The organism is Acinetobacter sp. RIT698 (assembly GCF_009668065.1).
GTDB lineage: Bacteria > Pseudomonadota > Gammaproteobacteria > Pseudomonadales > Moraxellaceae > Acinetobacter > Acinetobacter guillouiae.
Genome location: NZ_WJYH01000023.1, coordinates 1 through 56,859, shown reverse-complemented (window position 1 = coordinate 56,859; position 56,859 = coordinate 1). Strand labels below are relative to the sequence as shown.

Annotated in this window: 60 protein-coding genes and 2 pseudogenes; 38 read left to right on the top strand and 24 right to left on the bottom strand. The window is 39.6% G+C overall.

Annotated features, from left to right (window positions below; translation table 11 throughout):
* Positions 1-28 precede the first annotated feature (28 nt).
* On the top strand, positions 29-667 hold the full coding sequence (locus tag GJV03_RS11815) for a hypothetical protein (RefSeq protein WP_154130149.1): 639 nt from the start codon (positions 29-31) through the stop codon (positions 665-667).
* A gap of 29 nt (positions 668-696) precedes the next feature.
* Here GJV03_RS11815 and GJV03_RS11810 read toward each other — a convergent pair whose 3' ends face one another.
* A complete protein-coding gene (locus GJV03_RS11810; RefSeq protein ID WP_171287934.1) occupies positions 697-945 on the bottom strand; it encodes a DUF2061 domain-containing protein in 249 nt (82 codons plus the stop codon).
* Between the two features lie 424 nt (positions 946-1,369).
* Here GJV03_RS11810 and leuC point away from each other — a divergent pair, with 424 nt between their 5' ends.
* The 4 genes from leuC to leuB all read left to right on the top strand — a co-directional run bounded on the left by leuC (position 1,370) and on the right by leuB (position 5,287).
* On the top strand, positions 1,370-2,818 hold the full coding sequence (gene leuC / locus GJV03_RS11805) for a 3-isopropylmalate dehydratase large subunit (protein WP_004718099.1): 1,449 nt from the start codon (positions 1,370-1,372) through the stop codon (positions 2,816-2,818).
* A 21-nt stretch (positions 2,819-2,839) separates the two neighbouring features.
* On the top strand, positions 2,840-3,490 hold the full coding sequence (gene leuD, locus GJV03_RS11800; RefSeq protein WP_004718096.1) for a 3-isopropylmalate dehydratase small subunit: 651 nt from the start codon (positions 2,840-2,842) through the stop codon (positions 3,488-3,490).
* Positions 3,491-3,595: 105 nt separating this feature from the next.
* The gene (locus GJV03_RS11795; protein WP_004718093.1) at positions 3,596-4,165 is read left to right on the top strand and encodes a hypothetical protein; all 570 of its coding nucleotides are present in this window, start codon (positions 3,596-3,598) and stop codon (positions 4,163-4,165) included.
* 42 nt (positions 4,166-4,207) lie between these two features.
* Positions 4,208-5,287: a 3-isopropylmalate dehydrogenase gene (leuB, locus tag GJV03_RS11790; RefSeq protein WP_151957443.1), complete on the top strand. Its 1,080-nt coding sequence runs from the start codon at positions 4,208-4,210 to the stop codon at positions 5,285-5,287.
* Positions 5,288-5,432: 145 nt separating this feature from the next.
* On the opposite strand, the gene GJV03_RS11785 is transcribed toward leuB, so the two are convergent.
* Positions 5,433-5,834: a hypothetical protein gene (locus GJV03_RS11785; RefSeq protein WP_105713978.1), complete on the bottom strand. Its 402-nt coding sequence runs from the start codon at positions 5,832-5,834 to the stop codon at positions 5,433-5,435.
* A gap of 359 nt (positions 5,835-6,193) precedes the next feature.
* Positions 6,194-6,415 (bottom strand): translation initiation factor IF-1, encoded by a 222-nt coding sequence (infA, locus tag GJV03_RS11780; RefSeq protein WP_004718087.1) that lies wholly within the window; start codon positions 6,413-6,415, stop codon positions 6,194-6,196.
* A 228-nt stretch (positions 6,416-6,643) separates the two neighbouring features.
* On the opposite strand from infA, the gene GJV03_RS11775 reads away from it, so the two are divergent.
* Positions 6,644-7,654 carry an AraC family transcriptional regulator gene (locus tag GJV03_RS11775; protein WP_004718084.1) on the top strand — a complete coding sequence of 337 codons (1,011 nt, stop codon included), beginning with the start codon at positions 6,644-6,646 and terminating at the stop codon, positions 7,652-7,654.
* 52 nt (positions 7,655-7,706) lie between these two features.
* Here GJV03_RS11775 and GJV03_RS11770 read toward each other — a convergent pair whose 3' ends face one another.
* The 6 genes from GJV03_RS11770 to asd form a co-directional block, all read right to left on the bottom strand.
* Positions 7,707-8,474 carry an SDR family oxidoreductase gene (locus tag GJV03_RS11770; RefSeq protein ID WP_154130148.1) on the bottom strand — a complete coding sequence of 256 codons (768 nt, stop codon included), beginning with the start codon at positions 8,472-8,474 and terminating at the stop codon, positions 7,707-7,709.
* Positions 8,475-8,567: 93 nt separating this feature from the next.
* Positions 8,568-9,365, bottom strand: a complete 798-nt coding sequence (truA, locus tag GJV03_RS11765) for a tRNA pseudouridine(38-40) synthase TruA (RefSeq protein WP_004718082.1) — start codon at positions 9,363-9,365, stop codon at positions 8,568-8,570.
* A gap of 8 nt (positions 9,366-9,373) precedes the next feature.
* A complete protein-coding gene (locus GJV03_RS11760) occupies positions 9,374-10,348 on the bottom strand; it encodes an asparaginase domain-containing protein (RefSeq protein WP_151957441.1) in 975 nt (324 codons plus the stop codon).
* 48 nt (positions 10,349-10,396) lie between these two features.
* The gene (locus GJV03_RS11755) at positions 10,397-11,695 is read right to left on the bottom strand and encodes a hypothetical protein (RefSeq protein ID WP_151957440.1); all 1,299 of its coding nucleotides are present in this window, start codon (positions 11,693-11,695) and stop codon (positions 10,397-10,399) included.
* A 46-nt stretch (positions 11,696-11,741) separates the two neighbouring features.
* Entirely contained in the window at positions 11,742-13,247 is a 1,506-nt protein-coding gene (locus GJV03_RS11750) for a hypothetical protein (RefSeq protein ID WP_151957439.1), read from the bottom strand.
* 161 nt (positions 13,248-13,408) lie between these two features.
* A complete protein-coding gene (asd, locus tag GJV03_RS11745; RefSeq protein ID WP_056516877.1) occupies positions 13,409-14,527 on the bottom strand; it encodes an aspartate-semialdehyde dehydrogenase in 1,119 nt (372 codons plus the stop codon).
* A 185-nt stretch (positions 14,528-14,712) separates the two neighbouring features.
* Here asd and GJV03_RS11740 point away from each other — a divergent pair, with 185 nt between their 5' ends.
* Both GJV03_RS11740 and GJV03_RS11735 read left to right on the top strand, forming a co-directional pair.
* Positions 14,713-15,831 carry an endonuclease/exonuclease/phosphatase family protein gene (locus GJV03_RS11740; RefSeq protein ID WP_154130147.1) on the top strand — a complete coding sequence of 373 codons (1,119 nt, stop codon included), beginning with the start codon at positions 14,713-14,715 and terminating at the stop codon, positions 15,829-15,831.
* Positions 15,832-16,162: 331 nt separating this feature from the next.
* Entirely contained in the window at positions 16,163-16,480 is a 318-nt protein-coding gene (locus GJV03_RS11735; protein ID WP_056516884.1) for a hypothetical protein, read from the top strand.
* A gap of 36 nt (positions 16,481-16,516) precedes the next feature.
* On the opposite strand, the gene GJV03_RS11730 is transcribed toward GJV03_RS11735, so the two are convergent.
* Together GJV03_RS11730 and GJV03_RS11725 are read right to left on the bottom strand one after the other, a co-directional pair.
* A complete protein-coding gene (locus tag GJV03_RS11730) occupies positions 16,517-17,080 on the bottom strand; it encodes a hypothetical protein (protein WP_154130146.1) in 564 nt (187 codons plus the stop codon).
* A 185-nt stretch (positions 17,081-17,265) separates the two neighbouring features.
* Positions 17,266-18,201 (bottom strand): lauroyl acyltransferase, encoded by a 936-nt coding sequence (locus GJV03_RS11725; protein WP_056516890.1) that lies wholly within the window; start codon positions 18,199-18,201, stop codon positions 17,266-17,268.
* A 117-nt stretch (positions 18,202-18,318) separates the two neighbouring features.
* Here GJV03_RS11725 and GJV03_RS11720 point away from each other — a divergent pair, with 117 nt between their 5' ends.
* The gene (locus tag GJV03_RS11720; RefSeq protein WP_151801778.1) at positions 18,319-18,870 is read left to right on the top strand and encodes an O-acetyl-ADP-ribose deacetylase; all 552 of its coding nucleotides are present in this window, start codon (positions 18,319-18,321) and stop codon (positions 18,868-18,870) included.
* Between the two features lie 37 nt (positions 18,871-18,907).
* Entirely contained in the window at positions 18,908-19,885 is a 978-nt protein-coding gene (locus GJV03_RS11715; protein WP_154130145.1) for an acyltransferase family protein, read from the top strand.
* Positions 19,886-20,011: 126 nt separating this feature from the next.
* Here the strand turns inward: GJV03_RS11715 and GJV03_RS11710 are convergent, their stop codons facing one another.
* A complete protein-coding gene (locus GJV03_RS11710; protein ID WP_224964682.1) occupies positions 20,012-20,227 on the bottom strand; it encodes a hypothetical protein in 216 nt (71 codons plus the stop codon).
* A gap of 363 nt (positions 20,228-20,590) precedes the next feature.
* Here GJV03_RS11710 and GJV03_RS21890 point away from each other — a divergent pair, with 363 nt between their 5' ends.
* Positions 20,591-20,719 carry a hypothetical protein gene (locus GJV03_RS21890; protein ID WP_289845650.1) on the top strand — a complete coding sequence of 43 codons (129 nt, stop codon included), beginning with the start codon at positions 20,591-20,593 and terminating at the stop codon, positions 20,717-20,719.
* 207 nt (positions 20,720-20,926) lie between these two features.
* Here the strand turns inward: GJV03_RS21890 and GJV03_RS11705 are convergent, their stop codons facing one another.
* A complete protein-coding gene (locus GJV03_RS11705) occupies positions 20,927-22,837 on the bottom strand; it encodes an ATP-binding cassette domain-containing protein (protein ID WP_154130144.1) in 1,911 nt (636 codons plus the stop codon).
* 35 nt (positions 22,838-22,872) lie between these two features.
* Between GJV03_RS11705 and GJV03_RS11700 the strand changes: the two genes are divergently transcribed.
* From GJV03_RS11700 to GJV03_RS11665, 8 genes and pseudogenes are all read left to right on the top strand, one after another.
* Positions 22,873-23,118 (top strand): SlyX family protein, encoded by a 246-nt coding sequence (locus GJV03_RS11700; protein ID WP_004718047.1) that lies wholly within the window; start codon positions 22,873-22,875, stop codon positions 23,116-23,118.
* Between the two features lie 123 nt (positions 23,119-23,241).
* A complete protein-coding gene (mumR, locus tag GJV03_RS11695; protein WP_004818810.1) occupies positions 23,242-24,150 on the top strand; it encodes a LysR family transcriptional regulator MumR in 909 nt (302 codons plus the stop codon).
* A 331-nt stretch (positions 24,151-24,481) separates the two neighbouring features.
* Positions 24,482-25,733: pseudogene (locus GJV03_RS11690) on the top strand (NRAMP family divalent metal transporter).
* Positions 25,734-25,768: 35 nt separating this feature from the next.
* Complete coding sequence (locus GJV03_RS11685; RefSeq protein ID WP_004718041.1) at positions 25,769-26,527, top strand: 5-oxoprolinase subunit PxpA; 759 nt, start codon at positions 25,769-25,771, stop codon at positions 26,525-26,527.
* 19 nt (positions 26,528-26,546) lie between these two features.
* Positions 26,547-27,353: a putative hydro-lyase gene (locus GJV03_RS11680; RefSeq protein WP_154130143.1), complete on the top strand. Its 807-nt coding sequence runs from the start codon at positions 26,547-26,549 to the stop codon at positions 27,351-27,353.
* A gap of 19 nt (positions 27,354-27,372) precedes the next feature.
* Positions 27,373-28,953: an urea amidolyase family protein gene (locus GJV03_RS11675; RefSeq protein WP_154130142.1), complete on the top strand. Its 1,581-nt coding sequence runs from the start codon at positions 27,373-27,375 to the stop codon at positions 28,951-28,953.
* A gap of 1 nt (position 28,954) precedes the next feature.
* Positions 28,955-30,694, top strand: a complete 1,740-nt coding sequence (locus GJV03_RS11670) for a biotin carboxylase N-terminal domain-containing protein (protein WP_154130141.1) — start codon at positions 28,955-28,957, stop codon at positions 30,692-30,694.
* A 140-nt stretch (positions 30,695-30,834) separates the two neighbouring features.
* Positions 30,835-31,872, top strand: a complete 1,038-nt coding sequence (locus GJV03_RS11665) for a hypothetical protein (protein ID WP_154130140.1) — start codon at positions 30,835-30,837, stop codon at positions 31,870-31,872.
* Positions 31,873-31,977: 105 nt separating this feature from the next.
* Here GJV03_RS11665 and GJV03_RS11660 read toward each other — a convergent pair whose 3' ends face one another.
* A complete protein-coding gene (locus tag GJV03_RS11660; RefSeq protein WP_154130139.1) occupies positions 31,978-32,724 on the bottom strand; it encodes an SDR family oxidoreductase in 747 nt (248 codons plus the stop codon).
* Positions 32,725-32,872: 148 nt separating this feature from the next.
* Here GJV03_RS11660 and GJV03_RS11655 point away from each other — a divergent pair, with 148 nt between their 5' ends.
* The 5 genes from GJV03_RS11655 to GJV03_RS11635 all read left to right on the top strand — a co-directional run bounded on the left by GJV03_RS11655 (position 32,873) and on the right by GJV03_RS11635 (position 37,967).
* Positions 32,873-33,211, top strand: coding sequence for a helix-turn-helix domain-containing protein (locus tag GJV03_RS11655; protein ID WP_105713962.1), 339 nt, complete (start codon positions 32,873-32,875; stop codon positions 33,209-33,211).
* Positions 33,212-33,317: 106 nt separating this feature from the next.
* A complete protein-coding gene (locus GJV03_RS11650) occupies positions 33,318-33,767 on the top strand; it encodes an ammonium transporter (protein ID WP_004718027.1) in 450 nt (149 codons plus the stop codon).
* A gap of 26 nt (positions 33,768-33,793) precedes the next feature.
* Positions 33,794-36,436, top strand: coding sequence for a type I DNA topoisomerase (gene topA, locus GJV03_RS11645; RefSeq protein WP_056516916.1), 2,643 nt, complete (start codon positions 33,794-33,796; stop codon positions 36,434-36,436).
* A gap of 70 nt (positions 36,437-36,506) precedes the next feature.
* The gene (locus GJV03_RS11640; RefSeq protein WP_105713960.1) at positions 36,507-37,265 is read left to right on the top strand and encodes a hypothetical protein; all 759 of its coding nucleotides are present in this window, start codon (positions 36,507-36,509) and stop codon (positions 37,263-37,265) included.
* Positions 37,266-37,403: 138 nt separating this feature from the next.
* The gene (locus tag GJV03_RS11635) at positions 37,404-37,967 is read left to right on the top strand and encodes an HdeD family acid-resistance protein (RefSeq protein ID WP_105713959.1); all 564 of its coding nucleotides are present in this window, start codon (positions 37,404-37,406) and stop codon (positions 37,965-37,967) included.
* 187 nt (positions 37,968-38,154) lie between these two features.
* Here the strand turns inward: GJV03_RS11635 and GJV03_RS11630 are convergent, their stop codons facing one another.
* On the bottom strand, positions 38,155-38,604 hold the full coding sequence (locus GJV03_RS11630; RefSeq protein ID WP_034611667.1) for a carboxymuconolactone decarboxylase family protein: 450 nt from the start codon (positions 38,602-38,604) through the stop codon (positions 38,155-38,157).
* A gap of 99 nt (positions 38,605-38,703) precedes the next feature.
* Between GJV03_RS11630 and GJV03_RS11625 the strand changes: the two genes are divergently transcribed.
* The 5 genes and pseudogenes from GJV03_RS11625 (at position 38,704) to GJV03_RS11605 (ending at position 43,470) form a co-directional block, all read left to right on the top strand.
* Positions 38,704-39,840, top strand: a complete 1,137-nt coding sequence (locus GJV03_RS11625) for a glycerate kinase (RefSeq protein ID WP_154130138.1) — start codon at positions 38,704-38,706, stop codon at positions 39,838-39,840.
* Between the two features lie 187 nt (positions 39,841-40,027).
* Positions 40,028-41,905 (top strand): annotated as a pseudogene (locus GJV03_RS11620) (ATP-dependent helicase); the annotation flags it as partial.
* Positions 41,906-42,105: 200 nt separating this feature from the next.
* On the top strand, positions 42,106-42,357 hold the full coding sequence (locus GJV03_RS11615) for an RNA-binding protein (protein ID WP_004718014.1): 252 nt from the start codon (positions 42,106-42,108) through the stop codon (positions 42,355-42,357).
* 222 nt (positions 42,358-42,579) lie between these two features.
* Positions 42,580-43,083 (top strand): DUF6586 family protein, encoded by a 504-nt coding sequence (locus tag GJV03_RS11610; RefSeq protein WP_004718012.1) that lies wholly within the window; start codon positions 42,580-42,582, stop codon positions 43,081-43,083.
* A 108-nt stretch (positions 43,084-43,191) separates the two neighbouring features.
* Complete coding sequence (locus GJV03_RS11605; protein ID WP_004718010.1) at positions 43,192-43,470, top strand: hypothetical protein; 279 nt, start codon at positions 43,192-43,194, stop codon at positions 43,468-43,470.
* Positions 43,471-43,717: 247 nt separating this feature from the next.
* On the opposite strand, the gene GJV03_RS11600 is transcribed toward GJV03_RS11605, so the two are convergent.
* The 4 genes from GJV03_RS11600 to GJV03_RS11585 form a co-directional block, all read right to left on the bottom strand.
* Positions 43,718-45,436 carry a cation:proton antiporter gene (locus tag GJV03_RS11600; protein WP_004718008.1) on the bottom strand — a complete coding sequence of 573 codons (1,719 nt, stop codon included), beginning with the start codon at positions 45,434-45,436 and terminating at the stop codon, positions 43,718-43,720.
* A 182-nt stretch (positions 45,437-45,618) separates the two neighbouring features.
* Positions 45,619-45,774, bottom strand: a complete 156-nt coding sequence (rpmG, locus tag GJV03_RS11595) for a 50S ribosomal protein L33 (protein ID WP_003654787.1) — start codon at positions 45,772-45,774, stop codon at positions 45,619-45,621.
* 12 nt (positions 45,775-45,786) lie between these two features.
* Positions 45,787-46,023 (bottom strand): 50S ribosomal protein L28, encoded by a 237-nt coding sequence (rpmB, locus tag GJV03_RS11590; protein ID WP_000048256.1) that lies wholly within the window; start codon positions 46,021-46,023, stop codon positions 45,787-45,789.
* A 165-nt stretch (positions 46,024-46,188) separates the two neighbouring features.
* Positions 46,189-47,637, bottom strand: a complete 1,449-nt coding sequence (locus tag GJV03_RS11585) for a coniferyl aldehyde dehydrogenase (protein ID WP_016539261.1) — start codon at positions 47,635-47,637, stop codon at positions 46,189-46,191.
* A 111-nt stretch (positions 47,638-47,748) separates the two neighbouring features.
* Here GJV03_RS11585 and GJV03_RS11580 point away from each other — a divergent pair, with 111 nt between their 5' ends.
* The 5 genes from GJV03_RS11580 to GJV03_RS11560 all read left to right on the top strand — a co-directional run bounded on the left by GJV03_RS11580 (position 47,749) and on the right by GJV03_RS11560 (position 51,498).
* Entirely contained in the window at positions 47,749-48,441 is a 693-nt protein-coding gene (locus GJV03_RS11580) for a TetR/AcrR family transcriptional regulator (protein ID WP_034611676.1), read from the top strand.
* 85 nt (positions 48,442-48,526) lie between these two features.
* Positions 48,527-49,393: a formyltetrahydrofolate deformylase gene (gene purU / locus GJV03_RS11575; protein ID WP_016539263.1), complete on the top strand. Its 867-nt coding sequence runs from the start codon at positions 48,527-48,529 to the stop codon at positions 49,391-49,393.
* 221 nt (positions 49,394-49,614) lie between these two features.
* Positions 49,615-50,439 (top strand): energy transducer TonB, encoded by an 825-nt coding sequence (locus GJV03_RS11570; protein ID WP_004818828.1) that lies wholly within the window; start codon positions 49,615-49,617, stop codon positions 50,437-50,439.
* 31 nt (positions 50,440-50,470) lie between these two features.
* Entirely contained in the window at positions 50,471-51,094 is a 624-nt protein-coding gene (locus GJV03_RS11565; protein ID WP_004717997.1) for a MotA/TolQ/ExbB proton channel family protein, read from the top strand.
* On the top strand, positions 51,094-51,498 hold the full coding sequence (locus GJV03_RS11560; RefSeq protein ID WP_004717995.1) for a biopolymer transporter ExbD: 405 nt from the start codon (positions 51,094-51,096) through the stop codon (positions 51,496-51,498). Before GJV03_RS11565 ends, GJV03_RS11560 begins: the two co-directional genes overlap by 1 nt.
* Before the next feature lie 115 nt (positions 51,499-51,613).
* On the opposite strand, the gene msrA is transcribed toward GJV03_RS11560, so the two are convergent.
* Together msrA and GJV03_RS11550 are read right to left on the bottom strand one after the other, a co-directional pair.
* Complete coding sequence (gene msrA, locus GJV03_RS11555; protein ID WP_004818830.1) at positions 51,614-52,135, bottom strand: peptide-methionine (S)-S-oxide reductase MsrA; 522 nt, start codon at positions 52,133-52,135, stop codon at positions 51,614-51,616.
* Positions 52,136-52,388: 253 nt separating this feature from the next.
* On the bottom strand, positions 52,389-52,727 hold the full coding sequence (locus tag GJV03_RS11550; protein WP_004818831.1) for a TIGR01244 family sulfur transferase: 339 nt from the start codon (positions 52,725-52,727) through the stop codon (positions 52,389-52,391).
* A 126-nt stretch (positions 52,728-52,853) separates the two neighbouring features.
* On the opposite strand from GJV03_RS11550, the gene GJV03_RS11545 reads away from it, so the two are divergent.
* The 3 genes from GJV03_RS11545 to GJV03_RS11535 are packed head-to-tail and all read left to right on the top strand — an operon-like array spanning position 52,854 to position 54,625.
* Entirely contained in the window at positions 52,854-53,750 is an 897-nt protein-coding gene (locus tag GJV03_RS11545; protein ID WP_056516930.1) for an alpha/beta hydrolase, read from the top strand.
* Positions 53,751-54,182, top strand: a complete 432-nt coding sequence (gene trxC / locus GJV03_RS11540) for a thioredoxin TrxC (protein ID WP_056516933.1) — start codon at positions 53,751-53,753, stop codon at positions 54,180-54,182.
* 20 nt (positions 54,183-54,202) lie between these two features.
* A complete protein-coding gene (locus tag GJV03_RS11535; protein ID WP_004717987.1) occupies positions 54,203-54,625 on the top strand; it encodes an acyl-CoA thioesterase in 423 nt (140 codons plus the stop codon).
* 80 nt (positions 54,626-54,705) lie between these two features.
* Here the strand turns inward: GJV03_RS11535 and GJV03_RS11530 are convergent, their stop codons facing one another.
* The 3 genes from GJV03_RS11530 to GJV03_RS11520 all read right to left on the bottom strand — a co-directional run bounded on the left by GJV03_RS11530 (position 54,706) and on the right by GJV03_RS11520 (position 56,419).
* Entirely contained in the window at positions 54,706-55,227 is a 522-nt protein-coding gene (locus tag GJV03_RS11530) for a nuclear transport factor 2 family protein (protein ID WP_154130136.1), read from the bottom strand.
* Positions 55,228-55,398: 171 nt separating this feature from the next.
* The gene (locus GJV03_RS11525; protein WP_004717985.1) at positions 55,399-55,902 is read right to left on the bottom strand and encodes a DUF4442 domain-containing protein; all 504 of its coding nucleotides are present in this window, start codon (positions 55,900-55,902) and stop codon (positions 55,399-55,401) included.
* 28 nt (positions 55,903-55,930) lie between these two features.
* Positions 55,931-56,419, bottom strand: coding sequence for a YajQ family cyclic di-GMP-binding protein (locus tag GJV03_RS11520; protein WP_004717983.1), 489 nt, complete (start codon positions 56,417-56,419; stop codon positions 55,931-55,933).
* A gap of 91 nt (positions 56,420-56,510) precedes the next feature.
* Here GJV03_RS11520 and GJV03_RS11515 point away from each other — a divergent pair, with 91 nt between their 5' ends.
* A complete protein-coding gene (locus tag GJV03_RS11515) occupies positions 56,511-56,825 on the top strand; it encodes a rhodanese-like domain-containing protein (RefSeq protein ID WP_004717980.1) in 315 nt (104 codons plus the stop codon).
* The last annotated feature ends 34 nt before the right edge of the window (positions 56,826-56,859 follow it).

Here is a 56,859-nt window from a genome sequence, read left to right as displayed (position 1 = left end):
GAAGCTTCGGTTAAATCGCTTAAGAAAAATGCAAGATTTGCAGAGTTTTAAATTTCCAAATCGTATTTGGCTTGCTTTTAAACAAAGACATCCAAATATCAGACAATCTTCTTATCCATTGATTGAAGAAGGTTTTAAAGACTATTTAGCAATTCATTTATGGCGTAGGGGAGCTTATGCAATGCCTTCACACTCAGTAGACGCGTTATGGCATATATTGATTGAAGAATTTGATGACTTTTATCAGTCCATGAGCCAACGTTTTTTAGGCTATGAATTGATTCATAAACCACATGATTTACAAGCAACTGAATCACAGCGAGCTGCTCAAAGACAGCAATTGCTCAATACTTGGCAGGGGGCATGTGCTTTACATGGATTGAATCCACAAAACACGCAGGTCTTACCGCGAATTTTTCAGGTTGATGCCCATGTTCGATGGGAGCGGGGGGTAATTTTTAGCTTACCGTTTATGATGACAATGTATAGCCAAATGATGAGTTCAACTTCAGATCTTCCACAGGCTTCTGCAACATCATCATGTTCTTCTAGCTCATGTTCAGGATCAAGTTCATCCAGTGATTCGAGCCATTCACATAGTACAAGTTCTGATTCATCTTCTTCTTGTAGTAGTTGTAGCAGCTGTGGAGGAGGCGGTGGTGATTAGCACCTCCAGCCACAGAAAATACATCTGATTTAGACTTTAATTTCAGTACTTTCTGCTGCCTTTTGGTCTCGTTTATTCCAGGCCTTTTCATGGAAAAAGAATGCAAATGCTTGTACAGTTGGTTCAAGTAAACTTAATGTCACGGCCATCCAAAAATTACCAGTCACGGCATAAGCAACTAACATCGCTACTGTGATATGCATGATGTAATAACTTAAGGTTTTTTTGAAAACACGTTGATTGCTTTGTAGGAAATTTTGGATACTCGCCATGAGGATCACCACTTATTTAATTCAATAGTTAAATAATAATCATTATCAATTGCAATGTAAAAAGGTTTTTTTGATTAATGTTGATTGGATAAAGCGATATTTTATTCTTGATACCTTGCATCGTGATTGTTGATATAGGATTTATTGACTTCTTTTTAAATAATGGATTTGCTTAATTTATGGTTTAGGACGTACATTTATTTGTCTAAGCTCTATTTTTTCTTGATGATTAAGCCAAGTGCTTTTAAAGTCATTGAAAATATATCATTGATTTAAATACTTTATAAAGGTGATTTAAGGAGCATTTATTTTGATAAGATTAATTCCAAAAAGTTTTTAAATTAATAAAAATGATAAATTAGATTTATGTAAAAACGTGGTTATAATTGAGTGAATGAAAGAATTACCCAGTCCAGTGGAGCATTTCGACATGGCAGGCGAAAACCAAAAAGCAAAAACAGAATCAGTAAAAACTTTGTATGACAAATTGTGGGATGACCATCTTGTAACACAACGTGATGATGGCTCAGCATTACTTTATATCGACCGTCATTTATTGCATGAAGTGACTTCTCCACAAGCATTCGAAGGCCTACAACTTGCTGGGCGTAAACCTTGGCGTTTAAGTGCTAATGTTGCAACACCTGACCATAATGTTCCTACATCAACCAAAGAGCGTTCAGAAGGGATTGCTGGGATTGAAGATGATACTTCTCGTATCCAAGTTCAGACCTTAGACGATAACTGTAAAACCTTTAATGTGGTGCAATTTGACATAAACGATGTGCGTCAAGGTATTGCACATGTCGTTGGGCCAGAACAAGGTTTAACTTTACCGGGTATGACGGTGGTATGTGGTGACTCGCATACAGCGACACATGGCGCATTCGGTTGTTTGGCACACGGGATCGGAACGTCAGAAGTTGAACATGTATTGGCAACACAATGCTTAGTACAGAAGAAAATGAAAAACATGTTGGTGCGTGTTGACGGAACATTAGGTCAAGGCGTTACCCCAAAAGACGTGGTTTTGGCAATTATTGGTAAAATCGGAACGGCTGGCGGTACAGGGCACGCGATTGAATTTGGTGGTCAGGTATTCCGTGATATGTCGATTGAAGGGCGTATGACCGTGTGCAATATGGCAATCGAAGGCGGTGCGCGTGTTGGTATGGTTGCTGTCGATGACAAAACGATTGAATATGTTAAAGATCGTCCTTATGCACCAACAGGCCAACAGTGGGATGCGGCAGTCGCGTATTGGAATACTTTACATTCTGATGAAAATGCACATTTTGATACGATCGTGGTTTTAAATGGTGAAGAAATTGAACCACAAGTGTCTTGGGGCACTTCTCCTGAGATGGTGATTCCTGTCTCTCAAGCAGTTCCAACTTTGGAACAGGCCAAAGATGATGTACAGCGTAATGACTGGACCCGTGCGTATCAATATATGGGTTTAAATGCAGGTCAGGCATTGGCTGATATTCAATTAGACCGCGTATTCATTGGTTCTTGCACCAACTCACGTATTGAAGATATTCGTGCTGCTGCAGAAGTGGCAAAAGGTAAAAAAGTAGCGTCTAGTATTAAACAGGCCATGGTTGTTCCAGGCTCTGGTTTAGTGAAACAACAAGCGGAAGCGGAAGGTTTAGATAAAATTTTGATCGAAGCTGGTTTTGAGTGGCGTGAACCAGGTTGTTCAATGTGTTTGGCGATGAATGCTGATAAGTTACAACCGGGTGAACATTGTGCATCGACTTCAAATCGTAACTTTGAAGGCCGTCAGGGCAATGGTGGACGTACTCACCTTGTCAGTCCAGCAATGGCCGCTGCGGCAGCAATTGCAGGTCACTTTGTTGATGTACGTTCATTCTAATCAGGCTTAAGGAGCAAAGACATGAAAGCTTATACCGTTGAACAGGGTATTGTTGCACCTTTAGACCGTGCCAATGTAGATACCGACTTAATCATTCCAAAACAGTTTTTAAAATCAATTAAACGTACCGGTTTTGGGGATAACTTATTTGATGAATTACGTTATTTAGATGAAGGTTATCCGGGACAGGACAATTCTAAACGTCCGAAGAATCCTGATTTTATTTTGAATCAGCCACGTTACCAAGCGGCATCTGTATTAATTTCTCGTGCCAATTTTGGTTGCGGTTCAAGTCGTGAACATGCGCCTTGGGCATTGGAAGAGTATGGTTTTCGTACTGTGATTGCACCAAGCTACGCAGACATCTTTTTCAATAACAGTTTTAAAAATGGCATGTTGCCAGTGATTTTGCCTGAATCTGTTGTGGATCAATTATTTAAAGAATGTGCTGCTCAGGAAGGCTATCAATTAACCATTGATTTAGAAGCTCAAGAAGTCCGTACACCAAGTGGTGAAGCTTTTAAATTTGAAGTAGATCCATTTCGTAAACACTGTTTATTGAATGGCTTGGATGATATTGGTTTGACTTTACAAGCTGCGGATGAAATTCGTGCTTATGAAGAAAAAACCAAACAATCACGCCCTTGGGTATTTGCTGAAATTCAAGGTTAATTTTCAGCGAACATTTTACACATAGCGTGAATGCCTAACTCTTGCTAACATGCGAGTATAACAAAATGAATGTTGACTCAGTGAAGTGAGGGTTGGGGTTGAGCAATGACTAAGTTTTTGAGTTGCAGTGTTTTAATCGGTTTAACAAGCTTTATGCTTAGTGCATGTCAATCCACTCAAATGGTTGATTTAATGCGTATCAAGCAAGCTGAAAATAAACATGTCAGCCAAAATTCGGTTTCTGTCTATTGTTCAGGTGCAGAGCATTGTGAATTTGCGCGCTTAAATGATGTGATTATCATGGATGAACGTGCACAACGTGCCAATCGTAGCGCCATTCAAAAGGGTTATCTCAAATTAACGGGTGAGCCTTTAGATCAAAATGGTGTTTATTTAACGATTCCACCTCAGCAATATGAGATGGTGATTCGATTCTATCCAATCACTAAACAGCATGCTGAAGTTTTCCATGTTATTCATGATTTTAAAGCAAATCAAAAATACACATTTAAGATGTATCGCTTAAGGTCACAGGGTTCAGGAAGTTTACTGAATGTTTCTTCACCGACACCGTTATGTGTCGATATGATTCAAGAAAAACGGACAATTCGCCGTTTTTGTCGCCCGCATAATGCGGTGACTGGCGTGAGCGAATTTGTTGAACAGAAGATTTAATCTCACATCAGTATAGATACTGAACAATAAATGGAACTACAAATGTCTAAACAAATTTTGATTTTGGCAGGTGATGGTATCGGTCCTGAGATCGTTGCTGCTGCTGAAAAAGTACTGACACGTGTCAATGATAAATTTAATTTAGGTTTAACATGGGAACAGGGTTTGTTAGGGGGTGCAGCAATTGATGCACATGGCGAACCTTATCCAACTGTAACAGCGGAACAAGCGAAAAAAGCAGATGCAATCTTACTGGGTGCTGTAGGCGGTCCAAAATGGGATAATATTGAACGTTCAATTCGTCCAGAACGTGGCTTATTGAAAATTCGTAGTGAATTAAATCTATTTGCTAACTTACGCCCTGCAATCCTTTATCCGCAATTGGCGGATGCATCTAGTCTTAAACCAGAGATAGTTTCGGGTTTAGATATCCTTATTGTTCGCGAATTGACGGGTGGCATCTACTTTGGTCAACCACGTGGTATTCGTGAACTCGAAAATGGTGAGAAGCAAGGTTATAACACTGACGTTTATTCAGAGTCTGAAATTAAACGTATCGCAAAAGTTGCTTTTGAAATGGCAAACTTACGCGGTGGTAAAGTTTGTTCAGTGGATAAAGCCAACGTGCTTGAAGTGACTGAGCTTTGGAAGCAAACAGTGACTGCACTTAAAGAACAACAATATCCAAATATTCAACTTTCACATATGTACGTCGATAATGCAGCAATGCAATTGGTTCGTGCGCCAAAACAGTTTGATGTGATTGTGACAGGGAACTTGTTTGGTGACATTCTTTCCGATGAAGCAGCAATGCTAACCGGCTCTATTGGTATGCTTCCATCTGCCTCTTTAGATGAGAATGGCAAAGGTATGTATGAACCTTGTCATGGTTCTGCTCCTGACATTGCTGGCCAAAACGTTGCTAATCCACTTGCAACCATTCTTTCTGTGGCAATGATGCTACGCTACACCTTCCGTGAAGAAGTGGCTGCAAAAGCCATTGAGGATGCTGTAGGGCAAGTTTTAGACCAAGGTTTGCGTACTGGCGATATTATGTCTGATGGTATGCGTAAAGTTGGTACGGCTGAAATGGGTGAGGCTGTCGTTGCAGCGATTGCTTAAATACCTGTTTTAAATGGTTGGTAATAAAAAACACAGCTTAAGCTGTGTTTTTTATTGTTAAATTTTAGCTTTTGATAAGTTTTGATAAAAGTCTATTCATATTCTCGCCATTATAGTGATGGGTATTAGATTCACTTTAAAACAGCTAACAGGCTCGACCTAAATACTCAACAGATTCAGCAACACCATCTTTTAATTGAAAAGTGACTTTACAATTAAAATTAATGTCATAGCTTGGCGTGCCTGTCGTATCATAACGAATCACTGGCAGACCCATTGCATTAGGGCCTACAGTCGCATTGCCTCCTGCCATGGGGATATTGATTGGTCTAAGGATGGTATAGCTTAAGGTGCTATTACTGGTTTGGATTTTATCGCTTACCTGATACCCCATTGCCTTAAAATTTAAATTGCTTTGAATTTCAGTACTGGTTTTACCAATGAATTGCTGTAAATATTGATCTAAATTTGCTGGTCGGGTGTTTAAGCTTTTACATCCAACAAGTGCAATAGATGCCAATAAAAACATACATACATGTATTTTCATAAGCTTCACCTGATCCATAGTTAACTTAATTTAGAAATGATCTCTATTTAGTATAATAAATATACATGCATATGTATCTAGATCATTTGCTGGGCAAACCAAGTGGTATAGATTTTACTAAAAAGAGTTAAACAGACAGAACTGGTGAAGCTGTGAAAAGATCAGTTGTATTAAAATTTAGAACAAATTAGTGCTATCAACTTTGAAGTAAATGGATTACAAGTGATAAATAGGTATATGAAACAGATTTTAATGTGTCAGATGTATAGTTGCCAGACGATAAAAGATCGTAAGCAGGAGGATAAATCTTGTGGATAATGAAAAAGCCACCTAAAAGTGGCTTTTGCTTACACTAAAACTTAGCGTGCACGATATGTAATACGACCTTTTGTTAAGTCATATGGTGTCATTTCAACTTTTACATTATCGCCTGTTAAAATACGAATATAGTGTTTACGCATTTTACCAGAAATGTGAGCAATCACTTCGTGACCGTTTTCTAAACGCACACGGAACATAGTATTAGGAAGCGTTTCGGTGACAACGCCTTCGAACTCGATAAGTTCCTCTTTATTGGCCATAGCCTACCTGATGATCAAATTGGAAAGGCGCAAATTATAGGCAATTTTTTGCAGAAAGACAAGAATATTCGGCATTACAAGGCGGTAGATGACTTGAAAATAAGCGAACATATTGTTAAACAATTTCTACAAAAAAAAGCGGATAAATATTGTCAGTTTGGTCAATCGACTGTAATCTAAATTAAATGTTTTAAGTATAAATGAATAACATACAAGGAAGGGCACTGCGTGAGTCAGCTAACTGATGCTTCGGTTGTTTTACGATTAGGCTATCAAGCGATCCGTCGTGCAGGATTGCCGACAGAAGAAATATTATCAAAGGCTGGGGTAGCATTGGGTCAGGTCGACCAAAATGCTCGAACACCGTTGAATGCACAATTTGCATTTTGGGTCGCTGCGGAGGAAGTCAGTAATGATCCAGATATTGGTTTACATCTCGGAGAGCACTTGCCACTGTATCGTGGGCAAGTCATCGAACACCTGTTTATTTCAAGTGAAAATTTTGGCGAAGGCTTAAAGCGTGCTTTGGCTTATCAACGTTTAATTAGCGATGCATTTCATGCCAAATTGATCATTGATGATGACGGGCGTTGTTATTTAACCAATGGTGAGCAGCCTTGGGGTGAGAACATCGTCAATCGTCATTTTTCAGAATGTGCTATTTCAGGGATTTTACGCTTCTTTAAATTTATTACTGAAGGACGATTTGAGCCGATTTACATCGATTTTAATTTTGCCAATGGCGCTTCTGATGGTGAGTATTATCGTGTTTATGGTTGTCCTGTCAGTTTAGGGCAAAAAGAGACACGTCTTTATTTTGATCCTTCAATTTTAGAATATCCATTGTGGCAAGCAGAGCCTGAGTTATTGCAATTGCATGAACAACTTGCAATTGAAAAACTGCAAGAGCTTGCACGTTATGATTTGGTGGGTGAAGTACGCCGTGCCATAGGCTCCACTTTGGAAAGTGGTGAAACAACCCTTGAAACTGTTGCTGCACAACTCAGCATTACCCCACGTCGTTTACGTACACAGCTTTCGGAAGCCAATACCAGTTTTCAGCAAATTCTTTCAGATTATCGTTGTCGCTTAGCCAAGAAATTATTGGCCAATACCACTGAAAGTGTTGAACGTATTGTTTATTTGACTGGATTCTCTGAGCCAAGTACTTTTTACCGTGCATTTAAACGCTGGACCAATGAAACGCCTGTGGAATATAGAAAGCGTAAGCAGCGTTAAATTTTTATCTACTCTCAGGAGTGTTCTCGTGAGAGTAGTTTTATGATGATAATTAGTTGCTTCGTGTGATTGAAACTCCACCATCTGCTAAAAGCATACTTCCAGTGATAAAGCTAGCCTCATTACTCGCTAAAAATAAGACTGCTTGTGCAATTTCTTCAGGTTGTGCAAGTCGTTTTAATGCATGTAAATTTTGAACAAAAGCTAAACTTTCTGGTGTGGATGTTGCCTTTTGCCCCATGGGGGTATCTGTTCCACCTGGAAGTAATGCATTTATACGAATACCAAATTTACTGTATTCAGCTGCCATAACTTTTGTTAGACCAATCAAACCCGCTTTACTTGATGCATATGCTGCCATTTGAGGAAATCCAATATGATGACCTACAAATGATGATGTAAAAATAATCGAACCACTTTGTTGTTTGAGCATTACCTTCAATTGTTCCCGTGCAGACTGGAAAGAAGATGTTAAGTTATGTTGAATAACATCATTCCAGTTCTGATCAGTTGTTTCATGTGTCAATTGGTATTCACCAACAATTCCAGCATTATTGAAGGCAATATCTAAACGGTCATAGAGATGAAGCGCTAATGCAATTGCTTTTAGCATAGTCTGAGGATTTAAAATATCGCCAGCAATATAATGTGCGACTTGTCCATTGGCATTCAGTTCATTGCAAAGCTGTTTTAGAATGGTTTCTCTGCGGGCGATCAGAATAACTTTCGCACCTTCTTGCACGAAAAGTTGACTTGTTTTATAACCAATACCAGAACTTGCACCCGTAATAATGGCAACTTTGCCATCTAATCGATTCATGTTTGTATCTCCAACATTTGTGAAGATACTTTGATTTAATCATGATGAGGGAGCAATCTGATTCTTGCTAACTTTAGATGGATTCAATAGGTATTACTCAGGCATATTTAACCAATGTGGCCCTAACGGTGGTTGAGGCAATTCAAATTGTTCTGGGTAATCTGCATGAATAAAATAAAGCCCATCTGGTGGTGCAGTGATTCCTGCCGCTTTACGATCTTGTGCCGCAAAAATTTCATCAATATGATCAACTTCATATAAACCTTGACCAATCTCAAGTAAGCAACCCATGATGTTACGTACCATGTGGTGTAAGAAGCCATCTGCTTGGATATCGAGAACTAGATAGTTGCCATGACGAATTAAGCGACAATGTTTGACATGACGTACAGGCTGATTGGACTGACATGCCGCAGCGCGGAAGCTTTCAAAATTATGCGTACCTTGAAATTTTTGCGCCGCTTCAATCATTTTATCCACATCGAGTGGATAATAGGCATGTGTCACTTGTTTATGTAACAAGGCAGGGCGGTTTGCCGATTGATAGACCACATAACGATAACGACGAGCCTTTGCCTTAAAGCGTGCATGGAAATCGTTATCCATTTCTTTAATCCATTGGATTGAAATGTCTTTGGGCAATTGACTATTTGAACCCATTAACCAACCACGTATAGGGCGAATCGCATTGGTGTCGAAGTGGGCCACCATATTGGTCGCATGGACACCCGCGTCAGTACGACCTGCGCCATGTAAAATAATGGGCTCGTCGGCAATTTTACTGAGCACCTTTTCCATGGTTTCCTGAATACTACGTACGCCAGGCTGTTGAGTTTGCCAACCTTTATATCGCATGCCACAAAACTCAATACCAATTGCAAAACGTTGCATAAATACCTCTATTCAGGATGATCATACCAATGGTCATGCCATTGTTCCGAAGAGGGGTATTGTAAATAAATTTTAACAATTTTGGCATAAAGATCTGCTTGGCTCAGTGCATCACTGACTAAAATTTTTGAATCTTTGATCCATTGGCTAATCGCATAGCGTTGATCCATGCCGCCTAGAGGCACTTGAGTCGATAAAATGATTTGGCAGCCATTTTCCTGCAAGCTTTTAATTTTTTGGATAATGCCCGCATTTACGGCTAAATTACCTACCCCATAAGCTTGAATGATCAAGAAATGCGGAGCATGTTTGGAGAAAATTTCCAGATTACGTTCAAACTGTAATATTTCAGTCGGCACCATCATCCAATTGACGATATTGAGCGATTTGGCTTTTTCGATATGTGAAAGTTGTACCTGAATGACGGAATGATCTACCGCTATTTGTTGTTCGGCTTTGAGTCCTTTAAACGCATCTAAAGCAGTGCTATGAGCTTTTAATGTGGTTCTTGCATGAATCACTTGATGGTAGAAAGCCAAATACACGCCTACAGGAAGTCGAGTGACGGCATCGAGTGCGGTATTTAAATTATCCAGCGCATCGGTGAATTCTCGAGTATTGTCCCCTTGAATATTGAGCAGTGGATATTGGCTTCCAGTAAGGACGACATGACAGGACTCAGCTAAAAAGCGTGATAAGGTCGCCGCAGCATAACTGAGCGTATCTGTACCATGAATAATGACAAAGTGTTGGAAATTTTGGAGTTGTAGGCTTTGTATTTGTTGAATCAGCATAAGCCAGTCAATGGCTGTACATGCACTACTGTCTTTGATACTGGGCGCCTTAAAGCACTCAATTTTAAACTGAGGTGCTAAGACCTTTTTGAGTTGTGGAATAAACTCAGCATCAGGCATCGGCGCTAAAGGCTCGCCAATACAGCCAAAAGTTCCACCCATGTAAATTAAAGCAATTTTTTTGTTCATAATAAAAAAGCAGCCATTCATGACTGCTTTATCTTAAGACGAATAGATTTAAGAAGCTATTTGATTGAGTAAATTTTGTGATTGTTGGCGTTGTTCAGCGGTATACGCTGCTTCATTTTGTGAGAGTAGCTCACGAACGGAAGCATATGCACCCAAATTTAGATATTGTTGAGCAAGGTCTAAATTTAATTGAATTTCATTCACTTGAGCCAGCTCAGGGAATGAATGGAGTAATGGGTCATTTGCATCTATGGCCAGACTGGTTTCAGCTTCACTAGGCGTTTCAAGGCCAAGTGTTGCTGTGCTATGCACTTGCTCAACTGTTTCAGGTTTTGGATCTAGATCAAAACTAAAAGTCGGCTGTGTCTCTGGTTCAGTAGGCGTGAGTTTAAATTCAAAATCACGTACTGGTGTGCTTTCTTCAGTAGCTACTGGTGTAATCGGTTCAGCAAAATCGAGTTTGAATTCTGGTGCGATCTCAACTTCTGCTGCTTTTTCAACTGGAACTGCTGCAGGTTCATTTGCTGTAAACGTGAACTCTAGTGGTTGAACAGTTTCAGTTTTAATTTCTGGGGCAGGAGGAACTACTTCAAAAGAAAGCTCAGGTGTTGTTGTTGGCGCTTTTTCAGGTGCAGGATCTAAATTAAATTCTAACGGCTGAACAGGTTGTTGCGGTGTCTCAACTTTCTGCTCAACAAGCGTTGAATGATCGAATTCTAGCGCATCGACTTGTGCCAGATTTTGCGTTTCGGTTTTAGATACAGCGGGTTGTGAAATTGTTTCTGTATTTCCAATCAAGGCATCAAAGGCAGCTGTATTTTTGCTTTCTGGCACGACAGGGCTTGATGGCTCAAAAGCAATCGATTCAACTGGGTGATCAGCTTGATTGGCTTTTCGTCGTTCTTCGGCTTGAATGACGATTTCGTCTAAGCCCAATGAACGAATATGATTAATCAACTGATTCACTGCAAATTCATCTTTTTGTGCCAGATGCACATCTAAAAGATAAAGATAAAGTTCATGTTGAGCATTGTCTTGGTTTAAAACTTGATTGATTTTTGCTTCAGCAGAAAAATAGTTTTTCTCAGCAATCAGCTTTTCAATATTGCTTTTTAATTCAGGGCTTAATGGTTTTGTTGCTTGTTTAACAATAACTTCATCTTCAACAACAGTGGTCTGTTGTTTTTTTGAGGTACGCGCAGTACGTGCAACATTTTTCTTTGAAGTCTTTTTATTGTTACTTTTTTTGTTATTGGTACTGGCACTCTCTTTATTGGCATCCTCTCGTTTTTTGAGCACGATCGCCACGACCAAGAGTAGAACAAATGGAATCACATACAACAACATTTTATTTCCCCTTCATTGAGCACAATGAATCAATATTTTGAATATCCTAACTATTTGGTTTTTTTGCATTCTGCTGTTGTAATTGCTGTTGCAATTGAGCGAGCTGAGCATTTAATAATTGAATTCGCTGATTCTTTTGTTGTAAACCTGCTGCAAGTTGGTTCACATTCTTCTGTAATTTAACCGTTTTTTCACGAGATGTCATAACTTTTGTAGATAATTCAGTAGTGGTCTGATTCAACTGTGTATTTTGCTTTCCTTGACTCTGAGCAGCGGGTTGATCATTGTCTGCGACTAAACTCATTTCTGCTTGATCTAAGCGATATTTGGCAGAACCCGATTGCTTTTTGGCAATTTCAGGTGCAGCCGTTGCAACTTTATTTTTGCTTTGTGGTATTTGACGATAGCTGGCTGCTAGATTGAGTGCAGCGCCACGACGAATACGGTTTACATCACCTTGAATAAACGCATTGGCATTATTTGCTTTAATTTGTCTCATCACTTCTGGAATGCTTTGATTGGTTTCTGCTGCAATCCGAGATGCAATTTTCCACAGTGATTCATTGGCCTGAACAATATGTTTAGGTTGTTTATCTAATGCTTTATTGGCTTTTTCCTGTTTAAGCACTTTTTGTGACTCTGCTTTCGATTTCTCTACACGAGACTCATTCGATTTTGCTTGCTTGGTCTCAGCTTTGGAATCTTTTGGCTTTTGTGATTCTGCTTTTTGCTCGTCTAATTTAGCGGGTGGGGTCTGAGCTTTTGCAGATTGCACTGGTGCTTTTTCGGCTGGTGGCTGAGGCACTTGTTGTACAGTTACCGCCGTTGTTTGTGGCGTATTCTGAGCACTGCTTTGATGATTGCTTTGAAGATGGTTTGGAGTATTGGTTGTAGCTGCAGGTGGTGTGGTTGTCGCAACTGTAGTTGTTTTTTGTTCTGTTTTGAGTGCTGGTGGTGCAATCACATTAATTGCTAAAGTACCAGCTGAATCCGTTGTCGTCGTTGCTTTGGTCGCCATAGCTGGTGGAGTTACGACTTCTGGCGTTGTCACGTGGTATTGCGTGCTGGTTGGTAAATTTAATGCAATATCTTTTTCGCTGACGATGATTTGAGGTGTCAGAGGCTTTTCTTTGACTAAGGCATTGCTCATTGGAGCAGGGACGTTGCTACGCCCACGAGTCAATGGGGCTTTGACTTGCTGAATATGGGTCGCACTCCCTTCTTTGACTTTTAATAATATATTTAATTCAGATTCAACAATCGGACGAGAAGAGGTAATCACAATCACCCCAGTGCCATCTCCTGAACGACGAGTATAAAAATTTAAATGCCCAGGTGCTTGCGCGGAAATACCAATATTTTGAATATCATCTGCATCGGCTAATCCGACTTCTATTTTTTCATTTGGATTTGCATTACTAAACTTCATTTCAGCATAAAGCAGATCACCAGACCCTGACTGAACTTGGATCGGGTCTATTGTAATCGCACTCACCGCTTGCGACGTCATGATGGCTAAAATGGCAATTTTTAATTTGTTATATACAGTCATCTCTATCCATTGCTCTGACAAAGTTCAAGGCATCCCCATAATACAATATTAGCTGTAGTCTATATGTAAAATATTAACATTAGAGTTACATAAACATAGTTACATAAAAAAGCCGATCAAGATAGATCGGCTTTTTCATTGTTTATGAGTTTTTTGTGACTTTAAGCATTTTTATAGTCGATTAAGATACGTAACATACGACGTAAAGGCTCAGCAGCACCCCAAAGTAATTGGTCACCTACAGTGAATGCGCCTAAATACTCTTTACCCATATTTAATTTACGTAAACGACCTACTGGCACAGATAGAGTTCCTGTTACAGCGACTGGAGTAAGATCCGTCATTGATGCATCACGTGTATTTGGAACCACTTTTGCCCATTGGTTAGACTGACGAATCATGTCTTCAATCTCATCAAGCGGAACATCTTTTTTCAATTTCAATGTTAAGGCTTGAGAGTGACAACGCATTGCACCAATACGTACACAGTGACCATCAATTGGAACAATCTGAGCATTACCTAAGATCTTGTTGGTTTCAACTTGACCTTTCCACTCTTCTTTAGATTGACCGCTTTCAAGTTGCTTATCAATATAAGGGATCAACGAACCTGCTAAAGGCACACCGAAGTTTGCTTTCGGGAAAGCTTCGCCACGTTGTAATTCGGCAATTCGGCTGTCGATGTCTAAAATCGCAGAACGTGGATCATCTAACAAGTCTTGAGTATTGTTATATAAATACCCCATACCTGTGATCAGCTCACGCATGTTTTGCGCGCCAGCACCTGAAGCGGCTTGATACGTCATCGCCGTCATCCATTCCACCAAATTGTGTTGGAACAGTGAACCCATGCCCATCAACATCAAAGAAACCGTACAGTTACCACCAACAAATGTTTTAATACCATTGACCAAACCGTCTTTGATAACATTTAAGTTGACTGGGTCGAGTACAATAATTGCTTCATCATCCATACGTAATGTAGAAGCTGCATCGATCCAATAGCCTTTCCAACCTTCAGCTTTTAGCTGAGGAAAGACTTCTGATGTATAGTCGCCACCTTGACAGGTAATAATGACATCCATTTGCTTCAGACTGGTAATGTCCGTCGCTTCCATAAGTGCTGGAGCAGTTTTACCACCAAAAGCAGGCGATTCACCACCTGCGTTACTGGTAGAGAAATAGAATGGCTCAAAATGAGCAAAATCATTCTCTTCAACCATACGTTGCATAAGGACAGAACCAACCATCCCGCGCCAACCGACCAGACCTACTTTCATGTCACTTTGCCTCGGTGCGTTAAAAAATAAAAGGGGGTTTGAGTGTATCAAAAGAGTGTGTAACTGCAATAGCATACACAATGAAAACACAACTATATTGTGCAATATATCTTGTTTATGATACATGCAAAATTGATATTAATTTATGAATCATTCAAAAATTAAGAATATAAGAGTGACAAAATATGATCTGGATAGAAGTACTTGCGTTGATTGTGATTTGGCTAAGTTTCTGGTCACTGATTCCCCGTGATGAATGGTGGTTTAGAGGTGCTGATTTTCCACGCTTGCAGATATTATTTGTTGGTCTGATTGCCTTGGGATTGATGTTGTTTTGGACAGCGCCGTGGGACTTGGCTCGTGAAGTGATTTTATTTTTATTGATAGCTGCCGTAGCTTTTCAATTAAAGATGGTTTTGCCTTATACCTTCATTTGGAAGAAACAAGTCAAACAGGTGACCAAAGATCAGCTTAATCCTGATCAGCAAATTTCAGTGATTGTGTCGAATGTGCTGACACCGAATGATCAATATCACTTATTGCTTGAGCAAATTGAACAGCACCAGCCAGATATTGTTTTGACACTTGAAACTGATCAAACTTGGCAAAATGAATTGGCTCAAGTTGAAAAAGATTATCCTTATCGTGTGGCTATACCTTTAGACAATCTCTATGGGATGCATTTGTATAGCAAACTCAAGTTGGTCGATACAGAGGTTAAATTTATTCTCAGTGATGAAATTCCGTCTATTCATACCACGGTGATTTTACCATCGGGGCAAGCGGTGCAACTGTATTGTTTACATCCCAAACCACCAAGCCCAACAGAAGCCAAAGACTCGACTTTACGTGATGCTGAATTGCTTATTGTGGGGGATCAGATCAAAGACTTGGATGAGAGCTGTATTGTTATGGGCGATTTAAACGATGTTGCTTGGTCACGCACAACGCGTTTATTTCAGCGTATCAGTGGTTTGCTTGATCCACGTGTGGGGCGCAGATATATCAACACCTTCCATGCTGACTATAAATTTTTAAGATGGTCTTTGGATCATTTATTTCATAGTACCGATTTTGCTTTAGTACATATGCAACGACTGCCTCATGTGGGTTCAGATCATTTTCCGATTTATGTGGTATTACAAACAGGGCGTATTTTTGAGCAAACTCAAGAAGAGTTAGAGCAAACCGATGCAGATGAAAGGGAAGCGCAAGAGGCAATTCAGGAAGGGATTGAAAAAGCAGAGAAAGAGGAGAAGTTGGTGACTGATGAAATTGCACAAAGTTATAAAGCTGGAACCTGATTGTCTGACAAAAAAATTAAAAAATGGCTGATTTTTGTAAGCAATTACTTACATGGATTTAGGCCCTAAGCGGATAGCATGCAAAGCATATTCGTTTTAATCTTTACTTATCGACACAGGGAATGAGAACGGAAAATCTCACTAAGGAAGACGAAGTCGATGGAGCAATCATCAAGGATTTGATGTTGGAATGGATAACCAAGAAAATAAGAATAAGATGTGAAAGCACAACCTCATGAACCCGAGTTTTGCAGGATGCAGAACTCGGGTTATGCTTTATTTATGGTATATAATTTAGAATAGACAAAATTGAAAATAAAAAAGAGTGGCTATGTTTCTCGCAAAAGTTCAAGAATTCGCTTCAAGTCTTAAACATTTTACTGGTTTAAGTAGTGATGCTTTATTTATCTATGCAGGTTTAATCATCTATTTTATTGTTGCTGCAATTCATAAAAGACAACTTAAATCAAATTTTGCGATTATCGCCACAGTGGTGCTTGCCTTTGTAATTGAAATCTTTAATGCACGCGCAGATATTTTTGGTAGAGGCTATTGGCGTATTTGGGAAAGTATCCATAGCATAGTCAATATGATTTTTTGGCCTTATGTGATTTGGGCTATGGCACGTTTTCGGGTATGGAAAGGTTAGTTTTTCTACTTAACCCGCTTATGATCCAAATTATTTTTATTTTCCATAATGTTGATTTAAGGCGTCCATTTCAGCAGAAATTTTTTGTTGAAGCGCCATTGAGCGTTTACCAAGTTGCTTAAATTCATCGCTGGGTGCATTTGCATCAAAATCTGGGGCTGTTGAAAGCGTATACATTTTCTGACTGGTGATTAAATTATCAATCATTTGTGTGCGTAGACTTTGTACTTCACTGCTTTTTAAATTTAATGCCATGATTTGTTGTTGAGTTTTCGCTTGTATATCATTGGCTTTGAGTAAAATATGCTGGCGCTTTTCAGGTTGGGGAGCAGCTGATTGAAGCTCCGCTCTTAATTGAAGTGCTTGCGTATTTGCGTGATTGACGATCTGATTAAGTTGAGCCAAGTCTGTTGTAATCTCTGTTGCGTTGGCTGTACTCAGTTCAGTCGCTTTGCTTTTCCAATTGCCTTGAGTTGTTGCAGTAGACGTAGTTTCTGATGTTTTGTTTTGGGCGATATCTGCTTTTTGCTCTGAACATGCGGTAAACATCAAACTGAAACTGATCAAACATGAAAAAAGAACTTTATTGGTGATATTCATTGTTTTATTTTCCTTAAATTTGAATATATTATTGATAAATCTTAATTCGCTTTGTTTGATCAAGAAAGTGGGCATGTGTAACTAGACGCAGTTCGCCATGAACGATGGTATTTAAACGCGAGATGACCAAAATAAAAAGGAGATATTTTTATATCTCCTGATCGTTAAAACAAAAATACTTAAACTTAATAGATTTTCTCGTAGCCTTTTGGACGTGTTTTAAAGCGACGATGAAACCACATATATTGTGTCGGTGCGATCCGCAGTTGATTTTCAATGATTTTATTGACACGAATCGCATCATCCATTTCATCTTCACTGGGTAATGGATCAACAGCAGGTTCAATAAGTACATGATATTTTGGATCTTTGATATCACCATCACGATAAAAATACAGTGGGATTGCGACAGCTTTTGATATTTTCAATAAACGTCGATGCGCTGTTACTGTTGCAGCGGGCGTACCAAAAAAGGGTGCCATCACCCCTTGTTTTAATCCAAAATCCTGATCTGGACTATACCAAATGGCATCACCTTCTTTCAGATGGCGAATCAATCCACGCATATCATCATGATCAATCTGCGCTTTATAAATCGTTGCACGACAACGATAAATCAGCATATCGAGTAAAGGATTATTCTGTGGGCGATACACGACATCGGGTTCAAAAAATTGTGCACATAAATAACCACCAGCATCAAGCATGGTGCTATGAGTGCCGAGTAGCAGTATACCTTGACCGTTTTGTTTGGCCTGTTGGATATGCTCTAGCCCTTGAATGCTGACACGGTTTTTAAACCATTGTGGTGAATACCATGCATTTAAGGTTTCAAAGACCCCGACCATTTGATCAACAAAGACTTGTCTTGAGTTGTCGATGACTTGTTCAGGCGACCATTCTGGAAAGCAGACTTCTAAATTACGCGTTGTTGTTTCACGACGTGATTTCAGTCGGTCAAAGGCAATATTGCCTAACAGTGTTGCTAAGCGGTACTGAATTGCCCAAGGCAAGATCGCGAGCATCATCAAAAATACAATCGCAATCCAGATTCCCCAATATTTCGGATGTAAAAATGCCCAATAAAATTTTCCAGGCTCGTATTGATGCTTTTTACTCATAGCAGTTTTGTAAATTTTGGGGAAGTTAAAACTGAAAGGAGTGTAGCATGAAGCGGTTTAAAGAAGAAAATTCAAGATGTCATTCACTCTCATTGAGGATAAGCAAGGAAGCATGACGTGAAAATAATTCGGTTAATTCAAGGTGATATTACAGTTCAAAAGGTGGATGCAATTGTAAATGCTGCCAATACCTCGTTACTTGGCGGTGGTGGTGTGGATGGTGCAATTCATCGTAAAGGTGGTTCTGCTATTTTGGAGGATTGTCAAAAGATCCGAGCTCGACAGGGTGGTTGTGCAGTTGGTGAAGCAGTGATTACCACAGCGGGGTTGTTGCCCTGTAATTATGTGATTCATACCGTGGGCCCCACTTGGCAAGATGGACAGCATGCTGAAAATGAACTTCTTGAGAAAGCCTATCTCAATAGCTTAAGACTCGCTGAGCAACATCAGCTAAAAACACTGGCATTTCCGAATATTTCAACAGGGATTTATCGTTTTCCCAAATCAGAAGCAGCATTTATCGCCATAAACAGCGTGACTAAGTTTTTAACCCAGACGACCAATTTAGAGGAAGTCAGTTTCGTGTGTTTTGATTTGGAAAATTTTAAAATTTATCGCCAGCATCTTGCCGAGATTGATCAAAAGCAAGTGCATGTTTTAGGTATATAATCGCAATTATTCACTGACTATTTTAGACAACCTTACGATGAGAGATACCTACTTAGACAGTTGTAAGGCAACACTGATATTTCTTGTGGTTCTCGGGCATTTTCTAGAACGCATGATCGGTTGGAAAGATCCGATTGATCATGCCTTGTTAGGTACGATTTATTTTGTACATATGCCAGCTTTTATCTTTATTTCGGGCATGTTGTTTAAAGACAGTAAATGGTTTAAGAATATTCTATTTTTTGTCGCGCTCTATTTACCCTTTCAAATTCTATTTCCTGCATTTGATGCCATCTGGTCAGGTAAATTTCAGCTCAATTGGAATGTGTTTGAACGACCTTATTGGATCTTATGGTATCTGTTGGGCATGATGGTATGGACAACGCTTACCCATTTTTTGATAAAAACAAAATTTGCACTGCTGATTGCACTGATTCTTGCTTTATGTGTCGGTTTAAGCCCATGGAACAATTACCAATACTCTATCGGAAGAATTTTTAGCTTCTTTCCATTTTTTATTGTGGGTGCACTTTATGGCAAAACCATTGTCGAGAAAATTCAGCAATTTAAATTCACTCAAATTTTAGCTGGATTCATCGTGGTGGGTATTGCAAGCTTGGTGTATTTCACCCAAATCAACCCATTTTGGTTATATGGCAGTTTAAGTTATCAGCAACTTAAGGTAAGTATGTGGGATGGTACGTGGATCAGAATAGGCTGTCTTTTGGTGTCGAGTTTGGGCATTTTCGCGATGTTTGCATGGACAAAATTATTAAATATTGGCTGTGTGCAACTTGGAAAAAACACCTTGGCGGTGTATTTGCTACATGGTTTTGTGGTGATGTTAATTGCACGTTATTGGCAACTGGATTTTCATATTTTTGTGGAAATTGGGATTTGTATTGGTTTATCTGTATTGACCTGCTGGATGTTACAACAGCAATTTTTTGATATTTTATTAAGAAAATTATCTTTATGGTTAATCAAACCTGTTGAAAAATTCGGTTTAAAGTAGCGAATGGATTTGAAGCGATCCAGAGCATTCGCTAAAAATTTAAAAGCTACACTGTTGGTGTAGCTTTTAAGCATGAGGATCATAATTTTATAAAGCGACAGTTTTAAAACAACGTTTTAAAGTGGATTATTTGGTTGCTGCTTTACCCTCTACTTTTTTTGCTGTTGCTGATTTTTGTGCAGCGGCATGGTGTTTTTGGCTATGACCAGCTTTATGTTGTTTTTGCATTTGATGGGTTTTAACCGCTTGAGTCGAATGCTGTGCTGGAGTTGCTGCCATTGCAGAACCTGCGAAAATTGCTGTGGTGAATGCTGCAACAAGTAATGATGTAACTTTTTTCATGATCATATTCTCACTAAATAATTCGAGATCTGAACTAGATTCGATAATCATATCTTGGTGGATTTGTATGGAAACATCATGAAGTGCTTGTAGCGAAATTCAGTATAAATGAAATGATCATGGGTAAGATGAGTGGGGAATGGTAAGTACTTTGATTTTTTAAGTTTTATTTAATTTTAATCAGTAAAGTATTGCCGTCATTTTAACTTGAACTGAGCCATTTAAATAAGTGCGTTTATTTTTAAAAATGAAAGAGTCTGTTATGTATCATTTAAAGTATTATCGAGATAACGAAATTCTGATTACAGACTTAAATTTAGTATTTTGATTTTACTGCTACTCCACTATTGAAATGTCCCTCACATGAATAAGACAATCAGAAGAGCAACCATGAAGGACTTAATTGCAATTACCCAATTGATTGCGCCTTTTATTGATGAATTTGCAATTAATGACAGTGGCCGACAACTGTTTTCCGTAAGTATGATTTAAAATTTGGCTTTGTGGTGAAAGATGAAACCATTGAAAATCATGGGTTGCGTTATGTTCCAATGTCTTTAAATCTGGTTAATACATGAAGCTGAAAATATATGTTGTATATCTATAAGATGATTGATCAATGTTGTTGGTTTCAATGTCGACAAGCTCAATAAAAACTCCGCATATTTGCGGAGTTTTTATTTAAAGATTTTACAAGAACTAACCTTTGGTCATTTCTTCTAATGCATCCCAACGCTCCATTTTTTCAAGCATCAGTTCATCAATCTCGCCAAGTCGTTGTGACGCTTTGGTGGCTGCATCTGCATCAGTCACAAACCAAGAACCATCTGCAAGTTTTGCAGTCAGTTCAGCTTGTTCTTTTTCCAAAGCTTCAATTTCTGAAGGTAACAGTTCTAAAGCGCGTTGATCTTTATAACTCAATTTCACTTTTTTAACGGCTGGTTCAGCAGGTGTCGCAGCAGCTTCCGCTTTAGCAATGGCTTTTTTTACATCACTTTTCTGATCGACAACACGTTGATCTGGACGTTGTTCTAGATAGTCTTGATAGCCACCAATGTATTCATCGATATTGCCTTTACCATCAAATACCCAGGTTGATGTCACAACATTGTCCATAAATGCACGGTCATGGGAGATCAATAACAAAGTCCCTTTATAATCACTCAACATCTCTTCGAGTAATTCTAAAGTCACCATGTCTAAGTCATTGGTTGGCTCATCCATCACAATAAGGTTAGACGGTTTAAGCAATAACTTTGCCAAAAGGATACGGTTACGCTCACCACCTGAAAGTGCTTTTACTGGAGTACGCGCGCGTTCAGGCGAGAATAAAAAGTCTTGTAAATAGCTGTAGATATGACGGCGACCACCATTAACATCGACAAAGTCTGAGCCTTCAGACACGTTGGCCATTACTGATTTTTCAAGATCTAGCGCATTACGTAATTGGTCAAAATAAGCCACTTCAAGCTGTGTACCTGTTTTCACCGAACCGCCATGTTCAAGTTCACCTAAAATGGCTTTAATCAAGGTGGTTTTACCTACACCATTATCACCGACTAAACCAATACGGTCGCCACGCAGTACTAACGCAGAGAAATCTTTAATAATCGGTGCATTATCACCAAAAGCCACACTTAAGTGTTCAATATCAAAGACCAATTTACCTGAACGATTCGCCTCTTGAGTCGCCATGCTCACTTTACCTTGTTGTGAGCGACGTGCTTTAGATTGTTCACGTAAATCTTTTAATGCACGTACACGACCTTCGTTACGGGTACGACGTGCTTTGATCCCTTGACGAATCCAAGTTTCCTCTTCAGCCAAGCGTTTATCAAACAGCGCATTTTGCTTTTCTTCAGCTTCCATTTGCTGTGCTTTTAAGTCGAGATAGCGTGAGTAGTTACCTTCATAACTACGTAAAACACCACGATCCAACTCCACAATACGTGTCGCAATACTGTCAACAAAAGCACGGTCATGGGAAATAAATAACAGGGTGAGATTGTTTTGATCGAGTAAGAATTTCTCTAACCATTCAATACTTTCTACGTCCAAATGGTTGGTTGGTTCGTCAAGTAATAAAACATCAGGTTGCGTCAACAATGCACGTGCTAAAAGTACACGGCGTTTACGTCCACCTGATAAATCAGCTAAATCCGCTTCAGGATCTAAGCCCATTTTGCTTAAGATAGAATTTACTTTGGTTTCTAAGGCCCAACCATCGAGCAAATCCAGCTTATGTTGTAGGTTGCCCATACGATCACAAGCTTCCATATCACCTAATACACAAGCATCGCTGGCTTCATGGTATTCTTTTAGGACGAGCGCGGCTTCTCCTGCACCTTCGGCAACAATATCTGCAACTTTGCCCGAATCCATCGGTACATCCTGAGCAAGCATAGAAATCGTAATACCATTTTGTAATGCAATTTCACCTTGATCAGGCAATAAACTTCCCTCAATCAGTTTGAGTAAAGTAGACTTACCTTCACCGTTACGACCAATCAGACAGACTCGTTCGCCTCGTTCTAAATTGAAGTTTGCGCCATCGAGCAGGGCAGGTCCACCAAACGCAAGTTGGACATCCCTTATAGTAATATAGGCCATACGGTTTCCTAAACATCCCACACTGAGGACTAAAAATGACTAAACATAAAAATATTGATGATCAGGCGTCATTTTCCGCACCCATAGAAGATTTGCAAGTCCGAATTGCATTTTTAGATGATTTAGTCGAACAATTAAATGATCAAGTGGCGCAACAAAGCTTGGAAATCGCTGATTTAAAAAAACAAATGCAGTTAATCTACCAACGTATAGAATCTGCTGATTTGTCAGAAGGTATTGCAGCATTTGACCCAATGACCAATCGTCCTCCGCATTATTGATGCAATGGATGTGAAATATGAGTGGCTGAGGTGTGCTGAATCAGGTGTAAATTCACACATAGCAGTGATATTGGCAAAGGATTTGCATAACGCAAGCGCTAAATTTGTGGGTTAAAATGGATTATGAACTTAAAAAACCTCGAAGCATTTTATTGGGTGGTGACCTTAAACAGTTTTAATAAAGCCGCAACAAAGCTTCAAACGACACAGCCTGCAATTTCTCAAAAAATTACTGCGATTGAAAATGATCTCGGTTTTAAAGTGCTTGATCGCAGTTCTCGTCAAATCAAAGCCACGCATAAGGGTATGACCTTATTTAAATATGCTGAAAAGTTTATGCGACTGGAAACAGACTTGGTGGCTGAACTCACAGAAAGTCAGTATTTAACAGGAACGATTCGTTTAGGGGTTTCCGAAACGATTGTCCATACTTGGCTAGTGGAGTATATGGAGCAAGTCCAGCAAGAGTTTCCCAAAGTTTCCATCGAAATCGTGGTGAATTTAACTCCAGATTTACAAGAAGGTGTACGCATTGGTGATTTGGATATGGCGTTTTTACTGGGGCCAACTTTGCCTTTTGAATGTATAGAACGTTCATTGTGTGATTTTGAATTAAGCTTTCTGGCATCACCTTCATTTAAAGGTGGAATCGGGCAGATGTCATTGCGGACATTGATGTCGCATACCATTTTAACCTATCCAAGAATTACCTATCCTTATAAAGAGCTCAAAGCCAAAATGAAAGAACAGAAGATCGATGAACCGCTATCCATCACAAGTTATTCGTTGGTCACATTATTACGTTTAGCTGAACAAGGTTTAGGGATTGCAGTGGTACCTAAACTAACGGCAATCAAAGAAATTTTAGATGGGCGATTGGAAATTTTGGATACGCCAATCCAATTAAAGACATTCCACTTTACCGCAATCTATACACAAGGCAATAACACCGCATTAAAAGAAAAGTTGACGGATTTAGCGGTTTTAACTTCGGAAAATGCCATGAAAAAGCTGAATAATAAAATTAGATAATGAACAATAAAACGGCATTTTATGCAGCTTTGGTTTTAATTTAAAAATTGCAAAAATATGAAATATTGATAATGAGAACTTATAGAAAGTGATAAATATTCATTATTAAATGATTTTAAAAATAATAAAAATATATAAATTCAATATCTTATGTTTAATGAATTTTGGATAAAGTCTTATTGTGACTGACCTTCGCCTATGCTTTTATTTGAAATACAGATTTGGTTCAGCATAACCAGAAAATCTTAAAAGTTTAAAGGATTAAAGAATCTCGTATTTTAGAAAAATAGATGTTCTTTGTTTCACTTGAAATAGCGTTGATTAAGCTCAAATGGATGAGGAACGCCTACATGTCTTTATTGAAATCTTCTTTTTTGTCTGACCGTCAATGGGCAATTGTTGCATCTATCTTTATGATGGCAACGTCTGCGATGGGGCCAGGTTTTCTAACTCAAACCGCTGTATTTACAGTGAAATTAGGTGCTGCATTTGGCTTTGCAATCCTAGTTTCGATCATTATTGATTATGTTGTTCAGCAAAACATTTGGCGTGTGGTTACCTTAACGCAAATGCGCGCTTCTGATATTGCCAATAAAGCCTTACCGGGGAGTGGTTACTTACTCGCATTTCTGGTCATTTTAGGTGGATTTTTCTTTAGTATCGGTAACATTGCGGGTGCTGCACTGGGCTTAAATGCACTCTTTGGGTTGGATACCAAGGTCGGCGGCGTGCTGAGTGGTGCTTTGGCAATTCTGATTTTTGCTTCCAGAAAAGCCACTCTGGCGATGGACAAGAGCATGATTATTTTGGGGTTGCTCAAAATCGTTTTGATCGTGATCGTTGCATTCATTGTCATGCCACCAGTGGGGCAAGCCGTTCAACAAACTTTTGCACCTGATCAAATTGATTTCGCCATCATTACAACTATTGTTGGCGGTACCGTAGGTGGTTATATCTGCTATGCGGGCGCACATCGTTTATTGGACAAAGGTGCGGTTGGACCAGAGAATATTGATGAAGTGGCCAGAGCCGCAACCAAAGGTATTGTGGTGGTCGGGATCATGCGTTATGTATTGTTCTTGGCATTCTTAGGGGTTGTGGTCAGTGGTGCAAATATTGATTTAGCAAGTCACGATGCCAACCCAGCTGCGCAAGCATTCCAATATGCTGCGGGTACATTTGGTTTTAAACTGTTTGGTTTGATTTTTTGGGCAGCGGGAATCAGTAGCACAATTGGTGCAGCCTATACCTCTGTTTCATTTATGTCCGCATTTAAACAGAACTTAACCACTAAACATACCAACTACCTCACCATTAGCTTTATTTCTTTAGCCCTGTTGCTTTACGTGATTCTAGGTGCAACACCTGCGGGCTTACTGATCTTTGTGGGTGGTTTTAATGGTTTGGTATTACCAATTGGTTTAACGATTTTTGTCTATGTTGCGGCATGTCGTAAAGACATGATGGGTAATTATAATTATCCAAAATGGTTGCTGGTTTTGGGTGTATTAACCTGCTTACTCACATGGTGGATGGGTTATATGTCATTCACGACGGTATTTAATTACCTCACCAAGCTCTAATCAACTTCACACTCAATTGAAAAGGAATGATCACAATGTATGTCGATTTAAATAGTGACTTGGGTGAAAGTTTTGGCTCGTGGAAAATGGGCAATGATGAGCAAATTTTACCTGTTGTCAGTAGCGCCAATATTGCCTGTGGCTTTCATGCAGGTGACCCGTTGGGAATATTGAAGACGCTTCAACAAGCAGTGAAATTAGATGTCACGATTGGTGCGCATGTTTCCTACCCAGATTTGGTTGGTTTTGGTCGCCGTAATATGGATTTGTCTCAAGACGAGCTGATTGCAGATGTGCTCTATCAAATTTCGGCACTTGATGGTTTGGCAAAAGTTGCTGGTTCAAAAGTGCAATATGTCAAGCCGCATGGGGCATTGTATAACACCATTGCCAAAGATTCTGTACAAGCCGAAGCTGTGATTGAAGCTATTAAAATGTATAACCCTGCATTGGTACTGGTTGCTTTGGCTGGGTCAAATTTGGTTGCACAAGCACGTCAGGCAGGTCTAAAAGTGGTTTCAGAAGCCTTTGCTGATCGTGCTTATAACCGCGATGGCTCACTGGTTTCACGCCGTTTGGAAGGTGCTGTTTTGCATGATGCTGAGTTTGTAGCAAAACGTGTGGTTGCGATGTTGAAAAATGGTGGAGTTGAGTCAATTGATGGCGTATTTACCCCAATTCAAGCCGATACGATTTGTTTGCATGGTGATACCGCAGGTGCACTAGAAATGTCCGCAGCGATTAAAGCTGAGCTGTTAACAAACGACATTCAAGTTCGTTCATTTTGTGCATAAAACAATAAGGACAAGACACATGTTTAAAGAGATTAAAGTCGATCCAGCTCAGCTAAAAGCTGCATTGGATGCGCGACAACAAATTCGTGCAGGTTTTGATCAACCTACAGCAGGAATGGCTGCTGGGATGACGCAAGTGAATATGATTTCTGTACCTAAAGACTGGGCATATGATTTCTTGTTGTACGCACAGCGTAATCCGCAAAGCTGTCCTGTATTAGATGTTTTGGAAGAAGGCGTATACCACTCTCGATTGGCTACTGACTCAGACATTCGTACTGATTTTCCACGATATCGTGTTTGGAAAGACGGTGAAATGGTCGATGAGCTCACGGATGCGAGTGAGCTTTATAACGCGCATCCTGATTTAGTGACCTTTTTAATTGGCTGTAGTTTCTCCTTTGAAACAGCTTTGCAAGAAGCGGGGATTGAAGTGCGTCATATCCATGACAAGACCAATGTACCGATGTATTTGAGTAATATCGAATGCCTTTCTGCTGGACGTATTTCAGGAAATATGGTGGTTTCTATGCGCCCCATTCCTGCCCATCAAATAGCTGAGGCTGTAAAAATTACGGCACGTATGCCGAGTGTTCATGGCGCTCCCGTACATATTGGTCATCCTGAAAGTTTGGGCATACGCGATATCAATCAGCCAGATTTTGGTGATGCCTCACGTATTGAACAGGGTGAAATTCCAGTATTTTGGGCATGTGGTGTAACGCCTCAAGCTGCAATCATGAACTCGAAAATCCCATTTGCCATTAGCCATGCACCAGGACATATGTTGATTACAGACATACCTGATCGTGCATGGATGCGTTAAGACAAGAAAGGATCAGTAAATGCGATTTTTATCGGTAAATTCCGACAGTTTCTTGATTGAACTTTCTAGTTTAGAAGAGACTTTGGCGTTATACAGTAAATTGCAAAATTTACACTTGAATGGAATCAAAGATTTAATTCCTGCTGCAAAAACAATTTTGATTTGTTTTAACGAAATCAAGACTGACTTTAAAACCTTGAGTGTTTTGATTGGTACTTTAAAGCTTGATTCAGGCTTTGATCGAAATACGCAGGAAGTGATTATTCCGATTCGTTACGATGGTGAAGATTTAGCACAAGTGGCGGAACTTCAAGGCCTCTCTATAGCCGATCTGATATTAAAACATCATCAAAGCACTTGGGACGTTGCGTTTATTGGCTTTGCTCCAGGTTTTGCTTATATGAGTAGCCTTGATCAGCCCTTTACAGATATTCCTCGTCTAAAAACACCACGTAAAAAAATTCCATCAGGTTCACTTGGGCTTGCTGGGCAATACTCGGGTATCTACCCAAAAGATAGTCCGGGTGGCTGGCAATTGATTGGAACAACGTCAGAAAAAATGTGGGATTTGGAGCGTCAAAATCCTGCGCTTTTACGACCAGGAATGCGGGTGCATTTTGAGGATGTAACCCATCATCCTGTATCTGTGGATGTGCCCAAGCAAATCACGCCACGACAAGATTTAATTTTAAAACACCCCCTATTCAAAATCACGGCATCTGGCTTGCAAGTTTCGATTCAAGATGAAGGCCGTTTTCAGCACAGCAATATCGGTGTGGGTACAGCAGGGGCGATGGATGTCGCTTCGATGCATTGTGCCAATCGAATCGTGGGGAATCCAACGGATACGCCTGTGATTGAGGTGCTAAATGGCGGTTTAAAAGCAGTCATGCAAAATTCAGCTGTCATTAGCGTGGCAGGTGCAATTTCCAATATCCATGTGAAATTTGCAGATGGTCAAAAAGCAGATTTTGACAGCTATCAGGCGATTGCACTGGATGAGGGAGATGAATTTCAAATTCAAACGCCGAGCGCAGGGTTACGCAATTATCTTGCGGTTCGTGGTGGTTTGGATATTCAACCCATTTTAAATAGCTGTTCTTTTGACAGTTTAGCCATTCTTGGTCCAGCCCCTTTAAAAACGGGTGATGTCATTTACCAAGGTCAAGTCGTCCCATCCAATATCAGCATCAACGAAGTGCCAAAATCCAATCTCCCGTCCCTTGGCGATACGATTGAACTTGATATTGTGATGGGACCTCGAACGGATTGGTTTGAGCAAAGCAGTATTGAAAAATTGTGCAATCAAGCATGGTTAGTCACCAATGAAAGTAATCGAGTGGGATTACGTTTATCTGGGAAAGCGCCCTTAACACATAAGATTTGCCATGAATTGGAAAGCGAAGGCACATGTATTGGTGCTTTGCAGATTCCACCCAATGGTCAACCTGTATTGTTTATGAATGATCACCCATTAACAGGTGGTTATCCTGTGATTGCTTCTGTTGCCAAGCATCATTGGGATTTGGTGGCACAAATACCTGCGGATTGCCATATCAAATTTAGAAAAATCGCCGAATTTGTAGATATCGAGAACTAAGATGAACCAGCAAAAATATGTAAATGAAAAATTATTGATTGCCAATCGTGGTGAAATTGCTGTGCGTATTATCCATGCTTGTCGTGATATGGGCATTGCTTCTGTGGCAATGTATGCAGATGACGATATCGGCAGTTTACATGTCGAACTTGCAGATGAAGCATGGGGGTTGGTTGGCGCAACCGCAAAAGAAACCTATTTAAATATTGATGCCATTATTGATATTGCTAAAAAATCAAAAGCCACCATGGTGCATCCTGGTTATGGTTTTTTATCGGAACGGGCTGAATTTGCACAAGCTGTGATTGATGCAGGCTTGAAGTGGGTAGGCCCATCTCCTGAAGCAATTACCAAGTTGGGTGATAAAATTGAAGCACGTAAAATCGCTGCTTCAGTGGGTGCTCCTTTGGTACAAGGCACACAAGACCCATTGAATAATGCAGATGAGGCTTTAGCCTTTGCAAAACAATATGGCTTGCCTATTGCAATTAAAGCGGCATTTGGTGGTGGTGGTCGTGGTTTAAAAGTGGTTTGGAAGCTTGAAGAAGTGAAAGAACTCTATGACTCTGCTGTCCGTGAAGCAAAAGCGGCCTTTGGTCGTGGCGAATGCTTTGTTGAGCAGTACTTAGACAATCCTCGTCATGTGGAAGCGCAAGTGATTGCCGACTTGCATGGGAATGTGGTGGTCTTAGGTACGCGCGATTGTTCTTTACAGCGCCGCAATCAAAAATTAGTTGAGGAATCTCCAGCACCATTTATCAGTGATGAGATTTACCAAGAGATTTTAACTTCAGCAAAAAATATTTGTCAGGCTGCTCAGTATGTTGGAGCAGGGACAGTCGAGTATTTATTGAGCCAAAACGGGACGCTATCATTTTTAGAAGTCAATACGCGGTTGCAAGTTGAACATCCCGTGACCGAAGAAACAGCACGAGTTGATTTGGTGGTTGAGCAAATTCAGGTGGCTTTGGGCGAAGAATTATCGATCAAAGAAACCCCTAAAGCACAAGGTCATGCCATTGAGTTTCGTATCAATGCAGAAGACCCTAGTCGTGGTTTTATTCCAGCATTTGGTACACTAAGTTTATTTGAAGCACCTTTCGGTCATGGTGTGCGTGTCGATACTGGCGTGCGCACAGGTTCTCTGGTTTCCAGCCATTTCGATTCTTTAATGGCAAAGCTGATTGTGACGGGGGAAACGCGTGAAATCGCAATACGCCGCGCAAAACGCGCTTTAAAGCAGTTTAAAATTGAGGGGGTGGCTTCAGTTTTAGATTTTCATCGTGCCGTGCTGAATGAACCTGATTTTACCGACGAATTTAAAGTCCATACGCGCTGGATTGAAAATGACTTTAAACAAGACTTAAAATCAACTCGACGTGCGATTCCTCAGCATCAACAAACGATGGTTTTAAGCTATATCGAAATTGATGGGAAATTACACCGTCTAGGCCTACCTGCAGGAATGTTTGCTCAAGGTACAGTTCAGGTGGAGCAACAACCAGTGCAAAGCACAGAGTTAGCACTTCAACCTGAGCACTTACAAGCGCCTATTAACGGGGCCATCATTGCATGGAAAGTCCAAACCGGAGAGCAAGTGAGTGCAGGGCAAGTTGTGGCAATTATGGAAGCCATGAAAATGGAAGTTCAAGTTTTGGCACATCAAAGTGGTCAAATTGAATTGCTGAAAGAAGTCGGGAGCACGTGTCAGGCTGATCAAGTGATTGCAACCATCCAATAATATTTATCTTTAAAATCTAAAACTTATACATTTAAGTCAGATGGAATTGGGAATTTAGGATTAAATTTCCAATTTTATTTGACCTTTTGTTGAAAGCTGGTTGTAATGCTTGCCACTGTTCAGTAGCAAACTTTTTGACCATGCCGAATAAAGCTGTTCTTCTCGATCTTGAAAATAATATGCCTACAGCCAAAATGCTGCGGGAGATTATTGAACATTACCCAACACTTTATCTTTTCAATTGTACGGGACAATTCCAGTACTCACTGGAAGATTTAACTGAATTTTCAAGCTGGGTGAGCAGTGGTCAAGTGGTGATTTTAGAAGTACCGAATGCATCTGAAAAAGAATATGAATATGCAGTTGTGGTGGGGCAATTATTGGCATTATTAGAGCCAGAGATGCAGATTGAGGTCATTTCTGCGATGCCAAGTTGTTCCTTATTGTTGGATCTGATGCGTAGTGCTGATCTAGCGTGTAGTTTTATTCAAGTCGAATCAACGTTGGAACGTCAACGCAACAAGTACTCGATACCTAGTCTACAAACCATTCAAAATAAGCCGTATTTGCAAATGGTTAAAAAGTATTGCGATGCCTTGGGAGAGATGACAGGCAAACCGAATACCATTGAAAAATTAAAGAATTCTATTGTGAATATTTTACAAGTTGTGCCAGAAAAAGCTCAGCATCTGGTTGGCATGTTAATCAATTTAAAAATTGTCAAACGCTTTGATGATCAGGTGGCTTATCGTAAAAAAGTCTTGAAACAATGGACAAGTCTTGACATCGACAAGCCTGTTTTAGCACACCCAGTTGAGACTGAATCCGCAGCACAACCCAATATCAAACTTGAAAAAATTGATCAAATTTTAGAAAAATTACGTGTTGATTCAGATCAGGTGTTACAGGAAATGGATCAGCAAGACTCTGTGGGTGCAGTACATCAGGTTTTGTTTAAAAACTTTGCAAAAATAGATCCAGTGCAAATTGAAGTTATTCATAAATTGAATAATTTAAAAACCGATAAACCTAAAGATATTTATGAGTTGCGTGATTTATTGGAGCAAATGTTTCCAAAATCTGATATCCGTTTATTGCTTAAAGAATTGATTGAAAAAGGCTATATTTATTGGAATGGTCATGAAGTTGTTTATAGCCATGAAATGTATTTAAATTAGGGCGATTTTTAAGCTGCTCAGAGCAATATAAAAAAGCGCTTAGATTTGAATATTTAGCGCTTTTTTATTAAGCCATACACTATAGTTTTATAACTTTGCTTATGCTTATAAATTTGCTACGCCACCATCGACCAAGAGTTCGCTACCGACAATAAATTTAGCTTCATCAGAAGCAAGATAAATAAAGGCATTGGCAATTTCGACTGGATCCGCCAACCTTTGAATTGGCACAAGATTTTCAATACTGGCTTTGAGCTGTTCAACTTCAGCGGGTGTACTCGCAACTTTGTTGAGGGCAGGGGTTAAGGTTGGTCCCGGTGAAAGTAAGTTAAATCGTATTTGCTGGGCTAAAAGTTCTCTAGATAAGGTCTTAACCAAAGAACGCAAGGCGATTTTTGAGGCAGCATAAACGCTACTTTTCTCTAAGGCAATATGAATACTGGTCGAACCACATAAAATCACTGAAGCATGGGGCTTGATCATTGGAAGTAAGCTTTGTATCAGAAAAAATGGACCTTTTACATTGGTATCGAAAATCGCATCGAATTGTTCAACGGTCCATTGTCCAAATGCTTCATGGCTAACATTGCCTGCATTGATATAAATCACATCGAATTTAATGGATAATTCTTGCATTTTCTCAATGAAATGATCTTGTGATACTAAGCTTGAGTGATCACATTGGATGCCCAAACTTTGGCTGCCGAATTGCACTTGCGTTTGTACAATTTGATCTGAATTTCGGCCAGTAAACACAACAAAAGCACCTTCTTCTATTGCACGTTGTGCTGCTGCAAAACCGATTCCACTGGTTGCGCCAGTAATTAAAACCGTTTTATTCTTTAATCGCATGTTTTTCACTAAAATGTCTACAAACTCTTATATTGTGAAAATTTATTTGTCAAAGTAAGTACTTACCAATTGGTGACTTAGTCGTTGTTTGGTTTGAAATAGGCTAAACTCAAAGGCTATAAAATGTAGCTTTATGTAAGGTGGGAAAATGACAACACTGCAATATGAGCAAAATTGTTCGATTATGCGATTTGTTGGATTATTTTCGGGAAAATGGGTATTGCCAATTGTCTATCATCTTATTGAAGCAAAACATCCTGTTCGATTTAGCCAATTACAAAAGGCTTTAGCGCCGATTCCACAAAAAGAGTTGTCGAAACATTTAAAACTGCTGGAGCAACACCAACTTATAACCAAGCAGATTTACCCAGAAGTACCGCCTAGAGTGGAATATCAAATTACCGAATTAGGACAAACGCTGCAAAGCGCTATTCAGTCATTGGGAAGCTGGATGGAGCTTTATGAAAAAAATATAAATGAAAAATAAGAAATTAAACTGACCTCAAAATCAGTAATTGGCGGTAATTTTAATTTTAAACTTGCGTTTTATATTCAGCTTATGCAACTCTAATATAGGAATTAAAAGGTGAACTATGGAACACACTGGTCTTTGGGTTGCGCTCGTTATTATTGTTTTTGTATTGGGCTCAATTTTTGGCTTACGCGTAAGCCCTAGAGAAAAAGCATTAGGTTTAATGCGAGAGAAAGCACGCAAGATGGGCTTACACCCGCGTTTAGTGGCTGCACCAGAGTGGACGAAAATCCCGATGGCAACAGAGTCTCGTGCGAGTATGGTGGCTTATTATAGTGTACTGATTCCAGATGCACGCTTAGCTTTGATGCGCGCCCGTGTAGAAGAGCAAAAGCTTCAAGTGGTCCTCGGTGATGAGAAATTTAAAGATTTTCCCATTGCATTAAAAGGGATTTATGCTATTGATATGCAGGCCAACTGTGTAGGGCTTTATTGGGATGAAGAATCTGACCTCAGAGCAACACAGCTTGATGATATGAAGGCATATTTACTTAAATTGGCTGAAATTTAACTTAATAATAGGAACAGTGGTTTATTATGGCGAACGCTCCTCGGTCCACATCCAAAAGCACAACAGCAAATTCTCCTGATGCTGGGAAAAAACGTGCATTAGTGATTGTGGAGTCGCCTGCAAAAGCGAAAACGATTAATAAATATTTAGGCTCAAATTACATTGTGAAGTCTTCGGTAGGTCATGTTCGTGATTTACCTACAGGTGGTTCAAGTAAATCGACAGAAAAAAAGCCTGCAACGCGTACCAAGTTGACGGATGAACAGAAGGCTGAAAAAGCACAATCCGCTTTAGTCAATCGTATGGGTGTCGATCCTGAGCATGGCTGGAAAGCCAAGTATGAAGTGCTTCCAGGCAAAGAACATGTGGTCGCTGAACTCAAAAAACTAGCCAAAGATGCAGATGAAATCTATCTCGCAACGGATTTGGATAGAGAAGGAGAAGCGATTGCGTGGCATTTAAGAGAAGTGATTGGTGGTGATGATAGCCGTTACCATCGTGTGGTCTTTAACGAGATTACCAAAAATGCCATTCAAGAAGCATTTAAACAACCTACACGTCTAGATTTAAACCGTGTGAATGCGCAACAGGCTCGTCGTTTTCTCGACCGCGTGGTGGGCTTCATGGTTTCACCACTGCTGTGGGAAAAGATTGCGCGTGGCCTCTCTGCAGGGCGTGTACAGTCGGTTGCAGTAAAATTGGTGGTCGAGCGTGAGCGTGAGATTCGTGCCTTTATTCCTGAAGAATACTGGCAAGTTTTTGCAGACACTCATTCTGCAAAAGATGAAATCCGTTTAGAAGCAGTCAAACAAGGCGGCAAAACATTAAAATTACAAAATAAAGCGCAAACAGATGCTTTATTGAACATTTTAAAAGATGCTGAATATAAAGTTGCAACACGTGAAGATAAGCCAACGAAGGTCAATCCAAGTGCGCCTTATATCACTTCAACCTTGCAACAAGCTGCAAGTACTCGTTTAGGTTTCTCTGTAAAGAAAACCATGATGCTTGCACAGCGTTTATATGAAGCTGGTTTTATTACTTATATGCGTACTGACTCAACATTCTTGAGTGATGATGCTGTCAGTATGGTGCGTAATCATATTGAAACTGAATTTGGTGCAAAGTACTTACCTGCTAAAGCAAATCGTTATGGGAATAAAGCCAATGCGCAAGAAGCCCATGAAGCGATTCGTCCTTCCAATGTTGCCTTAAAAGGCGATAGTTTGGCGGGTGTTGAGCGTGATGCACAACGTTTATATGATTTGATCTGGCGTCAATTTGTTGCATGTCAAATGACTCCAGCAGAGTATTTATCCTCAACGATTTTGGTTGATGCGAATGGTGTAGAACTCAAAGCCAAAGGTCGTACTTTAGTTTTTGATGGTTTTACCAAAGTGCGTGGTCAGAACAAGTCTGATGATGATGTTTTATTACCTGCAGTCAAAGTGGGTGAAATTCTCAAACTTGAGAAACTTGATCCTTCTCAACACTTTACTAAACCACCTGCACGTTTTACTGAAGCATCTTTAGTAAAAGAATTGGAAAAACGTGGAATCGGTCGTCCATCGACTTATGCTGCGATTATTTCGACGATTCAAGATCGTGGTTATGTCAAACTCGACAATCGCCGTCTTTTTGCAGAGAAGATGGGTGAAATTGTTACCGATCGTCTAGACGAGAATTTTAATAACCTGATGAATTATGCATTTACTGCAGATTTGGAAGGTCAATTGGATAAAGTTGCAGATGGTGAACGTAATTGGAAAGAGCTGTTAGATAGTTTCTACGGTGATTTTAAAAAGCGTTTAACCACAGCACAGGGCGAAAACGGCATGCGTCGTAATCAACCTGTAGAAGTTGAAGCTGTTCACTGTAAAGAATGTGAACGCCCGATGCAGATTCGTACAGGGACGACGGGTGTCTTCCTTGGTTGTTCTGGTTATAATTTGCCACCAAAAGAACGCTGTAAAGGGACATTGAATTTAACACCAGTTGAGTCGTTGGCTATACTTTCTGATGATGACAGTGCTGAAACTGCTGACTTAATGTCGAAAAAACGTTGTCCAGTATGTGGTACTGCAATGGACAGCTATGTGATTGATGGTGGTCGCAAGTTACATATTTGTGGAAATAACCCGGATTGTGATGGTTACGAGCTGGAAGAAGGCGAGTTCAAAATCAAGGGTTATGATGGTCCAACCATTCCATGTGATAAATGTGATGGCGAGATGCAGTTGAAAACGGGTCGTTTTGGTCCATATTTCGCTTGTATGAGTTGTGACAATACCCGTAAAGTTTTGAAAAATGGTCAGCCAGCGCCACCTCGTGTCGACCCAATCAAAATGGAACATTTACGTTCAGTCAAACATGATGATTACTTTGTTCTACGTGATGGAGCAGCGGGTTTATTCTTGGCGGCAAGCAAATTCCCTAAAGTACGCGAAACACGTGCACCGAAGGTTGCGGAGTTACGTTCAGTTGCAGATCAACTTGATCCTAAGTATCAGTTTATCTTGCAAGCACCTGATCAAGATCCAGATGGTAATCCAACATTGGTTAAGTTTAGCCGTAAAAACCAAGCGCAATATATTGGTTCAGAAACCCCAGAAGGTAAACAAACCAAATGGTCTTTGGTCTACCAAGATGGGAAATGGGTAGAAGCTTAATCCATAAATATTTAAAAATGCTGGCCTAGGTCAGCATTTTTATTGCGATTAAAAATTGAGAATATATTCAATGTGGAAAAAGATTCGAGTTGGTATTTTACTGGTCATTCTGCTGATTGTTGCAGTGAACGCATGGCGTGATATGAACCAAGATTGGAGCAAGCCAATCGTTGTTTTATTACATCCTATCAATGCAGATGGTCAACGCTCCACAGCAGCCTATATTCAGCAAATTTCAACAGATGATCTTGAGGAAATTGAACATTATTTAGGTTTACAGTCTCAAGTATTTCGTGGGCAACCGATTTCATTTCATTTTCAGCTTGGACGTGAGTTAAATACCTTGCCACCTAAGTTTCCAGAATCAGGCCGTATCTTGGATACAGTTTTGTGGAGTTTAAAATTTAGATTTTATGCATGGAAACAGCATCAAGGCGAAGATGGCTCACCATCGGTGACCCTGTATTTAAATTATTATGATCCCAAGTTGCAGAAAATATTGAAGCACTCCACTGCATTGGAGCGTGGGCGTATTGGCTCTGTAAATCTATTTGCATCACGGAAGCAAAGTTCGAGCAATAAAGTCGTTCTTGTACATGAGTTATTGCATACCTTTGGTGCAAAAGACAAATATGATTTTACAACAGGGCAGCCACTCTATCCGATGGGCTATGCCAATCCTGAGCAACAACCACGTTATCCGCAGCAGCGTGCAGAAATTATGGGCGGCTATATTGCGCTTTCAGAAAGTAAAAGCAAAACACCTGAAAATCTAGAGGATACCATGATCAGTCGACTCACTGCACAAGAAATGGGTTGGGTGAAGTAGCATATAGAGCTGTGCTGTTTTATCGCTTAGATTCTGCTCAAACAAAGCTTTATTCTGGTATAGATGCAGATTTTATACAGACAAATACCTGAATTAGATCAACAATAAAATGAATGAATAACAACCAAGAGAAGAATTATGCGTACTGTAGGAAATGATTTAGTTCGTCATCAACTCCATGAAAACCGTAAATGGTATCTTCTGCTTGGAGCTTTATTGGTGATCTTTGGATTAGTGCTATTGGCTTCACTGGGTATGGCAACATTGACGGTTGTTGCATTGTTTGGTGCTTTAATGATGATCGGTGGGGTTTTACACCTGATTGCAGCATTTAAAATTTTTGATGGTGGCTTCCGCTGGCTTTGGGCGTTGTTTGGTGTGTTGTATATCGCAGCGGGTTATTATGCATTTAAATCTCCGATTACCACTGCAGTGGTATTAACCAATTTACTGGCAATTGCTTTATTGATTGGCGGTTTTATTCGTATTTTTAATGCATTTATGTTGAAACCAATGTCTGGATGGGGGTGGACATTATTTTCAGGGCTTTTAACCTTGGCAACAGGTGCAATTATTCTGGCATCACCAGATTCTCCTTTTTGGGTACTCGGATTATTTTTAGGTGTGGATATTTTATTCCAAGGGGTCAACTATCTCACCTTTGCTGTAGCAATTAAACAAATCCCACCCGCGAGCCATTAAGGTTTTACTTAATGTTTGAAATCATATGTGCATTTAACAAAACGCCTGATCAATGAGATCAGGCGTTTTGCATTTTGGCGTAAATATTTATGCAACTAGAGCAGTATTCAGTTAAATCTTATCTCAATTAACATTTCTGAAAAGCGAGGTGTTACCTAGATAAATGATTTAAGTGTTGAAACTCAGCTTATTTCGCGACTTTATACTGGCTGGAAATGGCGATACGGTTCCATGTGTTGATCACAATCGCAACCCATTCAATCGCCGTGATTTCATCACTGGATAAATGCTGTGCAGCTTGTTCATAAGCGCTATCTGGAAAATGTTGATTGGCAATTAAAGTAATCTCTTCAATTAAAATTAAAGCCGCACGTTCTTTTTCAGTAAAGTATTCACTTTCACGCCAAGCACTAATCAACGCAATACGATCAGTTGACTCGCCCGCTTTAATTGCATCTTGGGTATGCATACGAACACAGAAAGCACATTGGTTAATTTGCGAGGCTCTTAATTTGAGCAAATGAGAGAATCCAACATCAAGCCCAGCTTGCTGAACTTTTTGCATAGATAAATTTTCAAGTTCGATGACCGTTTTATATAGTTCTGGGGCGGTTTTACCAAGGTTTACACGTTGCATAGTTGTCATTTCTTTAGTCTTAATTATGAATTTATTAGTTTATCTATACTCGAAAAATCGTTATGTTATTTTTTGAATCTCATCGAAATGCATTTGCTCATGTCTAAAGTTTTTGTTCTCGCGCCTGACTCATTTAAAGAAAGCATGACAGCCGAACAAGCTTGTTTTGCAATGCAACGTGGTATTGAAAAAGTCATTGCTGATGCACAGTTTATTCATGTACCTATGGCAGATGGTGGTGAGGGAACAGTCGATGCTTTGGTCGCTGCACGAAGTGGTCGTAAAGTATATGTTGAGGTCACTGGTCCATTGGCTCAGCAACGAATATCGACCTATTGGGGATTAATTGATGGTGGTCAGACGGCTGTTATAGAAATGGCGCTGGCAAATGGTATTCACCTGATCGAAAAGTCTCAACGCAATCCTTTAGTGACGTCAACTCTGGGTACAGGCGAAATGATCAAAGCCGCTTTGGATTTGGGTGTTGGTAAAATCATTATTGGCCTGGGTGGTAGTGTCACCAATGATGCTGGTGCCGGGATGGCACAGGCTTTAGGGGCAAAATTTTTAGATGAGAATAACCATTCTGTAGACGTGGGTGGTGGGCAGCTTCAGCAGATCAAAAGCATTGATATTTCACAACTCGATGCGCGTTTAAAAGCAACTGAAATTATTATTGCCAGTGATGTAAACAATCCATTATGTGGTCCAAATGGTGCTTCTTTTATTTTTGCGCCACAGAAAGGAGCAACGGCTGAGATGGTTGGGATCTTAGATCAAAATCTTGATCATTTTGCTGCGTTGGTGAAACAACAGTTGAATGTTGATGTTGCAAATGTACAGGGTGCTGGTGCTGCAGGCGGTTTGGGTTTCGGACTTATGGCTTTTACAGGAGCAAAAATACGCTCTGGTGTAGAAATAGTGATTAAAGAAACCCAACTTGAGGATAAAATTGCACAAGCGGATTATGTGTTTACTGGTGAGGGCGGTATTGATTTTCAAACCAAGTTTGGCAAAACACCTTTTGGGGTAGCGCAAGTTGCCAAGCAGTTGAATAAACCTGTGATTGCTTTTGCAGGGCATATCGGTGAAGGCGTCGATGAGCTTTATGCAGAAGGCTTTAGTGCAATTTTTGGTATTGTTGATGGTGCATGTGATTTAGCAACAGCATTAAAGCATGGTGAGCAAAATTTAGAACGCTGTTGTGAGAGTGTGGCACGGTTGTTAAGACTATAAGGCGGTTTTTATTGTAAAAGTCCTCCTTTAATCTCTGCTAGGGACGATAAATTTTATTGTCTTGAGTTTTTCTTCATTGGTATGTCCTGACTTAAGCGTCAATTCACGACTTGATTCTTGGGTTAAAATGCATAATTTCACTATAGCTCTGCTAAACTAGCAGCCATCCATAAAATGATGAGTGAAAATGAGTTTAGCCAACCTGATTAATGAATTAAACCCTCAACAAAAACAAGCTGCTACGACTGAAACAAAACATAGTCTAGTTCTTGCTGGGGCAGGTTGTGGCAAAACCAAAACCATTGTGGCACGAGCTGCATATCTCATTGATCAAGGCATTCCTGCCAATCAAATCCAAATTTTGACATTTACCCGCCGTTCTGCCAGCGAGATTGTGGCGCGGGTAGAGCTTGCTTTAGGTGATCAGGCCAAAGGGTTACGCGCATCTACATTTCATACCTTTTGCATGTATTTACTTAGACGTGTGCCAAAAGCTTTTGGATTAGATCAATTTTCGATCATAGATCGTGATGATCAATTGATGTTGTTCCGTTTGATTCGTGGAAAGGATGATAAAAAGAATCCCAACGCCTTACCTAAACCACAACAGCTTTGTGATTTATATTCCTTTGCACGCAATACTCGGCAAAAACTAAGTTTGGCTTTAGAAAAGCAACTGCCTGAGTTTTTAGACGATAAAGAGCAAATCGCTGAAATCATGAAAGAGTACGAAATCCGTAAGCGGGCACGTAGTTTTCTAGATTACGATGATATTCTCGCCGTGGTTGCATCTGCTTTGGCGCAGTCCGATGGTTTAGCGGATTATGTTGCGGGCTTATGCCAGTACATGCTAGTTGATGAAATGCAAGATACCAATCCTTTGCAGTGGGCAATTCTTGAACCATTAAAAGATAAAACATCACTGTTCTGCGTGGGGGACGATGCACAGTCGATTTATGGTTTTCGTGGTGCGGATTTTGAAAATATCCACCATTTTAAAGAGCGTGTGCCAGATGCAGAGATTTTCAAATTAGAAAAAAATTATCGTTCTACTCAAGAAATTTTAGATTTTTCCAACTGGTTACTCGATCAAAGTTCGATTCATTACGATAAAAAACTGGAAGCTTATCGTGGTGATGGTATTAAACCGCGAATGCATGTTTTTCCAAATGAGTTTGATGAAGCAAAATGGATCGCGATCGACATCAAAGAGCGGCATTTATTGGAAGGTTCAGCTTGGCATGACCATATGGTGTTGGTGCGCTCAGCCTTTGCGGCAAGACATATTGAGGCTGCTTTTATCCAAGCCAATGTTCCCTACCGATTTATTGGAGGGATGAAGTTGCTTGAAACAGCGCATGTCAAAGACTTATTGAGTTTATTGCGTGTTATTGCTAACCCATTGGATGATATTGCGTGGATGCGGTTTTTAACCTTATGGAATGGCGTGGGCGACGTCGGTGCGAGTAAGCTGGCGCAACAGCTCTTACTGGATGCAGATATTGAGAAAATTACAGAAAAATTAGAGAAGTTTGGGCGCATTCCTGACAATACATTGCTGATCATGAAGCAAATGAGTGTATTAAAAACCGAAGTTGAAGCCTGTGTAAAACTCGGTGTAGAGGCTATTCTTAACCAACTTGAAGAAAACTATGCCAAAAAAGATTGGCATAAACGAGTGGGTGATTTTGATCTGGTCAAGCAACTGGCGTCTAAACATACCCAACTGAGCGAGTTCTTAGAAGAATATGTACTTGACCCTGTTTCAATCAGTGAAATTGAGCGTCAGTCGCAAGATGATGTGGTGACTTTAATTACCATCCATTCTGCTAAAGGTACAGAACAAAAGGTTTGCTATGTGGCAAATGTCTCTGCTGGACAGTACCCAAATGCACGTGCGCAAGGGAATTTCGATGAAGTTGAAGAAGAGCGCCGTGTACTTTATGTGGCTTTAACACGTGCTCAAAATGAACTTATTCTAACCAAACAAAATTTAAGTTTTTGGGCACATACGCAAACAGATGAACAAGGTCGTAAGATTGAAAGTTATTTTCTCAATGATTTAACTCGAAATTTATGTAGCACAGAAACCCACTATAGACAGCGAGAGCAAACTGTAAAAAGTGCCCTAATCGAGCGTCGGGCGATTAATTTAGATTTTGGTATAGATCTAGATTAAACTATAGCAATCGTTTTTCATTCAAAAAGTAGGTAGGCGAGTGCTTTTTGATGTTTTTTGCCTCGTTTATATTTTAAGGTTGTGAGATGAAAATTTTAGTTCGTAATTTAGAACGTACTGTAACTGAAGCTGAATTGTTAGAGTTATTTAAGCAATACGGTACAGTAGATACTTGTACTCTAGTACTTGATGCGGCAACAGGTAAATCGAAAGGTTTTGCTTTTGTTGAAATGCCACATGGTAGAGAAGCAGTTAAAGCGATTAAAGGTTTAAATACCTTGCGCTTACATGGTCATGGAATTCGTGTAAAAGCAGCGGAAGATAAGCCAGAAGCATAATTGGCAGATAGTCTAAGGAGCATTTATTGCTCCTTTTTTTTATTTTAGTATTTAAATAATCTCGTCAAACCATGATAAAAATAAAAACTTAAATTGATATTCTTGCAAAAACGAGCGCTATCTATTTTATTGACATACAACATGGATAAAATTCATTGTGATTTTTGTTCAATAAAGATTAAGCTAAGACTGTAAAGAATGCCAAAATCTTAGGGAACTTCCATGTCACGTGTAGCTCGCTTTCATGCAGACCGTACCAATCAAAAACTTTATTTTGCTCGTCTTGCATGTATGCAGGGAGAACAAACTGAAAATGTTCAACAAGCTCAAGCACATCGTGAAGCAGCAGTATTTCATTTACATGGCGCGGTTTTAGCATTTCTGCAAGAGTTGGTACGTTATTACCGTTTAAATGATTTTTCCCCAACCTTAAAGTCAATCGAAGAAAATATGGCGGCTAAAGGACAAGTCTCACCAGAAGTTTTAGTGATGCAAAAATTAGCCAAAGAAGGATTTATTGCTGAACTCAAAAGAGCGTATCGACTTTGTCAATATGCACCTGAACCAAGTGCGCCAGAACCAGAGGATGAAACATCATCAAACTTAATTATCAAAGTGACGCAAACACCACAAGCTTGGTTGCCTGATACAAAGATTTTAAGAGAGTGGCACCGAGATTTATCGCAACTTATTGATGGTTTTCGTAATGAAATGGTTGAATTCTGATCTTTTTGATCAGATATACTTGAAATTTTGTTTTAAATGACTATATAAAATATCTACAAGATGCAAAGTGCATTCAGCACCTTGCCCCATGTTGAGCATGGAGGATTTATGTCTATCGAACAGTTAAAAGAGTTATTTGGAAATCAGGAAGCTATTTTGGAGTTGGTACAGCTCGAAAGTGGGGAGCTGGCACTGCGTAATGCAGGTTCTGAAAAAGAGCCCTTGGTCACTATTCAATTTAATGAAGAAGTGAAAGCATTACTGGGTGATCAAACGCCAGCGATTGCACAACAGATGATTCAGGCTGCATTATTTGCGTTACTTGAAAAACAGGCAGATGAATGGCACGCTGAAGTTGTTGATGAACAACCAAAATTTATGAGCTAGTGATTTCATTTATTCTAGAATAAATACAATAAACGCACTTTCGAGTGCGTTTTTCTTTGTATGCAAATAACCTGATATACGCAAATGGCATCAAATTCTAGAAGTTTTAAATCTTTTGTTAGATGGGGTGGTGATCCCCCATCCAACATCGTTATCGATACCATTACATAATGGAAGCACCACGACTTTCCAAGGTCCACAAAGAACAGTCGTGTGGTTTTAGCTACGTTTTAAAGATTATCCTAATTCAATGTGTTGGTTCATGATGATGAGCAATTTGGATCTGGTTTAAAATATGATTACTCATGTTTTTCGCCATTTCCTCTTTTGCATAATAGACTTCACCGACATTGTCTTTACGGATCACTTCAGCTTCTTCTTTATTTTCAGCACAGACTAACACTTGAATTTCTGGATTAAGCAGCTTGGCTGTATCGACAATTTTATGAATATCTACAATATCCATCGGTGAAATCACCAATAGTCGTGCATGTTGGATATGGGCTTGAATCAAAACACTGGGTTCTGTTGCTCGACCAGAAACCGCAGCGATGCCTTTTTCACGCAAATTCTCTACAATTTCGCGGTTCTCTTCAGCGATGACCACTTTGATGCCGTCATCCATCAATGTTTTGGTAATACGACGTCCGACTTCACCATGACCAACAATCACCACTTGATCACGTAAATACGCTTGATCAACTTCATCTGGAAGCATTGCCAATGGGTCACCGCTACGCTCAAGTAAGCGCGCCAAATGCGAACGCTCACGGATCCAGTTTTGCACAGGTTCGATCGCAGAAAATAGAAATGAATTGAGGGTGATAGAAAATAAAGCACCCGCTAAGATTAAGTTTTGCGCTTCAGGGCTAAGTAATCCCAGTGACAAGCCTAAGGTTGCCAGAATAAAGGAGAACTCTCCAATTTGTGCCAAACTGGCGCCCACTGTTAATGCTGTATTGATGGGATAACGGAAAAATAACACCAATGCCATCGCTGCCAGCGTCTTACCAATCATAATAATGGCAATGACTGCTAAAATATGCAGAGGCTGTTCCACAATAATACGTGGATCAAATAACATCCCGACAGAAACGAAGAACAAAATCGAGAAAATTTCGCGTAAAGGTAAGGTTTCTTCTTCTGCACGATGACTAAAATCTGATTCTTTAACCACCATTCCGGCAAAGAACGCTCCAAGTGCCATAGAAACGCCGAAGATTGCGTATGAGCCATAAGCGATTGAAACTGCTGCTGCGACTACGGTTAAAGTAAAAAGCTCTCTAGAGCCTAAACGCGCCACATACTGCATAATCATTGGCACAAGGCGTTTGCCAATGATAAGCATAAAGGCGATAAAACCAGTTACTTTTAACAGGGTAATGCCGAGTGTTAACCAGATGTTTTGATCAGATTCATGTCCTGCAATAGGATGTCCGCCTAAAAGTACCGCTGTTGCAGGCAGTAGAACCAGGACTAAGACCATGACCAGATCTTCGACCAGCAACCAGCCAACGGCAATCTTACCATTCACCGAGTTAAGCAGTCCTTTGTCACCTAATGCTTTGAGTAAAACCACCGTACTTGCACAGGATAAACTTAAGCCAAAGACCAATGCGGAGCCAAAGCTCCAGCCCCAAAAGATGGAAACTGCCATACCCAGTAAGGTCGCAACCGCGATTTGTAAAATTGCACCAGGGAGGGCAATTTTTCGGACTTGCATTAAATCGTTGAGGGAAAAATGCATCCCGACACCGAACATCAAGAACATGACGCCTAATTCAGCAAGCTGATTGGCTAGCGCGATGTCTGCAACAACACCTGGGGTATTGGGGCTGATGATAATTCCCGCAATTAAATAACCAATCAAAGGTGGCAGGCGTAATCGTGCAGCGATATAGCCAAAGATCAGGGCTATACCAAAACCAACTGCAAGTAAAATAATCAGATCTACATCATGAGGCACTAAATACTCCTTAAATCTTCAGGAGAAATCATTCAAAAAATCATTTCTTAAGGTAATGACTTTGTATAAAGCCATATAAAATGCACAATCAGTGCCAAATTCGCTAAAGAGTTTAACAAGTCGAAGAAAAAAAAGGCAAAAAAAACGACCCAAATGGATCGTATTTTTTAAGAAAACTAAAATTATTTAATTTTAGCTTCTTTGAAGATTACGTGTTGACGGATTTTTGGATCAAATTTTTTGATTTCCATTTTTTCCGGCATAGTACGTTTGTTCTTAGTAGTGGTATAGAAATAACCTGTACCAGCAGTAGAAACTAAGCGAATTTTATCACGCATGGTTCAGACTCCTTAGATCTTTTGACCTTGAGCACGAAGGTCAGCAACAACCTTTTCAATGCCCAATTTGTCGATAATACGCATACCTTTAGTGGTTAGACGAAGACGTACAAAACGTTTTTCGCTTTCTAACCAGAAACGGTGGTGATGCAGGTTCGGCTCGAACCGGCGTTTAGTTTTGTTGTTGGCGTGTGAGACGTTGTTACCAACGACTGGACGCTTGCCGGTAACTTGGCAAACCTTAGACATGGTGTAACTCCATTGATTTAGCCAACAGCAAATCTGTATGGCCAGTCAAAATAAAACGGATTGAATTCATTCAAGGGGCGTTTTATACCAAAATTCCGCTTAAAAGACAAGCGGAATTCGTCAAAACGCAACATGATCTAATTTGATAGATCATGCCTTGATCAGTTAGCGTAAGAAAGTTTTCTCTAAAATCTTATTTAGGGCTTTGTCATAAGGCGCTAATATGAATTTTAAGCTAAATAGCTTAGGAATAGACATTACTGAACGCTCATGTGATAAACCAAAGAAACCTTCTGGGCCATGATATTTGCCCATGCCAGATGCACCAACGCCACCAAATGGTAAATCGTCTTGTGCAACATGGGTAACTACGGCATTTTGACCGAAATGCCCAGAATGGGTACGTTGAGAAACGTATTCTGCGCGGGCATTGTCAAAGTCGAAATAGTATAAAGCAAGTGGACGCGGTCTGCCATTAATAAAGTCAATTACATCGTCAATTTGATCATATTCCATAATTGGAAGCACTGGACCAAAGATTTCATTCTTCATAATGTCCATTGTAGGTAGAACACCTGTTAAGAATGTTGGGGCAATTTTACGTACACTCGCCAATTCTTCATTTTGAGGATTGATTTCAATCAACTCAGCGCCTTGTTGACGTGCATCCTCTAAATAACCTTGAACACGGTTGTACTGCTTATCGTTGATGATGCTGGTGTAATCTTGATTATCACGAATCGTCGGGTACATTGTTGTTGCAGCTTGTTTAAAGCTTTCAATAAACTCGGCAGTTTTTCCTCTAGGTAGGAACATATAGTCTGGTGCTACACAGGTTTGACCAGAGTTCCACAATTTACCAAAAGCAATACGTTCAGCGACCAGATTGAGATCGCTTGAAGGGTGTACGATTACAGGTGATTTACCACCAAGCTCAAGAATAACAGGCACTAGATTTTCGGCAGCAGCGGACATCACGGTTTTACCGACATTGGTAGAGCCAGTAAAAATGATTTTATCGAATGCTAAATGTGAAAATGCATCGGAAATTTGACCACCGCCATTGACCACGGCAACCAATTCTTGTGGAAATGCTTCTGAGAGTGCATTTTCAAGTACGAAGCCAAAATTAGAAGATGAACTTGAAATTTTGAGTATTGCGTGATTTCCAGCAGCCAGTGCACAAATCAGTGGGCCAACAGAAAGCAATAATGGATAGTTCCATGGTGCAATAATTCCAATCACACCTAAAGGCTGATATTGCACCCAAGCTTTGGCTGGTTGGTGTAAGATAGACACATGGCGCTTAGATGGTTTCATCCATGCTGTTAAATGCTTGCTATAATATTTAATTTGTTCTAAACATGTGAGTAGTTCACCAATTTTAGTTTCGCTGATTGAACGATTGCCGTAGTCTTGATTGATTGCTTCTGCAAATTGATCTTGGTATTTTACCAGAACTTTCTTTAAGCGAGCTAAACGTTCAATACGTTCCTTTGCTGTAGGAACAGGGTAGCGTTGATAAGCGACTTTCTGTTGTTCAAGAATGTCATGCATACGTTGAACTTCAGGTGAGTAAGAAGTCATTGAATTTGTTTTTGTATGACTGTTCATGACAAACACCATTTACGAATAGGTTAATATAATATAATTTTTAGAGTAAATACTCTAAATAGTCAAGTCACTTTATGTTAGCTTGTGCTAACGGTTAAAAATGGTAATAGGATGTCGAGCTCCAAAACTTTGAAAACGAAAGACCGAATTTTGCAGATTAGTCTGCAACTTTTTAATGAGCGCGGCGAACGTGCAGTTACAACGAATCATATTGCAGCAGAGCTTGGGATCAGTCCTGGAAATTTGTATTATCATTTTCGAAACAAACAAGAAATCATCAAAGAATTGATGGAACAATACCAAAAAGAAACTTTAGATATGCTGTCATTACCCGATGACCGTGGAGTCAATGCGAATGATAAAATCCGTTATTTCCAAGTTTTAAGCAGTCAGCTATGGGAATATCGCTTTCTACATCGTGATGTTTATCATTTAATTGAAAATAATGACGACTTTAGAAAAATTTATCCTCGCTTTGCTGGCAAGGTGATGCAACAAGGGCAAAAAATTTATCATGCCTTTGTTGAAGCAGGGCTGATGCAGATGACACCTTCTGAAATTGAAGCACTCATCATCAATATTTGGATTGTCCTGACCAACTGGACCAACTTCCTATATATGTCTGGGCATTTAAGTGATTCCAACCATTTAGATGAAAAATGGATTTGGCAAGCATTGCGCCAGATGGTGTTTTTAGAAGGTCCTTATTTACGTGGTGAAAGTCGTGAAACCTATGAACGTTTGCTAGAAAGCTTCGGTTCTTCGGAATTATTTGCCAGTTTATCTGCGGTAAAACGCGATTGATGCTGAATCAAGATTGAAAGCTGATGAAAAAGCGTTAAAATATTCGGCTGTTTTTTAAATTAACTTATAAGTGATATCCATCAACATGAACATGACTACTGCCAACACAGCACGTCTACTGATTACTTGTGAAGACAAGCCAGGAATCGTGCAAGCTGTATCGAGCTTTTTGTATCATCAGGGCGCGAACATTACTGCGCTTGATCAATACGCAACTGAAGCTCAGGGCGGGCGTTATTTTATGCGTGTTGAGTTTGAACTTGATCATTTGCAATCCCGTCGTGAGAGTCTCATTCAAACTTTCGCAACCAATGTGGCTGAACGTTATAGTATGCATTGGCGTTTGGCTTTAGTGAGCGACATTAAAAAAGTCGGTATTTTGGTGTCTAAAGTTGACCATGCTTTGCTTGAGTTGTTATGGCGTCATTCGCGTGGTGGCTTACCTTGTGAAATTACCCAGGTGGTTTCAAACCATGAAGACTTACGTGAGTCTGTAGAAAACTTTGGTATTCCTTTCTATGTGGTTCCTGTCAACAAAGAAAATAAACGTGAAGCCTATACAAAGATCGATGAGTTAATGCAAGGGAATGATTTATTGGTTCTCGCGCGTTATATGCAAATTCTCGATGAAGAGTTTGTACAAAAGTGGGAAATGAAAGTGATCAATATTCATCACTCATTTTTACCTGCTTTTGTGGGGGCAAATCCATATAAACAGGCTTATGAAAAAGGCGTTAAATTGATTGGGGCAACAGCGCATTATGTGACGGCTGATCTGGATCAAGGCCCAATCATTGAGCAAGATGTAGAACGAGTAAACCACGATTTTACTGTGGATCAACTGCGTGAATTAGGCCAAGATGTTGAACGTAACGTACTTGCTAGAGCGGTCAAATGGCATCTAGAAGACCGTATTATTGTCGATGGTAATAAGACTGTTGTTTTTCAATAACATGTGAATATTCATTTAATATGAGTAGTAAAAAAGGATGCTTTATGCATCCTTTTTTTATTTTTAATTTGTAAAATCGATTAAAAACATTGAAAAACCAGTTGCAAATGAAAACACTTCTCATTTATCATTGTTGCACTTTAATTGTTCTATCCGATGAGCTTAATCTACAAACTGAATAATTTTTTGTAGTTTGCTCAATTTTAGGTATTTAGATTCTTATGAGTCAGTCTTCCATTGCACCACTTCAAACGCCACCACCGATGAAGAAAAAAGTCCTTGCTGCAGTGTTAGCAGTTGTTGTCGGGCACGTAGGTGTGTTGTGGGGGGTAAGTCATATGAAACCATTTGAACTGCCTCAAATAAAGAAAGAACCTTTAAAAATCAAATTTTTAAAGTTAAAAGAAGATGTTCCACCGCCGCCACCTCCTCCATCTGAACCCATCAAACCTAAAGTTCAACCGAAACCTATAGAGAAGAAAGTTGAGCCTAAACCTGTGGTTAAGCCAAAAATCATTGAGCAGAAAAAACCTGTAGAAAATGATGATCGGGCAAGAAAGCTTGAAGAACAAAAGCGTTTAGAAGAGCAACAGAAGCAGGATAAGGCACGTCAAGATGAGCAAAAACGTCAAGATGATCAGAAGCGTGCGGAACAGCAGAAACGTGAACAAGATGAACGTGATCGTCAAAAACGTGAGCAAGATGAGCGCGATCGTCAACGTCGTGATCAAGAGCAAAGAAACACGCCGCGTAATGTAAATGAAGGTCAGGTGTCTTGGAGTCGTAGTCCACGTATCGCAAAAGAGCAATTACTTAAACTGATGTCTCCAGAAGATGGAACAAAAGTTGTGAATCTAGAAATTACTGCGGATGCGGGCGGAAATATTACCAATGTTCGTATTCTTCAATCTAGTGGTAATTCAAGTTTAGATAGTTATGTTGTTAAGCAGACTCAATCTGCAAAATTTAAAGCTTATAGAGAAAATGGTGCGGGTGTACCATTTAAAATTAGGCAAGATTTTGCATTGTCGGTCTCTAAAAAGTAAATAATTTTTTTAAGAATTAGGAAATGTGCATATGAACTTTTCAGTTTATTGGCAACATGCTGATGCGGTCAGTAAGACACTGTATTTCGTGTTATTGGCAATGTCTATTGCAACGTGGACTGTGTTCATTTTGCGTATTCTAGGCACGCGTCAACTCAAGCAGGTTGCTCAGGATCACCTTGCTCAGGCTTTAAAAGCATTAAAAGCCAAGCTTGCGCCATTAAGCTTTGACCAACGTAAAGCAGTTGCAGAACAAGCGTTACTACGTCAAATCTCAGCAGAAAAGGCCAATGCTGAAAAAGGTGTTTCAGTTTTAGGAACGATTGCTTCACTTGCACCATTTGTTGGTTTATTTGGTACGGTATGGGGAATCTTCCACGCACTTGTTGCTGTAGGTAAAAGTGGTCAAGCAGGTTTAGCTCAAGTTGCAACGCCAGTTGGTGAGGCACTGATCATGACTGGTCTAGGTCTTGCTGTAGCGATTCCAGCGGTATTGGCATATAACATTTGCGTACGTTTTAACCGTACATTGTCAAATGAGTTGCAAGATCAAGCACATGGTTTGTTAATTGATACGATGTTACAACAAGATTCTTCAACGCAAAAAGTTGAATCTGAATCTACCAGTAAAGGTTTAGTTGGAGGTCAAGCTTAATGGCTTTTCAATTGGGAGAAGACAACGATTCTGGCATGAATGAGATGAATCTCATTCCGCTGATCGATATTATGTTGGTATTGATGATCATCTTCTTGGTGACAGCCACCGTTGCTAACCCATCGATACCATTAACTTTACCAAAGACTACTGCTGAAGTAATCGCGCCTCCACCTGAAGCAATTACCATCAGTATCAATCAGAATGGCGATGTGGCTTGGAATGATAAAGTCATTACTTTAGATGAATTGGCTAAACGATTTGATGAAGAAGGTCAAAAGCCAGTAAAACCAGCTGTACAGTTGAGAGCGGATAAAGAATCTCGCTATGATACCGTTGCACAAGTGATGTCTCGTGCAAGTGAAGCAGGATTAAATGATCTTGCCTTTATGAGTGATAATTAATTTAAATAATTACAAATATTTTAAAACCTCCTTTTATGGAGGTTTTTTTATGTTGATATTTTGGCTATTGGGTTAGTTCACTTTTGTTATATAAAGTGAAGTATTTTCAGTGATCTTAGTCTTTTAAAAGATCTTGAAATTGGCTATGAAGTTTGAGTAATTTTGGTGGAATGGCAAAATTACAATAACCTTGCGCAGGATTACGGGCAAAGAAGTTTTGATGATATTCTTCAGCAGGATGGAAGGTGGGTGCTGGACTGAGTTCAGTCACAATATTTAAACCATCTGCTTTAAGCTGCTCAATAAATTGTTCAGATTCAAGTTTTTGCTGTTCATTGAAGTAATAAATCACCGAACGATATTGTGTTCCAATATCATTGCCTTGGCGGTTTAATGTAGTTGGATCATGAATTGCAAAAAAAACCGTGAGTAATTGTTGATAATTGATTTGTTGTTCATCAAATTCAATCAAAATCACTTCAGCATGATTGGTATCCCCATTACAAATTGCTTCATAAGTTGGATTGGGAGTATGCCCGCCAGCATAACCACTGACTACGTGATTGACACCTTTGAGCTGTAAAAATACGGCTTCGGTACACCAAAAGCAGCCACCACCAAATAGAGCCTGTTGCATGTGAAGATCCCTTTATTTTTAAATTATGGAAAAGACGAAACGATGCCAAAGATCATATCGTGAACTTGCTTAGTTTGTCATATAACCATTTAAGCATAGGTACAATACCTGTTTGATTCACTAAACAGATCTGTTTAAATTGTTGCAAAATTTTAAAAGCACAATCTATTCGAATTGCTGTAAAAACTTAAGCTTTTCTATTTAAGTCGAATCAAAAGACATTCAACGGAATGCCTTTTATATTCATGAGAATTTATTCGTCGTCTAATAAATCCATTTGTTTTGCAATTTGATAGAGGTTATTTGAACGATTACCTGTACGACAAAACATGAGTACTGGTTTTGGAAGCTCGTTAAAGCGGTTGGCAAAGGTTCTGACATCAACTTCTGTGATTTGACCAGCAACGACAGGTAGAAATACATAGTCCAAACCTGCAGCACGTGCAGCTTCTTCAATTTGAGCACTTGTAGGCTGTTCCGTTCCGCCTTCCAAATCAGGACGATTATTCATTACAGACTTAAAGCCTTTTTCTGCCACTTGAGCAATATGTTCTGGACCAATTTGACCAGCAAAACCAACATTTTCACTCATTTCGTCACTCCTATATGATTTAAAATCCAATATGCTATATATAATAGCATTAAGCTCAGAACTGAGTTTGAACGATAAAAGATTTATAAAAGAAATATCTATAAAAGATAACGCAATGGAGTGTGTATGTACGCATATACAGTTGAACCACTATATATTCCCATTGGACAAGAAGTCATAGCGGCAGATTTTTATCGACCTAAAAATCTAAAAAAACCTGCTGTTATTATTATGGCTCATGGATTTGCATGTTTAAGACAATTTAAGTTGGTGAACTATGCGCAAAAAATTGCACAGGCAGGCTATGCGGTTGTGCTGTTTGATTATCGTTTTTGGGGAGGAAGTACAGGCTTTCCTCGTGAACTGATTTCACTGCAGAATCAGTTGGATGATTGGAAAACCGTGGTCAGTTATGTCGCAACACAAAAGAAAATTAATCCAAAAAAAATAGCGCTTTGGGGGACCTCTTTGAGTGGAGGCTATGTACTTAGTCTTGCAAGTGAGCTAAAGAGTGTCCAAGCTATTATGGTGCAAGTGCCTTATGTGGATGGGGCAGAAACTGCAAAATTGTTTCCAATTCAACAGTTACCCAAGGCATTAAAAATATCCAGTCAAGATTATATGGGGGCAAAAGTTGGTATGCTTCCACGAACCTTACCTGTGGTACATCCCTTTGATTTATGTTTTATTCCGACCAAAGATAGTTATAACGGCTATATGTCGATTGTAAATCCAGACTACTTTTGGAGTGGTGAAGTTCCGGCACGGGTATTTTTTAATTTAATCCGTTTTAGACCAATTCAGACTGTCAGAAGTATTAATATTCCTGTGCTATTTATTGCAGCTAAAAAAGACAGTTTTATCCCCATTGAATCTAGCCGAGAAACGGCAACAAATATTGCACCTTTTGTGCAATATCATGAATGGGATATGGCACATTTTGATATTTATCATGGGAAATGGTTGGAAAAATCAATTTTGACCCAATTAGAGTTTTTACATCAACATATTGGAGTGAGCTAGATGATTATTGTATGCCCATCATGTGGCGCAAAAAACCGAGTTCCCGAAGATAAACTAAATGCTCAACCCACTTGTGGTCAATGTCATCAAAATTTGATTGCACTTGCTCCTATTGAGTTAAATGAACAAAATTTCAGTAACTTTGTCAGTCATAGTGATTTGCCAATTATGATTGATTTATGGGCAGAGTGGTGTGGCCCATGCAAAATGATGGCACCGCATTTTGCTGAAGTTGCAAAAAATAACCCCCATGTGGTTTTTGCTAAAATTGATACTGAAGCGAATCCACGGTTAAGTAGTGCATTTAATATTCGCAGTATCCCAACCTTGGTTTTAATGAATAAAACCACGGAAGTTGCTAGAATAAGTGGTGCGTTACGTGCTAACCAATTACAAGAATGGTTAGATCAACAATTGAATGCCCATAAGTAATTCACGGGCTCGGAGTTATTGTGTCAGATTCTCATGTAAAACCTGAAGGTACACTGTCTTTACAAACCATCGCAATGCCAGCAGATACAAACTGGAGTGGTGATGTTTTTGGTGGTTGGATTGTTTCACAAATGGATTTGGCTGGTGCAATTCATGCAGAACGCTTTAGTAAAGGGCGTTGTGCAACGATTTCGATTAATCAGATGACTTTTCTTGTTCCCGTAAAAGTGGGGGATGTGATCAGCTGTTATACCAAGCTTTTAAAGGTCGGTAATACATCGATTCAAATGCAGATCGAAGTTTGGGATAGTCATGACAGTTCTCGTGCTGCCAAACGTGTCACTGCAGGTGTATTTACCTTTGTCGCTGTAGATGTTGCGGGAAATAAACGCCAAATTCCTGAAGATGTAAAGCAGAAGTATTTAGCGTCGCAAAGTGCTTGAATGATCAAGATAAAAAATCCCAACATTGTTTGGGATTTTTTATGGAATAGGTGCTTAGATCGTTTGATTTAAATACTGTGTTAAAACATGGTATTGCTGTTGGCGCTTGATTCTGGAACAGCTTGTTGTACATCCCAGTGTTCAACAATTTTTCCATTTTCGACTCTAAAGATATCGACAATCACAACACCACGATCTTGTGGATTTTGAGCTGAATGAACGTGTAAAAATACTAAGTTTCCTTCTGCGACAGCACGTTTGATTACACTTTTTGCTTCAGGATTTTTTTGGAAATACTGGGTAAAGTGATTTACAAAGGGCGCTTTACCATCTGGAACACGCGGATTGTGCTGAATATATTGGTCACCAATATAACGATCTGCATATGCTTTAACTTGATGCTTTTGAAATACACCTTCATAAAAATCAGTCACAATGGCTTTATTTTGTTGCGCTTGTTGGGTGTTTGATTTCGCTGCTAATGTGTTGCCCGTTGCAGCAGTAGCAACGTGACTTGGATTTTGGGCACATGCAGTGAGAAACAAAATAGGGCTTAGAATGAGGCTGAGTACAATAATTTTTCTTGGCGTAGCTGATCGCATGGTTATTCTCTATAGTTCAAATCTCAATAGTTCAAGATGGTGGTGGAAATAACACCATCTTGATGAGTAAATAAGCATGAATATAGTGAATAATCGTCACTCATTATTTGTACTTTGGTAAATTTTATACTAACTAAACAGTAAGTTTTATTTACATTTGCAGATTTGTATTTATTTCTTTTTTAGGCGTTCTTTTGACACCCAAGCCCACACCATTTGGCATTCTACAGGCTCTTTTCCAGATTCATCCATAATGGTGACTGGAACCAGCGTTTCACCTTTTTCAGAGCTTTGCATTTCTAAAATTTGTTCTTTGCTCAATGTCGCTGTTGCTGTCATATCACCTTTAGATGGTCGTTTATATTCAATATGCATGCTTTTGATCAAGACAATTGAACTATCAGGAACATTCATACCTGTGACAAAGCCTGTTGCTGTTTCAGCAATCAACGCCATTGCAACAGCGTGTAATTGTCCAATATGGTTTTGCATGGCACGGTGGTTTTTAATTTCCACCACAACTTTTGAATGGCTGACTTCTAGGTACTTAATATTGGCTGTGCCCACCATAGGCACAACTCGACCAAACGCCTTACTCCAGAGCGTACTACGAATGCCTTTAGGGAATTTAGAAGTCGCTTTCACAAGTTTAGATAAACGGTTGGTCTGAGTCATGTCTTAACCTATAGTGTTGCTAAAGACCTTAGTCTTTGAAGTTATTAAATTGTAAAGGTACACCGAATTGTTGTTCTTTTAAAAATGCCATAACTTGCTGTAATGTATCGCGCTTTTTATCAGTTACACGTATCTTGTCACCTTGGATAGAAGATTGCACTTTGACGCCACTTTCTTTAATGGCTTTATTAATTTTTTTTGCGGTATCTGAGTCAAGTCCATCTTTAAGCTTGATCACTTGCACAATATTTTTACCTGAAGCCGTCATTTTTTGTGGATCAAGGGCTTGAATATCGATTTTACGTTTAAAGAAATGATTTTCAAGCATGCTATAGACTTGTTCACACTGGAAATCACTTTCAGTTGAAATTTTAATTTCTTTGGCTTTTTCATTAATTTCGATTGAAACGTCTTGACCACGGAAGTCAAAGCGTGTTGCAATTTCTTTTTGTGTGTTTTGAACAGCATGATTTACTTCAAAAATCTCTAATTCTGAAACAATATCGAAAGATGGCATAGTTTAGACCTTTACAAATGGAAAGAATATCTGAGATGCTAGGGATGTTTTCTTCATTTGCCAAGTGTTGTTTACATCAAAGGAGTGCACAATGATCCGTAAATTAGAAATTACAACATTTGAGTTCCCAGAAAATGCAGTTATCTGGGATGTTCGTGATGCAAAAGCCTTTGCCGAAGGCCATGTAAAAGGGGCTGTAAATCAGCCTATAGATGGTTTAAGTGCTGAGAGCTTGACTCAAGTGAATTCGGATCAGTCCATTTACATTTTATGTGGTGGTGGAAGTAAAGCGCCTCGAGCTGCTGAAAAATTAGAGAGTTTAGATGATTCTCGTGATTACGTTGTACTTATGGGGGGAACACGTGCAGCACGTGATGCAGGTCTCCCATTAGAACAGGGTTCATAAAAAAGCGCCGAAAGGCGCTTTTTTATTACGATAA

What these genes read in the sequence shown, in the direction of transcription:
- GJV03_RS11560 (WP_004717995.1), top strand. Translation starts at nt 51,094, where the DNA reads ATGGCTTTTCAATTGGGAGAAGACAACGATTCTGGCATGAATGAGATG.
- GJV03_RS11755 (WP_151957440.1), bottom strand. Translation starts at nt 11,695, where the DNA reads ATGTTGTTGTATGTGATTCCATTTGTTCTACTCTTGGTCGTGGCGATC.
- purU (WP_016539263.1), top strand. Translation starts at nt 48,527, where the DNA reads ATGAACATGACTACTGCCAACACAGCACGTCTACTGATTACTTGTGAA.
- GJV03_RS11770 (WP_154130148.1), bottom strand. Translation starts at nt 8,474, where the DNA reads ATGAATCGATTAGATGGCAAAGTTGCCATTATTACGGGTGCAAGTTCT.
- GJV03_RS11785 (WP_105713978.1), bottom strand. Translation starts at nt 5,834, where the DNA reads ATGAAAATACATGTATGTATGTTTTTATTGGCATCTATTGCACTTGTT.
- GJV03_RS11630 (WP_034611667.1), bottom strand. Translation starts at nt 38,604, where the DNA reads ATGCAACGTGTAAACCTTGGTAAAACCGCCCCAGAACTATATAAAACG.
- mumR (WP_004818810.1), top strand. Translation starts at nt 23,242, where the DNA reads ATGAACTTAAAAAACCTCGAAGCATTTTATTGGGTGGTGACCTTAAAC.
- GJV03_RS11565 (WP_004717997.1), top strand. Translation starts at nt 50,471, where the DNA reads ATGAACTTTTCAGTTTATTGGCAACATGCTGATGCGGTCAGTAAGACA.
- GJV03_RS11665 (WP_154130140.1), top strand. Translation starts at nt 30,835, where the DNA reads ATGCCGAATAAAGCTGTTCTTCTCGATCTTGAAAATAATATGCCTACA.
- GJV03_RS11670 (WP_154130141.1), top strand. Translation starts at nt 28,955, where the DNA reads ATGAACCAGCAAAAATATGTAAATGAAAAATTATTGATTGCCAATCGT.
- GJV03_RS11650 (WP_004718027.1), top strand. Translation starts at nt 33,318, where the DNA reads ATGGAACACACTGGTCTTTGGGTTGCGCTCGTTATTATTGTTTTTGTA.
- GJV03_RS11795 (WP_004718093.1), top strand. Translation starts at nt 3,596, where the DNA reads ATGACTAAGTTTTTGAGTTGCAGTGTTTTAATCGGTTTAACAAGCTTT.
- GJV03_RS11680 (WP_154130143.1), top strand. Translation starts at nt 26,547, where the DNA reads ATGTTTAAAGAGATTAAAGTCGATCCAGCTCAGCTAAAAGCTGCATTG.
- trxC (WP_056516933.1), top strand. Translation starts at nt 53,751, where the DNA reads ATGATTATTGTATGCCCATCATGTGGCGCAAAAAACCGAGTTCCCGAA.
- GJV03_RS11705 (WP_154130144.1), bottom strand. Translation starts at nt 22,837, where the DNA reads ATGGCCTATATTACTATAAGGGATGTCCAACTTGCGTTTGGTGGACCT.
- GJV03_RS11760 (WP_151957441.1), bottom strand. Translation starts at nt 10,348, where the DNA reads ATGAACAAAAAAATTGCTTTAATTTACATGGGTGGAACTTTTGGCTGT.
- GJV03_RS21890 (WP_289845650.1), top strand. Translation starts at nt 20,591, where the DNA reads ATGAATAAGACAATCAGAAGAGCAACCATGAAGGACTTAATTGCAATT.
- GJV03_RS11530 (WP_154130136.1), bottom strand. Translation starts at nt 55,227, where the DNA reads ATGCGATCAGCTACGCCAAGAAAAATTATTGTACTCAGCCTCATTCTA.
- leuB (WP_151957443.1), top strand. Translation starts at nt 4,208, where the DNA reads ATGTCTAAACAAATTTTGATTTTGGCAGGTGATGGTATCGGTCCTGAG.
- GJV03_RS11655 (WP_105713962.1), top strand. Translation starts at nt 32,873, where the DNA reads ATGACAACACTGCAATATGAGCAAAATTGTTCGATTATGCGATTTGTT.
- GJV03_RS11715 (WP_154130145.1), top strand. Translation starts at nt 18,908, where the DNA reads ATGAGAGATACCTACTTAGACAGTTGTAAGGCAACACTGATATTTCTT.
- GJV03_RS11700 (WP_004718047.1), top strand. Translation starts at nt 22,873, where the DNA reads ATGACTAAACATAAAAATATTGATGATCAGGCGTCATTTTCCGCACCC.
- GJV03_RS11660 (WP_154130139.1), bottom strand. Translation starts at nt 32,724, where the DNA reads ATGCGATTAAAGAATAAAACGGTTTTAATTACTGGCGCAACCAGTGGA.
- GJV03_RS11580 (WP_034611676.1), top strand. Translation starts at nt 47,749, where the DNA reads ATGTCGAGCTCCAAAACTTTGAAAACGAAAGACCGAATTTTGCAGATT.
- GJV03_RS11710 (WP_224964682.1), bottom strand. Translation starts at nt 20,227, where the DNA reads ATGAAAAAAGTTACATCATTACTTGTTGCAGCATTCACCACAGCAATT.
- rpmG (WP_003654787.1), bottom strand. Translation starts at nt 45,774, where the DNA reads ATGCGTGATAAAATTCGCTTAGTTTCTACTGCTGGTACAGGTTATTTC.
- GJV03_RS11585 (WP_016539261.1), bottom strand. Translation starts at nt 47,637, where the DNA reads ATGAACAGTCATACAAAAACAAATTCAATGACTTCTTACTCACCTGAA.
- GJV03_RS11625 (WP_154130138.1), top strand. Translation starts at nt 38,704, where the DNA reads ATGTCTAAAGTTTTTGTTCTCGCGCCTGACTCATTTAAAGAAAGCATG.
- GJV03_RS11675 (WP_154130142.1), top strand. Translation starts at nt 27,373, where the DNA reads ATGCGATTTTTATCGGTAAATTCCGACAGTTTCTTGATTGAACTTTCT.
- leuC (WP_004718099.1), top strand. Translation starts at nt 1,370, where the DNA reads ATGGCAGGCGAAAACCAAAAAGCAAAAACAGAATCAGTAAAAACTTTG.
- leuD (WP_004718096.1), top strand. Translation starts at nt 2,840, where the DNA reads ATGAAAGCTTATACCGTTGAACAGGGTATTGTTGCACCTTTAGACCGT.
- GJV03_RS11685 (WP_004718041.1), top strand. Translation starts at nt 25,769, where the DNA reads ATGTATGTCGATTTAAATAGTGACTTGGGTGAAAGTTTTGGCTCGTGG.
- asd (WP_056516877.1), bottom strand. Translation starts at nt 14,527, where the DNA reads ATGAAAGTAGGTCTGGTCGGTTGGCGCGGGATGGTTGGTTCTGTCCTT.
- GJV03_RS11545 (WP_056516930.1), top strand. Translation starts at nt 52,854, where the DNA reads ATGTACGCATATACAGTTGAACCACTATATATTCCCATTGGACAAGAA.
- GJV03_RS11735 (WP_056516884.1), top strand. Translation starts at nt 16,163, where the DNA reads ATGTTTCTCGCAAAAGTTCAAGAATTCGCTTCAAGTCTTAAACATTTT.
- GJV03_RS11815 (WP_154130149.1), top strand. Translation starts at nt 29, where the DNA reads ATGCAAGATTTGCAGAGTTTTAAATTTCCAAATCGTATTTGGCTTGCT.
- GJV03_RS11725 (WP_056516890.1), bottom strand. Translation starts at nt 18,201, where the DNA reads ATGAGTAAAAAGCATCAATACGAGCCTGGAAAATTTTATTGGGCATTT.
- GJV03_RS11750 (WP_151957439.1), bottom strand. Translation starts at nt 13,247, where the DNA reads ATGACTGTATATAACAAATTAAAAATTGCCATTTTAGCCATCATGACG.
- GJV03_RS11605 (WP_004718010.1), top strand. Translation starts at nt 43,192, where the DNA reads ATGTCTATCGAACAGTTAAAAGAGTTATTTGGAAATCAGGAAGCTATT.
- topA (WP_056516916.1), top strand. Translation starts at nt 33,794, where the DNA reads ATGGCGAACGCTCCTCGGTCCACATCCAAAAGCACAACAGCAAATTCT.
- rpmB (WP_000048256.1), bottom strand. Translation starts at nt 46,023, where the DNA reads ATGTCTAAGGTTTGCCAAGTTACCGGCAAGCGTCCAGTCGTTGGTAAC.
- GJV03_RS11740 (WP_154130147.1), top strand. Translation starts at nt 14,713, where the DNA reads ATGATCTGGATAGAAGTACTTGCGTTGATTGTGATTTGGCTAAGTTTC.
- GJV03_RS11570 (WP_004818828.1), top strand. Translation starts at nt 49,615, where the DNA reads ATGAGTCAGTCTTCCATTGCACCACTTCAAACGCCACCACCGATGAAG.
- GJV03_RS11550 (WP_004818831.1), bottom strand. Translation starts at nt 52,727, where the DNA reads ATGAGTGAAAATGTTGGTTTTGCTGGTCAAATTGGTCCAGAACATATT.
- GJV03_RS11640 (WP_105713960.1), top strand. Translation starts at nt 36,507, where the DNA reads ATGTGGAAAAAGATTCGAGTTGGTATTTTACTGGTCATTCTGCTGATT.
- GJV03_RS11610 (WP_004718012.1), top strand. Translation starts at nt 42,580, where the DNA reads ATGTCACGTGTAGCTCGCTTTCATGCAGACCGTACCAATCAAAAACTT.
- msrA (WP_004818830.1), bottom strand. Translation starts at nt 52,135, where the DNA reads ATGCAACAGGCTCTATTTGGTGGTGGCTGCTTTTGGTGTACCGAAGCC.
- GJV03_RS11525 (WP_004717985.1), bottom strand. Translation starts at nt 55,902, where the DNA reads ATGACTCAGACCAACCGTTTATCTAAACTTGTGAAAGCGACTTCTAAA.
- GJV03_RS11730 (WP_154130146.1), bottom strand. Translation starts at nt 17,080, where the DNA reads ATGAATATCACCAATAAAGTTCTTTTTTCATGTTTGATCAGTTTCAGT.
- infA (WP_004718087.1), bottom strand. Translation starts at nt 6,415, where the DNA reads ATGGCCAATAAAGAGGAACTTATCGAGTTCGAAGGCGTTGTCACCGAA.
- GJV03_RS11635 (WP_105713959.1), top strand. Translation starts at nt 37,404, where the DNA reads ATGCGTACTGTAGGAAATGATTTAGTTCGTCATCAACTCCATGAAAAC.
- truA (WP_004718082.1), bottom strand. Translation starts at nt 9,365, where the DNA reads ATGCAACGTTTTGCAATTGGTATTGAGTTTTGTGGCATGCGATATAAA.
- GJV03_RS11515 (WP_004717980.1), top strand. Translation starts at nt 56,511, where the DNA reads ATGATCCGTAAATTAGAAATTACAACATTTGAGTTCCCAGAAAATGCA.
- GJV03_RS11520 (WP_004717983.1), bottom strand. Translation starts at nt 56,419, where the DNA reads ATGCCATCTTTCGATATTGTTTCAGAATTAGAGATTTTTGAAGTAAAT.
- GJV03_RS11615 (WP_004718014.1), top strand. Translation starts at nt 42,106, where the DNA reads ATGAAAATTTTAGTTCGTAATTTAGAACGTACTGTAACTGAAGCTGAA.